Source organism: Candidatus Eremiobacteraceae bacterium, from assembly GCA_035295225.1.
Taxonomy (GTDB): domain Bacteria; phylum Vulcanimicrobiota; class Vulcanimicrobiia; order Eremiobacterales; family Eremiobacteraceae; genus JABCYQ01.
The window spans coordinates 56,464-109,332 of sequence record DATGJI010000005.1 but is presented as its reverse complement, the minus strand read 5'-3'; the positions used below and the strand labels follow the sequence as shown (position 1 = coordinate 109,332).

50 protein-coding genes and 1 tRNA gene (1 of these 51 only partly in view) are annotated in these 52,869 nt (G+C 62.6%); 22 read left to right on the top strand and 29 right to left on the bottom strand.

Translation table 11 applies throughout. The annotated features are described in order from the left end of the window. The coding region (locus tag VKT51_01050) for a TOBE-like domain-containing protein (protein ID HLJ82745.1) at positions 1 to 1,002 on the top strand (1,002 nt) is incomplete at its 5' end. A gap of 37 nt (positions 1,003 to 1,039) precedes the next feature. After that, complete coding sequence (locus VKT51_01045; protein ID HLJ82744.1) at positions 1,040 to 1,495, top strand: Rrf2 family transcriptional regulator; 456 nt, start codon at positions 1,040 to 1,042, stop codon at positions 1,493 to 1,495. Here VKT51_01045 and VKT51_01040 read toward each other — a convergent pair. Continuing rightward, positions 1,492 to 2,166, bottom strand: coding sequence for a formyltransferase family protein (locus tag VKT51_01040; protein ID HLJ82743.1), 675 nt, complete (start codon positions 2,164 to 2,166; stop codon positions 1,492 to 1,494). The two genes, VKT51_01045 and VKT51_01040, sit on opposite strands and share 4 nt — an antisense overlap. Positions 2,167 to 2,327: 161 nt before the next feature. On the opposite strand from VKT51_01040, the gene VKT51_01035 reads away from it, so the two are divergent. Beyond that, positions 2,328 to 3,029: a hypothetical protein gene (locus VKT51_01035; GenBank protein ID HLJ82742.1), complete on the top strand. Its 702-nt coding sequence runs from the start codon at positions 2,328 to 2,330 to the stop codon at positions 3,027 to 3,029. On the opposite strand, the gene VKT51_01030 is transcribed toward VKT51_01035, so the two are convergent. From VKT51_01030 to VKT51_01020, 3 genes are all read right to left on the bottom strand, one after another. Beyond that, entirely contained in the window at positions 3,026 to 3,598 is a 573-nt protein-coding gene (locus VKT51_01030; protein HLJ82741.1) for an acyltransferase, read from the bottom strand. The two genes, VKT51_01035 and VKT51_01030, sit on opposite strands and share 4 nt — an antisense overlap. A 283-nt stretch (positions 3,599 to 3,881) precedes the next feature. Beyond that, complete coding sequence (locus VKT51_01025) at positions 3,882 to 9,740, bottom strand: Ig-like domain-containing protein (GenBank protein HLJ82740.1); 5,859 nt, start codon at positions 9,738 to 9,740, stop codon at positions 3,882 to 3,884. Then, positions 9,737 to 15,556 carry an Ig-like domain-containing protein gene (locus VKT51_01020; protein ID HLJ82739.1) on the bottom strand — a complete coding sequence of 1,940 codons (5,820 nt, stop codon included), beginning with the start codon at positions 15,554 to 15,556 and terminating at the stop codon, positions 9,737 to 9,739. Before VKT51_01020 ends, VKT51_01025 begins: the two co-directional genes overlap by 4 nt. A gap of 29 nt (positions 15,557 to 15,585) precedes the next feature. On the opposite strand from VKT51_01020, the gene pbpC reads away from it, so the two are divergent. Beyond that, entirely contained in the window at positions 15,586 to 17,883 is a 2,298-nt protein-coding gene (gene pbpC / locus VKT51_01015) for a penicillin-binding protein 1C (protein HLJ82738.1), read from the top strand. Between the two features lie 134 nt (positions 17,884 to 18,017). Here the strand turns inward: pbpC and VKT51_01010 are convergent, their stop codons facing one another. Beyond that, entirely contained in the window at positions 18,018 to 20,624 is a 2,607-nt protein-coding gene (locus tag VKT51_01010) for a zinc-dependent metalloprotease (protein HLJ82737.1), read from the bottom strand. Between the two features lie 217 nt (positions 20,625 to 20,841). Between VKT51_01010 and VKT51_01005 the strand changes: the two genes are divergently transcribed. Both VKT51_01005 and sseA read left to right on the top strand, forming a co-directional pair. Beyond that, the gene (locus tag VKT51_01005) at positions 20,842 to 21,093 is read left to right on the top strand and encodes a hypothetical protein (GenBank protein HLJ82736.1); all 252 of its coding nucleotides are present in this window, start codon (positions 20,842 to 20,844) and stop codon (positions 21,091 to 21,093) included. 27 nt (positions 21,094 to 21,120) lie between these two features. Then, positions 21,121 to 21,972 (top strand): 3-mercaptopyruvate sulfurtransferase, encoded by an 852-nt coding sequence (gene sseA, locus VKT51_01000; protein ID HLJ82735.1) that lies wholly within the window; start codon positions 21,121 to 21,123, stop codon positions 21,970 to 21,972. Positions 21,973 to 21,998: 26 nt separating this feature from the next. Here sseA and VKT51_00995 read toward each other — a convergent pair whose 3' ends face one another. Further along, positions 21,999 to 22,598, bottom strand: coding sequence for a hypothetical protein (locus VKT51_00995; protein ID HLJ82734.1), 600 nt, complete (start codon positions 22,596 to 22,598; stop codon positions 21,999 to 22,001). A gap of 173 nt (positions 22,599 to 22,771) precedes the next feature. Between VKT51_00995 and VKT51_00990 the strand changes: the two genes are divergently transcribed. Together VKT51_00990 and VKT51_00985 are read left to right on the top strand one after the other, a co-directional pair. Continuing rightward, positions 22,772 to 23,986, top strand: a complete 1,215-nt coding sequence (locus tag VKT51_00990) for a hypothetical protein (GenBank protein HLJ82733.1) — start codon at positions 22,772 to 22,774, stop codon at positions 23,984 to 23,986. A gap of 94 nt (positions 23,987 to 24,080) precedes the next feature. Continuing rightward, on the top strand, positions 24,081 to 24,500 hold the full coding sequence (locus tag VKT51_00985) for a hypothetical protein (protein ID HLJ82732.1): 420 nt from the start codon (positions 24,081 to 24,083) through the stop codon (positions 24,498 to 24,500). 87 nt (positions 24,501 to 24,587) lie between these two features. Here VKT51_00985 and VKT51_00980 read toward each other — a convergent pair whose 3' ends face one another. From VKT51_00980 to VKT51_00965, 4 genes are all read right to left on the bottom strand, one after another. Continuing rightward, a complete protein-coding gene (locus tag VKT51_00980) occupies positions 24,588 to 25,232 on the bottom strand; it encodes a dihydrofolate reductase family protein (protein ID HLJ82731.1) in 645 nt (214 codons plus the stop codon). Positions 25,233 to 25,605: 373 nt separating this feature from the next. Further along, entirely contained in the window at positions 25,606 to 26,541 is a 936-nt protein-coding gene (locus VKT51_00975; protein HLJ82730.1) for a copper amine oxidase N-terminal domain-containing protein, read from the bottom strand. A 195-nt stretch (positions 26,542 to 26,736) separates the two neighbouring features. Beyond that, entirely contained in the window at positions 26,737 to 27,528 is a 792-nt protein-coding gene (gene ygiD / locus VKT51_00970) for a 4,5-DOPA dioxygenase extradiol (GenBank protein ID HLJ82729.1), read from the bottom strand. A gap of 213 nt (positions 27,529 to 27,741) precedes the next feature. After that, entirely contained in the window at positions 27,742 to 28,464 is a 723-nt protein-coding gene (locus VKT51_00965) for a class I SAM-dependent methyltransferase (protein HLJ82728.1), read from the bottom strand. A gap of 315 nt (positions 28,465 to 28,779) precedes the next feature. Here VKT51_00965 and VKT51_00960 point away from each other — a divergent pair. After that, positions 28,780 to 28,874, top strand: a tRNA-Sec gene (locus VKT51_00960). Here the strand turns inward: VKT51_00960 and VKT51_00955 are convergent. Beyond that, entirely contained in the window at positions 28,859 to 29,413 is a 555-nt protein-coding gene (locus VKT51_00955; protein ID HLJ82727.1) for a GNAT family protein, read from the bottom strand. The two genes, VKT51_00960 and VKT51_00955, sit on opposite strands and share 16 nt — an antisense overlap. After that, positions 29,400 to 29,966 (bottom strand): GNAT family protein, encoded by a 567-nt coding sequence (locus VKT51_00950; protein ID HLJ82726.1) that lies wholly within the window; start codon positions 29,964 to 29,966, stop codon positions 29,400 to 29,402. Before VKT51_00950 ends, VKT51_00955 begins: the two co-directional genes overlap by 14 nt. A gap of 88 nt (positions 29,967 to 30,054) precedes the next feature. Here VKT51_00950 and VKT51_00945 point away from each other — a divergent pair, with 88 nt between their 5' ends. Beyond that, entirely contained in the window at positions 30,055 to 31,659 is a 1,605-nt protein-coding gene (locus tag VKT51_00945) for a retropepsin-like aspartic protease (protein ID HLJ82725.1), read from the top strand. Positions 31,660 to 31,774: 115 nt separating this feature from the next. Here VKT51_00945 and VKT51_00940 read toward each other — a convergent pair whose 3' ends face one another. The 13 genes from VKT51_00940 to VKT51_00880 all read right to left on the bottom strand — a co-directional run bounded on the left by VKT51_00940 (position 31,775) and on the right by VKT51_00880 (position 42,688). Next, entirely contained in the window at positions 31,775 to 32,116 is a 342-nt protein-coding gene (locus VKT51_00940) for a PilZ domain-containing protein (protein ID HLJ82724.1), read from the bottom strand. Further along, positions 32,113 to 33,027, bottom strand: coding sequence for a TIM44-like domain-containing protein (locus VKT51_00935; GenBank protein HLJ82723.1), 915 nt, complete (start codon positions 33,025 to 33,027; stop codon positions 32,113 to 32,115). Before VKT51_00935 ends, VKT51_00940 begins: the two co-directional genes overlap by 4 nt. Before the next feature lie 34 nt (positions 33,028 to 33,061). Further along, complete coding sequence (locus VKT51_00930) at positions 33,062 to 33,934, bottom strand: deoxyribonuclease IV (GenBank protein ID HLJ82722.1); 873 nt, start codon at positions 33,932 to 33,934, stop codon at positions 33,062 to 33,064. Position 33,935: 1 nt separating this feature from the next. Then, entirely contained in the window at positions 33,936 to 34,715 is a 780-nt protein-coding gene (locus tag VKT51_00925; GenBank protein HLJ82721.1) for a class I SAM-dependent methyltransferase, read from the bottom strand. Continuing rightward, on the bottom strand, positions 34,712 to 35,389 hold the full coding sequence (scpB, locus tag VKT51_00920) for an SMC-Scp complex subunit ScpB (protein HLJ82720.1): 678 nt from the start codon (positions 35,387 to 35,389) through the stop codon (positions 34,712 to 34,714). The genes VKT51_00925 and scpB overlap by 4 nt, the downstream gene beginning before the upstream one ends. After that, a complete protein-coding gene (locus VKT51_00915) occupies positions 35,373 to 36,056 on the bottom strand; it encodes a segregation/condensation protein A (GenBank protein HLJ82719.1) in 684 nt (227 codons plus the stop codon). The genes scpB and VKT51_00915 overlap by 17 nt, the downstream gene beginning before the upstream one ends. A 122-nt stretch (positions 36,057 to 36,178) precedes the next feature. Then, on the bottom strand, positions 36,179 to 37,264 hold the full coding sequence (locus VKT51_00910) for a DUF3048 domain-containing protein (protein ID HLJ82718.1): 1,086 nt from the start codon (positions 37,262 to 37,264) through the stop codon (positions 36,179 to 36,181). Position 37,265: 1 nt separating this feature from the next. After that, a complete protein-coding gene (locus VKT51_00905) occupies positions 37,266 to 37,751 on the bottom strand; it encodes an NUDIX hydrolase (GenBank protein HLJ82717.1) in 486 nt (161 codons plus the stop codon). Continuing rightward, a complete protein-coding gene (gcvPB, locus tag VKT51_00900) occupies positions 37,733 to 39,214 on the bottom strand; it encodes an aminomethyl-transferring glycine dehydrogenase subunit GcvPB (GenBank protein ID HLJ82716.1) in 1,482 nt (493 codons plus the stop codon). Before gcvPB ends, VKT51_00905 begins: the two co-directional genes overlap by 19 nt. Next, the gene (gene gcvPA, locus VKT51_00895; protein ID HLJ82715.1) at positions 39,195 to 40,535 is read right to left on the bottom strand and encodes an aminomethyl-transferring glycine dehydrogenase subunit GcvPA; all 1,341 of its coding nucleotides are present in this window, start codon (positions 40,533 to 40,535) and stop codon (positions 39,195 to 39,197) included. Before gcvPA ends, gcvPB begins: the two co-directional genes overlap by 20 nt. A 7-nt stretch (positions 40,536 to 40,542) precedes the next feature. Next, positions 40,543 to 40,932 (bottom strand): glycine cleavage system protein GcvH, encoded by a 390-nt coding sequence (gcvH, locus tag VKT51_00890; protein ID HLJ82714.1) that lies wholly within the window; start codon positions 40,930 to 40,932, stop codon positions 40,543 to 40,545. Between the two features lie 10 nt (positions 40,933 to 40,942). Continuing rightward, positions 40,943 to 42,043, bottom strand: coding sequence for a glycine cleavage system aminomethyltransferase GcvT (gene gcvT, locus VKT51_00885; GenBank protein HLJ82713.1), 1,101 nt, complete (start codon positions 42,041 to 42,043; stop codon positions 40,943 to 40,945). A gap of 57 nt (positions 42,044 to 42,100) precedes the next feature. Then, on the bottom strand, positions 42,101 to 42,688 hold the full coding sequence (locus VKT51_00880; GenBank protein HLJ82712.1) for a helix-turn-helix transcriptional regulator: 588 nt from the start codon (positions 42,686 to 42,688) through the stop codon (positions 42,101 to 42,103). 289 nt (positions 42,689 to 42,977) lie between these two features. Between VKT51_00880 and VKT51_00875 the strand changes: the two genes are divergently transcribed. Continuing rightward, entirely contained in the window at positions 42,978 to 43,610 is a 633-nt protein-coding gene (locus VKT51_00875) for a response regulator transcription factor (protein HLJ82711.1), read from the top strand. Positions 43,611 to 44,101: 491 nt separating this feature from the next. Next, the gene (locus tag VKT51_00870; protein ID HLJ82710.1) at positions 44,102 to 44,830 is read left to right on the top strand and encodes a response regulator transcription factor; all 729 of its coding nucleotides are present in this window, start codon (positions 44,102 to 44,104) and stop codon (positions 44,828 to 44,830) included. Between the two features lie 84 nt (positions 44,831 to 44,914). On the opposite strand, the gene VKT51_00865 is transcribed toward VKT51_00870, so the two are convergent. Both VKT51_00865 and speD read right to left on the bottom strand, forming a co-directional pair. Further along, entirely contained in the window at positions 44,915 to 45,805 is an 891-nt protein-coding gene (locus tag VKT51_00865) for a methyltransferase domain-containing protein (GenBank protein ID HLJ82709.1), read from the bottom strand. Further along, the gene (speD, locus tag VKT51_00860) at positions 45,771 to 46,223 is read right to left on the bottom strand and encodes an adenosylmethionine decarboxylase (protein ID HLJ82708.1); all 453 of its coding nucleotides are present in this window, start codon (positions 46,221 to 46,223) and stop codon (positions 45,771 to 45,773) included. The genes VKT51_00865 and speD overlap by 35 nt, the downstream gene beginning before the upstream one ends. A gap of 219 nt (positions 46,224 to 46,442) precedes the next feature. On the opposite strand from speD, the gene rplU reads away from it, so the two are divergent. From rplU to VKT51_00840, 4 genes are read left to right on the top strand one after another with little or no spacing between them, the layout of a single operon-like run. Further along, on the top strand, positions 46,443 to 46,757 hold the full coding sequence (gene rplU, locus VKT51_00855) for a 50S ribosomal protein L21 (GenBank protein HLJ82707.1): 315 nt from the start codon (positions 46,443 to 46,445) through the stop codon (positions 46,755 to 46,757). After that, positions 46,735 to 47,079 (top strand): ribosomal-processing cysteine protease Prp, encoded by a 345-nt coding sequence (locus VKT51_00850; protein ID HLJ82706.1) that lies wholly within the window; start codon positions 46,735 to 46,737, stop codon positions 47,077 to 47,079. Before rplU ends, VKT51_00850 begins: the two co-directional genes overlap by 23 nt. 46 nt (positions 47,080 to 47,125) lie before the next feature. Further along, on the top strand, positions 47,126 to 47,368 hold the full coding sequence (locus tag VKT51_00845; protein ID HLJ82705.1) for a hypothetical protein: 243 nt from the start codon (positions 47,126 to 47,128) through the stop codon (positions 47,366 to 47,368). Positions 47,369 to 47,424: 56 nt separating this feature from the next. Then, positions 47,425 to 47,997 carry a lytic transglycosylase domain-containing protein gene (locus VKT51_00840; GenBank protein HLJ82704.1) on the top strand — a complete coding sequence of 191 codons (573 nt, stop codon included), beginning with the start codon at positions 47,425 to 47,427 and terminating at the stop codon, positions 47,995 to 47,997. A gap of 295 nt (positions 47,998 to 48,292) precedes the next feature. On the opposite strand, the gene VKT51_00835 is transcribed toward VKT51_00840, so the two are convergent. Then, positions 48,293 to 48,589 carry a twin-arginine translocase TatA/TatE family subunit gene (locus VKT51_00835; GenBank protein HLJ82703.1) on the bottom strand — a complete coding sequence of 99 codons (297 nt, stop codon included), beginning with the start codon at positions 48,587 to 48,589 and terminating at the stop codon, positions 48,293 to 48,295. Positions 48,590 to 48,640: 51 nt separating this feature from the next. Here VKT51_00835 and VKT51_00830 point away from each other — a divergent pair, with 51 nt between their 5' ends. After that, positions 48,641 to 49,120: a hypothetical protein gene (locus tag VKT51_00830; protein HLJ82702.1), complete on the top strand. Its 480-nt coding sequence runs from the start codon at positions 48,641 to 48,643 to the stop codon at positions 49,118 to 49,120. Here VKT51_00830 and VKT51_00825 read toward each other — a convergent pair. Further along, the gene (locus VKT51_00825; protein ID HLJ82701.1) at positions 49,117 to 49,575 is read right to left on the bottom strand and encodes a tetratricopeptide repeat protein; all 459 of its coding nucleotides are present in this window, start codon (positions 49,573 to 49,575) and stop codon (positions 49,117 to 49,119) included. The two genes, VKT51_00830 and VKT51_00825, sit on opposite strands and share 4 nt — an antisense overlap. A gap of 2 nt (positions 49,576 to 49,577) precedes the next feature. Here VKT51_00825 and trmD point away from each other — a divergent pair, with 2 nt between their 5' ends. From trmD to VKT51_00800, 5 genes are all read left to right on the top strand, one after another. After that, complete coding sequence (trmD, locus tag VKT51_00820) at positions 49,578 to 50,279, top strand: tRNA (guanosine(37)-N1)-methyltransferase TrmD (protein ID HLJ82700.1); 702 nt, start codon at positions 49,578 to 49,580, stop codon at positions 50,277 to 50,279. 148 nt (positions 50,280 to 50,427) lie between these two features. Then, positions 50,428 to 50,775: a 50S ribosomal protein L19 gene (gene rplS / locus VKT51_00815; GenBank protein HLJ82699.1), complete on the top strand. Its 348-nt coding sequence runs from the start codon at positions 50,428 to 50,430 to the stop codon at positions 50,773 to 50,775. Positions 50,776 to 50,785: 10 nt separating this feature from the next. Continuing rightward, positions 50,786 to 51,478: a signal peptidase I gene (lepB, locus tag VKT51_00810; protein ID HLJ82698.1), complete on the top strand. Its 693-nt coding sequence runs from the start codon at positions 50,786 to 50,788 to the stop codon at positions 51,476 to 51,478. A 65-nt stretch (positions 51,479 to 51,543) separates the two neighbouring features. After that, complete coding sequence (lepB, locus tag VKT51_00805; protein ID HLJ82697.1) at positions 51,544 to 52,206, top strand: signal peptidase I; 663 nt, start codon at positions 51,544 to 51,546, stop codon at positions 52,204 to 52,206. Then, positions 52,187 to 52,869 carry the 5' portion of a GTPase gene (locus VKT51_00800; protein HLJ82696.1) on the top strand. It continues 124 nt past the right edge of the window, so the window shows 683 of its 807 coding nt (coding positions 1-683); its start codon is at positions 52,187 to 52,189; its stop codon lies off the right edge, out of view. The genes lepB (VKT51_00805) and VKT51_00800 overlap by 20 nt, the downstream gene beginning before the upstream one ends.

Sequence of the window (52,869 nt, the reverse complement as noted above, 5' to 3'; positions counted from 1 at the left end):
GATCCATACATGAGCATCGCACTTCGCGGGGTCACGAAGCGATTCGACCGCCACGTGGCTCTCGATAATGTCAGCGTCGAGATCGAAAGCGGATCGCTCACCGCGCTCGTCGGCCCAAGCGGCGGCGGAAAGTCCACGCTGCTGCGCGTCATCGCCGGGTTGGAACGTCCGGATTCCGGCGACGTGTTGATCGATGGACAGCCGGCAGTCGACGTGCCCGTGCAAGATCGCGGCATCGGTTTCGTCTTTCAGCATTACGCTGCGTTCAAACATATGACGGTCTGGGAGAATGTCGCATTCGGACTTCGCGTTCGCAAGGTGCGGCGAGACGCGATCCGGGAGCGCGTCGATCAGCTGCTGCATCTCGTGCAATTGGAGGGTCTCGGCAGCCGTTATCCGAGCCAACTGTCCGGCGGACAGCGCCAGCGCATGGCCCTCGCGCGCGCGCTCGCGATACAGCCCGAAGTGCTTTTGCTGGATGAGCCGTTCGGCGCGCTTGATGCCGCCGTGCGGGCGGAGCTGCGCGCTTGGCTCCTGACGCTGCACCGTGACGTCCACGTCACCACGATATTCGTCACGCACGATCAGGGCGAAGCGATGGAGATCGCAGACCGTATCGTCCTCATCAATCGCGGCCACGTCGAACAGACGGGAACGCCGCGCGAACTCTACGAGCGGCCCGCAAATCCGTTCGTGATGTCGTTCATCGGCCCGATCACGCAGTTGGGCGACGCGTTTGTCCGCCCGCACGATATCGACGTGCATCGCGATCCGGCGGAGTCGTCGCTCGAGGCGATGGTGCAGCGCATCGTCCACTTGGGATTCGAAGTACGCGTCGACTTGATGCTCGCCGACGGGCGCGGCGCGTGGGCGCAGATGACGCGCGACGAAGTCGACCGGCTGGAACTGCGGCTCGGGCAGATCGTCTTCGTCCGCTCAAGCCGCGAGACGCGCTTTCATTCGGATCTGTCGTCACACGCGATGCTCGGCAATGCTGGCTAGTGGGAACCGGGCCCACACTCGGACAAGCATAGGGGCGATGCACGTCACAGCACGGGTCGACTACGCTTTGCGCGCCATGGTCGAGCTCGCGGTCGGAGCGCCGCAACTCGTGAAAGGCGCTCGCATCGCCACGTCCCAGGCGATCCCGCTGAAGTTGCTCGAGAACATCCTGTTGGATCTTAAGTACGGCGGTTTAGTGCGCGCGCAGCGCGGCTTCGAAGGCGGTTATGGCCTTGCCAAGCCTGCGGCCGACATCACGCTTGCAGACGTCATCCGCGTCGTCGAAGGCCCGCTGGCGAACGTTCGCGGCGAACGGCCGGAGACGATCGGCTACAAGGGCAAAGCCGAACCGCTTCGCGACGTGTGGATCGCGGTACGCGCCGCGTTGCGCAACGTGCTCGAGTCGGTGACGATCGCGGATATCGCCGAAGGCGAACTTCCGCACACCATTAAGCGGATGCTGGCCAAACCTGAGGCTTGGCTGCCGCATTAGGATCGGTCTGCGAAAGACCGATAGTTGACTTTCGTCTTGTAAACGGAGCCGGCGTCGACCACCTGTGTCGCAAACGGTTCGCCGGTGCGCACGTGATCCAAATAACGCACAAAAGCCGGACCTGCTTTTTCCGCGATGCGCAGCATCAGCAGCCTCGGTTCGACGATGCCGTCGACGGGAACGATCTCTTGATAGAGGATCTTGCCTGCGTCGATCTGCTCTGACACGTCGTGGATGGTGAAACCGGTATTACGCTCGCCGTTTTGCAGACACCAGTGCGCCGGCGTCGGGCCGCGATAGTAAGGCAGCAACGATGCATGGAAATTCACGAGCGACGAAAATTTCGCGATCGCGGCAGCTGAGAATATCTGGTTGAAGCCGGTGATGATCCCGACGTCCCCCGGTTGGATTCTATCGAGAAAGGCCGGGGCGTTGACGTCGGCGACCGCGATCTCTTCTAACGGCGCGGGGCCGTCGGTGCGGATACCGACGGCGGGCGTTCCGTCGATCGCCCGCCGCACGGACCGCAGCAAATGGACAAGGCCGTTTGGTCGGCCGGTCTTCTTCGTCGACGTGACCGTGGTTATGGCAACGCCATGTGCGCCGCTATAGGCCGTCGCAAGGGCGCGGAACGGCATGCCATATGAACCATTGTAGAAGTGATAGATCATCCTCTTAAAGACAATCGGCAATGTAGCTGTCCCGTAGCACTCTTTCAGTTCTCCCGCCGAATTGGGACTTTCAGACCGAGGCCACAACGCTCGCCTTCCGGTACAATCTCGATGCAGCCGTTATGGCTACCCCCTACTCTCAATGCATCGAAAGGCCTGAAGTGAAGCGAACCGTTGCCTACGCATTGCTCATCCCTGTTGCGCTTGCGCTCGGCTTAGTCGCATGCGGCGGGAGCGGCGGAAGTTCATCGCTGGCTCCGGTGACGGGTGCGTCGAAGCCGATCACCGATCCTGAGATCAATCCGCTCGACAGCGGATCGCCCTCGCCCGTACCGAGCACGTCGCCGACGCCGATTCAACTTGTGATCGGCACCACCGTCGGCACCGAGTATTTCCCTGAGGCGAACTCAGCCGGGAAAGCAGTCGACGGCTTCAATTGCCTGCTGCATGTCGGCGGCCCGGGCCATCACCATGTGCACCTGAGCCTGTTCAACAACGGCGTGCAGATCGCGCTCCCGCGCGGCATCGGCATGAAGAACCCGGATCACAACAACTTCATCTACCATCAGTCGTGTCTGTACTTCTTGCACACGCACGATGAGACGGGCATCATCCACATGGAGCCGAAGGTCGGCAACGGATCGTTCACGCTCGGCAACGTGTTCGACATCTGGGGCCAACCGCTGAACGCGACCGACGTCGCCGGCTTCACCGGACCGCAGCTGATCATCGTCAACGGGCAGACGTACACGGGCGACCCGTCGCAGATCGCGCTGGCGCCGTTCATGCAGATCACGATCGAGGTCGGAACACCGCTGCCTGGACCGCCGCCCACCTATCTGTTCCCGGTCGGTTATCCCTAAGCAGTAATCGCACTCGTCGCGGGCGCGACGCTCGAGCGTATCACTCGAGCGGGCGCGCCTGCTGCGACCGAGTACGGCGGTATGTCCTTCACCACGGCAGAGCCGCAGCCGATGATCGAGTGATGGCCTATCCGAACGCCGGGTGCAATCGAAGTCCCTGAACAGACGAGCACGTGATCTTCGATCACGACCGGGGCGAATTCAAAATCGAGCGGTTTCCACACGTCGACGTCGTCGGGTTTCACCTGACGGCCTTCGTGCGCACTGATGCTCACGTGCGACCCGAGGTGCACGTTGTTGCCGATGGTGATGCCGCCCGCTCCCCAGAGCGCGCAATACGGGCCGATCTCGCTGTTGTCGCCGATCTTCACATAGCCGCCGCGATCGTTCCACTCACCGCCGCGGCAATTGATGTACGCCCGGTGATCGAGGATGAGGCCCTTGCCGGCCGTCAGACGATCGATGCCGCGAACGACGACCCCTTCGCCGATGCTCGCGTCGGGCAACCGGTCGCGAAGCTCCGTGTCGCGCAAGCCGATGCGCAGTTGCCGAAGCGCAGCCCGAAGCACGCGAGCTCCTGGGAGCCCGAACCACCATTTGCGTGCGCGCGACGGCGCATTTTTCGACACGCTTACCTGCTACGCGGACTCCCGCCGCTTGCCCTACTTCATGTGATTTGAAGATGGCCTGATTTTTCGGCGGGGACTCATCGACTCTCTGAAGGGGCCGACGCTAGTCGGCCCGGCAAACATAACGCGGGCCGACTAGCGTCGGCCCCTTCGGACATGTGAACGGCCGATGTAGGGCGGACCTTTACGGTCCGCCGGCGGGCCATAGATGCCCGCCCCACATCTATGGCGTTACCGTCAGCGACGAAGACGACGAGCGGCCGAACTCGTCGGGCGCATATTCCAAGAAGGCTTGGGTCCCAGGCCATTCGTAGGAACCGGGCGTGACCGTCCGGGCGAGATAGTGCATCGTGTAGACGCCTGGCGCGAGGTAGTTTGCAAACGCGACCACACGATCTGCATGGATCTGCTGATAGTCGATCTGCCACGAACCCGCCATCGCCGTCTGCGATTGCGGCGTCGTGACAAATGACGTGTCGACCGCCTCCATGCCCGCGGGCAGCGGATCGACGATCACGACTTGATTCACGGGATGATCGGCTACGATCGTGAGGCCGATGTCGTAGACCCGAGCGGCGGGCAGCGACGTCGCGCTCGACGGCTTCGCCAAGCCCATGTGCGTTATGACGGCGCTGCTGCCCGCAGCGCGCACGTCGCGCGTGACGAGCAATCCCTCTTCGATTCCCGGCTGCGCGCCGCTCAGTCGATACGAGTACGATACGATGTAGTGCAGCGTGCCTGTACCGTCCTTATGCAGCAACAGCACGCTCGGGCCGCGCGGCATCTGAGCGATCGGCACGAAGCTGTCCTGCACCGAATTCTTGTAGCCTCGGAACGGTGCATAAGCGACCTGCTTGTCGGCAAGCGTTGCCGTCGCCGAGAACGCCGGCGGTTCCGGTTCGAGCGCAGCATAGTCGATGAGCGCGTTCAACGCTTGCGCATCGTCGTAGGTGTTCGCCCACGATCCCTTGCGCCGAAGCGCGAGCAGACTGCGCACCATGCGATCGATGATCGCCGGATCGTAGCGCTCTGCGACGTACAGGCGGACCGTCTCGGCCTGACCTTTCGTGATGGAATCGAACCACCACATGTCGTCAGGTACGTTGAGCACGGCATAACGCCCGGTCTCGTAGACGAGTTCCTGGATCTTGGCGGCCATCGCGTCGGCTTTTGGTTTCCATGCAGGCAATGCCGTCATGTAGCGCGCTAGTTCGATCTGCGTCACCAGGTCGAAATCGCCGCGAACGTTGTAAACGCTGTCGAGATGTTTGTCCGAAGTCTCGCCGAGTTGCGAAAGACCGAGCATCGCTTCGAAGCGCATTCGTTCAACGCACGCATCATTGCCGTTGCAGAAGCCGCGGGGATCCGGATCTTCGAGGCGCGCCTCGAGATAGCCGCGGGCGGCTGAAACCATACCGGCGTCCACAACGATCCCGGCTTGCTGTGCCCGGCCGAGCGCTTGCGTAGCATAGCCGGTCAGCAGCGGATCCGACTCACCCTCGCCCGGCCACCAGGCAAAGCCGCCGTCCATCTGCTGCAGCTTCTGGAGCGCGATGAGATCGGCCGCTGATTCTGCGACTGGGTCGATGCCCACGGCGGTCTGTCCGTATTTCTTGCCGAGCAGCTGCAGATCGGCGGCTACCATGATCCTGCTCGAAAGCGGTTCGGCGAACGGCAAGTACTCGAAGAGGAACGTGTTCTTCGCCGGAACGATGATCTCAGGCAGCAACGTGCTGGCCATCGTGATCTGCAAGCCCCCGGCGTTCGGATTGACGGCCGGATCGACGTCGAGCCCGATCGCCGCCTCGGCCGCCGTTACTCCCGTTTCGACGACCGACTCCGTGATGTCCAGCGGCCGAACGGTGAACGGCACGCGGAACGCATCGCCGTTCGGACCGAGAGCGATATGGAACTCGACGGTCGCCGACCCGATCGCGCCGGCGAGCATCGGATAACGCACTGATTGCGTTCCGCCGGTGGCCGGGAATTGCGCACTCACCGTCTGGCTGGCCTGACCGTTCGTATCGAACGACAGATCGCCGGTCAGCGTGCCGTTGACGAGCAGCGTACCGACGGTTCCCGTCGTGTTGTTCGTGGCGATCCCGCCTGCAAAGACGTCTCCAGGGCGCGCGAACTGCGGCAGAAGCGGGTTGGCGAGCAGCGCTTTCGTGACGATGAACGTCGCGTCGCCGTTGCCGAAGCGAAAGTTCGTTGGATCATCGCTCGGAGTCTGCGCTGCGGCTACGACAAGCACGCGCCAGGTCGTCAGATTGTCGGGGACCTTGAACGAGACTTGCGCGTGCCCGGTCGCATCCGTTTGAACGTCGCCGTTGAAGTATGCAAGCTGCTGGAAATTGAGGCGCACCGGGGCGGCTGGACCCTGCGCAGCTCCGCCGTTGGCAACCGTGACTTTCCCGAGCGTCATCGCGGGAACAGCATATTGATCTGCCGTGGCGGCCCGCCCGAGCACGCCGAACGGCGTCATCGGAGGCGAAGGCTGATCGAGTTTGGCCGCTTTCGGCTGCACCAAGTCAGTCACGAGCCGGTTGTCGCCCGCGACCGCGCTGACCGGCCACCCTCCGTACACTGATTGCACGAGATCCGGAAGGCGGTAACCGGTCAATTGAATGACCGATTCGTCGGCCACTACCACCGTGAACCGGCCTGACGCGGGCTTGCCGGAAAAATCGTTCGATTGCAGTTCGAGCGTTTGCATGCTGCCCGGCAGCAGCTGGTCGAGCTGCGGCTTGACAGAGACTTTAAGATAGCGGCGATCCAAGCGGACGTTAAGCGTCGCGCTACCAAATCGCACGAGACTTGTGACGCTTCCCGGTTTGAATGACTCAATCGGTTTGTCGCGCCGAACCAGCACTGCTTCGATCTGCGCACCGGGCACCATCGCAGAATCGACATTGAACGACAGTGTCGGCGCGCTTCCGTTCACGTGCTCGAATGCCCGCCATAAAGTGCCGCGGCGGATGACGGCGACATAGAGGTCCGCCTCGGCATACGGCGATTTGACCAGCACGGTTGCGCGGTCTCCGGGTTCGTACGAATTTCGATCGAGCTGTAGCTGCACGCCGCGCGTATCGGTGCTGTTTCCCCAGTCCACTTCGCCGGGGCCGTACACCCAGACGTCGCGATCGGTCGCACCGGCGTGCGACGTCGCGCCCTCGATATTCGCGGAGAGGCGATACCAACCAGGCGATTTTGGGATGAGCTGCGCCTGAGCGCTTTGCGTCGCAGGCGTCGTGATCCGCGCTTCCGGTCCGGACACCAGATACGCTCGGTCGTTCTTATCCCACGCGATCTTCGAGAGCGTCACGCGGACGCTGCGACCTGCGAGTTGCGTGCCCGCGATATCCGTCGCGACGATCGCGACGCGCATCGGTTTACCGGCGGCCACGAGATAGTCGGCGTTCATACCGATCTGAATCGGCGTCGGCAGTGCATCAAATGAAACGTGCGCCGCTACTGCGAGGTTCGACGCATCGCTCACTGTCAGTTCGGCGTTGTACGACATCGGGAACGGGAGATCGTTCGCGACCCGGATTGTCTGCAGCATCGCGCCAAGCGCGTTTGTCGTGCCGGTGGTCGCCAATACTCCATTCGATGGAGTCGGCGCCGGCATTGGATAATATTGCGGCCCCCACGAATAGGGAGCAGTCTCCCAGCCGTGCGGCACGAACTGCGTCTGCGATCGCGTGACGTTCAGGCTCGTCCGCGCGCCGTCGACCGGCTGACCGAAGAGGTAGTCACTCTGTCCTGCGGCCGTGACGGTTCCGCCCGCGACGACGATCGGCTTATCGACGGACAGCTCCACTTTGAAATTCGGCGCCTTGAATTCGGCGACGGTGATATCGCACGTCAGCGCGACTCCAGCTGGGCTGGTGGCGGTCAGAGTGTAGTTCCCCACGTCGGCGCTTGCCGGCACGACCGTGTCAACGGCGAACATGCCGAAATCGTCCGTGGTGCGGTTGCCGAGATCGTGCGTCGTGCCATCGGGATAGCGAAGCTGAAGGGCGTATCGGGTTCCCTCATCGCGATGCAACGCTCCGTCCTGCAAGTAGAACGCGTAGCCTTCGAACGATGCTTTCTCGCCGGGTTGGTAAAGACCGCGATCCGAGAACAGAGAGCCAAGCGAGCGGATCGGCTGCGAGTCCCAACCGAAGTTGAACGGATCCGACCCGTATTCGCCCGTTCCAAGATCGGCGACGGTCCAATCGCTTCCGGCGCGTACCACCGCGAGCATCGCCGGTCCCCACGATTCTTCGCCGCGCTGCACATCGTGCCACGGCGCGCATCGGCGGGCGTAGCGCGCGTCGATGCGCCCGACGCCATCGCCGTCGGTGAGGAACGTAGCGCAAGGCGTCGGCGGCTTCGCCGTCATGCTGTTCCGTCTGATATACAGGTCCACACGCGCTCCCGCGACCGGCGCTCCGTCGCTAAGCCTATGCACGAGCGCTATCGCTTCGCCGGGCATGATCTGCACGAATGCACCGAGATTGGTCACGTTGATGCGGCCGAACGTGACCACGCGGGAGTCGGGCATATCGTAGAGCGTACCGGGTATCTTTGCCGACATGCCGTACGCGAGGACGCCGTACTGTGAGCCCAGATGACGACTAAGATCGAGGTCAAGCGCGGTCTGCGTGTTTCGGGAGCCCGCGGCGGTGAGATCCGGCCAGGTCATGATGCTTGGAAGGCCGCGCGGTGAGACACCGGGGTTGTTCCAGTCGTACATCGGCATCCCGTCGTACATCGCATAGACGAGCGTTGTCGCGGCAAGCGGGTTGAACGAATCCTGATACGCATCGTTCGGCAAACTGATGACATTGGCCGGAAGCTTGAATCCGAGCGTCGCGGGGTAGACGCGCCAGCCCGCAATGGTCGAGAAATCCGCCGCGATGTCGCTTGTCGTGAAGGTCAGGGTGATCGCCTTACCGAGTGTTTGACCCCACACGTCTTTGAGCCCGGCACCGATTGTGACCGTGTACTTCGTGGCAGGTTTGAGCGCCCAGGGATCGAGCGTTATGTTCTGTCCGCCGAACTCAAATGCGTCCGAAGTCCCATGACGGGGCGTCGGTGCCGGCAAGATCTGAATCGCCCGCCTTGCCGAATCGGGGTCCACGGCGTTGTTGAATCGGACCGCCGGCGTGCCTTGTGCGAAGCGCTGGGTCGCGCGATATCGATCGCTTGCCCCCCCGTTGTACCCGGACCATTCGAGCGCGAGCGGGCTAAATGTCCGCACCCGCGCGACGTAGCGAACGCTCGACGGCAGATTGCCGAATGCGGGCCAAATCCCAGGTGCGATGATCAGTCGGTATGCTGTGTCCTTTGCCAGTGCGCTTTTCGGCTTGACATCGTACGTGCCGCCTTCGTCGGTCGCTTGAAACTGCTCTTGCGGTTGGATGATCCGGCTGAGGTACGGCCGAGGAAGGGTCGGACTGCTCGACGGCTGCGGCTCCACGGTGATCGCGATTTCGGCGCCGCTTCGTTCGTTCACCATCCGAACGCGCCGGCGCAGGGAATCGAGGTCGGCAAGTGCGCTCGTACCGATGTACAGATCGGGATGCAGGCTATATGGGCCGGGATCGGGCGTGCTGACCGACATCGGTTCGGTGTTGAACGTCCACGAAAGATCTCGCGCGAGCCGATCGCCGTCCAGGTCGGTGAGTCCGGCGGTCAGGGTGACGCGGACACGCGTCGCGAGCGGCATCGAACGATTCACTTCGAAGATCACCATGCGCGGCGTGACGAATCGCCAGGTGCCCGGCAGTTTGGGCGTGATCGTGAAATGACTCAGCGCGGCCTGCGTCTGCGCGCTCTCGATCTCTTCGAGTGGGATCACCGGCGCATTGAAGCGCACGCGGATCTGCGCGAGGGGATCCGCTTGCTGCGTCGGGCTCAGCTGGACGATCCACGGCGGCAGCGACGGGGCCGGCAGTGCGGCGACCGCCGGATAGGGATGTGGCCCGCCGGTCTCGCCTGAAGGCCTCGAACCGGCGGCGCCCGACAACGCAATCGCCGCCGCGATCCCGATGACGATATTCACGGCGGCTTTTTTCGGTCGCCCGATCATCGGGTCGTCACAACCAGTTGCGCGGATGCCGTTCGGCCGAATTCTTCAGGCGAATAGAGCAGGTACGCGCGCGCGCCCGGCCAGACGAACGTTCCCGGCGTCACAGTGCGCACGAGATAATGGATATCGTAGATCCCCGGCGGCAGCGTCGTGGCGAAGGCTCTGATCTTGTCGCGATCGATCACCTGGTAGTCGATCTGCCACGGGTCGCCCTTCGCCTGGAAGTAAGGAGTCGACGTGGCGAACGATGCGTCGACCGCCTCGAACCCGGCCGGCAGCGGGTCTTCGATGACGACGTGATCCACGAAGTGATCGGTGATGATCTGCAGCCCGACGTCGAAGACGTTCGCCGCCGGCAGTGAGATCGGCTGCGCGGGTACGCTGAGTCCGATCGAGGCAAGCACTTGGTCTTGATTCGCGGCGCGCACTTCGCGGAGCACGCGCAAGCCGGCGAGGACGCCGGGTTGGCCCTCGCTCGGGCGGTATTGATACGCGACCGTGTAGTGCAGCGTTCCGGTGCCGGTCACGCTCAGGCTGAGTTCGGATTTGCCCGCCGGGATCGTTGCCATCGGAACGTGTGCGCTCCGAAGCGGCCGGACATACCCGTTGAAGGTTTCGCTCGCGATGTTCGCGCCGCCAAGCGCGGCGATCGCGGTGAAGGCCGGCGCCGGATCCTGTGCGGCACCGTAATCGACGATCGCATCGAGGGCTTCGGCATCGTTGAAGGTGTCGCCCCACGAGCCGTTGCGCCGCATACCGAGCAGGCTGCGCAGCGCATTGTCTTGCAGATCGGTGGGAGCGGAGCGCACGACGAGCAAGCGAAGCATCAGCGCCTGCACCGACGTCTGCGAATCGTACCACTGCGACTCGGGCGCGAGACCGATCGCCGCGCCGCGCGCGGTGATATAGACGTTCTTTTCGAACGCATCGCTCATCGCCGTGGCTTGCGAATCCCAGCCGGGCGTTTGCGAGAGATAGCGCGCGAGCGCGAGCCGGGTCGCATCGCCCAACTGATCGCGGTTGGCATAGATCATCGGCAAGAAATCCGTTCGCCGGTCGCCCAGCGCGGCGAGCGCTTGCAGGTCCGCGAAACGCAGCTCGGCCGCGCACGCGTCCGACTTGCAGTAGTCGTCGTACGGATTGGCGAGGTTCAATTGCAGATAGCCCGTCAAGCCGCGCACGAGCGCGGCATCGACGGCGAGACCCGCATCTCTCGCACGCCCCAACGCCGAGCCCGCATACGCGCTGACGAGCGGTGCGGCACGGCTGCCGCACGGGCATTCTGCGATGCCGCCGTTGCTCTGCTGGAGCGCTTTGAGTTCGTTTATGGCGAGAATGGCTTGACCGGTCACGGCCACGTTGAGAATCGACTGGTCGTACTTCTTCTCGATGACCGCGATGTCGGCGACCATGCGCAGGCGGCTCGCGGCCGGCTCGGCAAACGGCAGTAGGTCGTCGAAGTCGCCTGCGTCGGCGGCAGTGCCGGCGACAAGAGGCACGAGCGAACTTGCGAGCGTGACGTCCAGGCCGCCCGCGTCGCGGGCCACATCCGTGCCGACTTCGATGGGTACTGTTGCGCGCGATTGCGTCGAGCCGGTGTCGGCGGTCGACTCCATCACCGCGTTGCCCACGATGTCGAGCGGCACGGAGAATGCATCGGACGACGCGCCAAGCCGGGTGTCATAACGAACCGTGGATGTGCCCAGGCCCGTTATGCGCATTTCCGAACGGAATGCGCTCGTGCCGGTCGGCACGCTCACGGTCTGCGTCGCCGACGACCCGACGAGCGCCAGCGGCCCTGTCAGAGCAAGCGTCGTGGTCGCTTGCGCTACTGCGCCTGTGGAGTTCGTGATGCTCACGCCCCCTTGGAAGTCGTCACCCGGGCGGGCGAATTGCGGCAGCAGTGCGTTCGTGACGAGCGGTTTGTTTGCGATAAACGTCGTGTCGCCGGAACCGAACGTCAGTGGATCGGGCGCACCCGCGGATCCGGGCGCACCGATCGCCACCGCCATCACGCGCCACGTCGTGAGATCGTCGGGCAGCGTGAACGAGATGCGCGCGTGTCCGGCTGCGTCGGTGCGGACGGCGCCGTTGAAGTACGCGATCGGTTGGAAATTCGTGCGCACGCGCGTGCCGGCTGCGCCGCTGCTCAAACCGCCGCCGTAGCCCCAGCCCTTTTCGCCGGCGAGTTTCTGTTTGCTCAACACGACGTCGGCGCGATTATCTGAGAACCGCGTGGAGATCGGCTGATCGGCGAACACCGTCTTCAGCAGATCCGGAGGACGGTAGCCGGTCAATTGCAGGATCGCCTCGTTCACGACCATGACGGCAAATTCACCGCTCGCCGGCTTCCCGTCGGCATCGAGCAGTGAAAGAGCGACGCTCTGCTCTTGCCCGGGCTGGACGGTCGCGGAGCCCAAGCGCAGTTTGAGATTGAGATGATGCGCGCTCACATCGGTCTCAAACGGCGCGAAACCGGCGCGCGCAAGACTGTCGAGGCTCCCCGAAGCCAGACTCGCGAGGGCCGCGCCCTGGCGGACCAGCACCGCCTCGACCGCGGCATTCGGCAGCATGTCCGGCGTCACGCGGAACGAGACTCGCGGCGCGCTCCCGCTCACTTGCAACATCTGCGACGTGATGACGCCGCGCCGCACGACCGCGAAGTAAAGTTGACCGCGCGGATATGGCGACTCGATGAGCGCGGTTGCGGTGTCACCGATCTTATACGTCTTCTTGTCGAGCTTGACGTTGAGACCGGACTGGTTCTCACTGCCCCACGAATACGGCTCGTCGCCGGCCACGTAGATGATGCTGTCGGACGCGGTTGCCTCCGATGTCGCGCCGCCGAGATTCGCGCGAATGCGGTACGAACCCGATGCCGGCGCAGTCAGCGAAACCGTCTGATCCGAGTCGCTAGACGTCACGTCCGTCGACGCCACGCTCGAATAGATCACGCGGTCCTGCGGAGCCTCGCCGCCTTCCACGATCTGACCGGCCCAGATATATTTCATGGATTGCAGGTCGAGATGAACGGCTTTGCCCGCGAGCGGTTTCCCGTCCGGGTCCACGACGACGACGTGCACGGAAAATGGTTTGCCGGCCGTGGCGACCCAGTCGTTGCTCAATCCGATGAGCGAAAGCGATGGCAGGGCCGTGAACGATTGGGAATCCGCAACCGAAAGATTGGAGATGTCGGTTGTCTGCAGATCGACGCGATACGACATCGGGTACGGAAGGTCGGCCGCAACGCTCACCGCTTGCGAACTCGCGCCGCTTTGGTCGACGGTTCCGTTGGCTTGGAGAACATCGCTCGTCACGGTCGGCGGCTGGTCCGGCCAGAACCATTGCGGCCCGAAGCTATAGGCGTCCCAGCCCTTCGGCGCGGGCGACATCTGTGCGCGCGTGACGAACACTTGCGTCTTGCCGCCCTGCACGGGCGCGCCGAACAGGTACGTGCTCATCCCGGTCGCGTTTACCGTCGACCCAGCTTGTGCATACGACTTGTCAAGCGTCAGCGCGACTTTGAAATTGGGCGCGCGGAACCGGGCCACGCGGAAACCGCCGGTGATCGTGACGCCGTCATCGCCGGTTGCGGTGAGCGCGTAATATCCGAGCGGCTGATTCTGCGCGAGCGTGAGCGACTGACTGAAGCTTCCGAACGAATCGGCGGTCGCCGTGCCGACGAGCGAGTGATTGCCGTTCGGATCGTCGAGCGCGACGCGGAATTGTGCGCCGGTCTCACGTTTGAGCTGGCCGCCGGCAAGCGCGAACGCCGCCGTTGCGATCTTGACGGTTTCGCCGGGCTGATACAACTGACGATCCGTATAGATCGCGCCGCGCGATTGTGGACGGCCTTGACCCCAATCGCCGTCGAGGCCGTCTTGCCACGCACCGTCGTACGAAAGCGTGCGGACGTACGACCAGTCGGTGTTCGTGCGGACGACGGTCAGGAGGTCGGGCGCTTGATCCGTATCCGTGTTCGTCGAGACGTAACCGGACATGCACTCCGCGATCGCGGCGCTCCCGAATCGCGCCACGCCGGTGGCATCGGTCGCGCCGACCGCGCACGGACTCGTCAGACTTCCGATCGTGCTGTCGTATGACGAATACGAGCGGTAGATCTGCACGGTCGCGCCGCTTGCCGGTGCGCCGTCGGAAAGATGATTGACGCGCACGATTGCCTGCGCCGGAAAGAACTGCGCGAAGACACCGAGGTCGGTGAGCTGGACGACGCCGAGCATCTGACGCGTCCGCCATTTGGTCCCTCCGTCGTCGTGGTATTGATTCGTGTCGGCTTCGATGCCGTATGCAAGCACGCCGCTCTTGCTTCCCAAGCGGTCTTCGATCGGCACCGACGTAGTCACGAGTTGATTGCGCTGTCCGGTCACGGGAACCGTCGACCACGCGGAATCGTCGGGGAGAATCGTCGACACGTTGCTCCCGGACGGATCGAACCAGACAAGGTCGTCCGGCGTGAGCGCTCGATATGCCGCGCGGAAGCCGGATTTCGGCAGATTGACCGTTGCGATGTCCAGCCGCAGGCCGGTGCCGATCGGGAAGATATGGAAATCCTGTGCGGCCCAGATGTCCCCGGCGAGATCGCCGGACCGATAGTGCGCCGTCACATCTTTGTCCAGCGTCTGACCGAATTGGTCTTTCAGGCCCGCGTGGATCGTGATCGTGTAGGCCGTGTCCGGGCTCAAGACCGCGGGATTGATTCCGATCGTGTTGTCGCCGTCGTATGCGTAGACGAGGCTTTTCGGATCGGATGGCGCCGGTTGTACGGTCACATTTGTGTTCGCCGATGCGGCATCGAGCGGGTTATTGAAATCGAGCTGGATGATTCCGTTGACGAATCTGCCGGCAGGCCCTTCGGCGTTCGGCTCGCCGGTTATCTCTGTTTTCTGCAGCGCGAGCGGCGAATAGGTGACGACTTGGCCGACGAACGTATCGGTGCTCGGGAGATTGCCGTTCGCCGGCGCGATGCCCGGCAAGAATTTTAGCGAGTAGTGCGTGCCCTTGGCAAGATCGGAGCGCGGCGCGATCGTGTAGTTCCACGAATTCTGCGATGCGTCAAAGGCCGTCGTCGAATCGCTCGTGTCTCCGTCGCCCGAATCCGGACCCGGTGTCGAGGTGTCGCGTTCAACGTCGATCGGAACGGACGTTCCGCCTTTGGCTGACAGTGTGGTATGGTCGCGTAACGACTCGATATCGAGTTCGGTGTTGGCGCGAACTTTGAGCACGGGATTCAGTGCGCTCGGCGTCGGCTCGTCTTGCGGCGAGCCGTCGTCCGCGGTGCCTGGAAGATTGGTCAGCGTGACCGGCTGCGTGTTGAACGTCCATGAGAGATCGGACGTCAGCGTGTGACCCGAGAGATCTGCAAGTCCGGCGGCCAGCGTGACCTTCACGCGCGTGGCCATCGGAATGGCGGCATCGGCTTGGAATCCGACCATGCGCGGCGTGAGCAAGCGGAAATGGCCTGCAAGAGCAGGCTCCACGGAGAATTTCGCGAGCACGCTCTGCGTCGCCGGGCTTTCGATGCTCGTGACGGGAACGATCGGCGACTTGAAGATGATGCGGATCTGTGAAAGCGTGTCTGCTTGCCCGAGCGGGCTGATCTGTTCGATCCACGGCGCGACCGACGGCGCCGGCAGCGGCGCCACGGCGGCCAACGGCACTGCGCGATGCGCGCAGCCGCCGGCGAAGGCGACGGCCAACACGGCAAAGACGCCGATGCGTATACGTCGTACCGGCACGTAAGCGACGCCGATCGTCTGCATGACTAACCGTCCGTCCATGCGAATCCATCGCGACATCCGCGCGTACCTTTGAGATGCTTGAGCACGTGCGCACATTCCTCGTTCGTCTGTTCGCGTTTACGCGCCGCCCGGGCATCCGCATCGCGTTCTTCGCCGCCCTTGCGTGCGCCGTTCTACGACTCATCCCGTACGTCGCGCCGATCCGTGCGTCGGCGCTTACGGCAGACACGCCGGCCGTGGACTTCTTCGATCGCAATGGTCTGCCGCTCGGCACGGTGCTCTCGCGCGACCAGGAACACACGGCGTACGTGCCCCTCGGCCAGGTCGCGCCGGACTTCGTCCATGCGATCGTCGCCGCCGAAGACGGTCGTTTCTGGCATCACGGTCCGCTCGACGGAGCGGCGGCGATCCGTGCCGCATGGCAGCTGCTTCGAGAACACAAGGTGGTCAGCGGCGCGTCGACGATCACGATGCAGCTCGCGCGCATGCTCGGGCCGAGCGGCGAAGGGGTCGCAGGCAAGGCCGCGCAGATCTGGGGGGCGTGGCGGATCGCGGCAGGCTCGGACCGCTCCCAGATCCTTGAGGCCTACGTCAACCGTCTCCCAATGGGTGGGAACGTCTATGGAGTAGAGGCTGCCTCACGCACCTACTTCGACACGACGGCGGCTCGCCTCGACCTCGCGCAGGCGAGTCTCCTGGCCGCGTTGCCGAACGATCCGACCGGCCTCGATCCGTACGACAAGCTGGCGGCCCTTCGTGCACGCCAGTCCTACGTGCTCGGGCGCATGGTCGCGGACGGATATGTCACGCAGTCGCAAGCGTCCGCGGCGAGTGCTGAGGATATCTCACTTCGCCCGCGCGGGGGCGGCATCGTCGCGGCGCCGCATTTCCTCTTCTACGTCGCTTCAGCGCTGCCGCCCGGCACGTCGCGCGTTCGAACCACACTCGACCGCCCGCTGCAAGAGTTTGTCGAGGCGCAAGTCCGTCAGACGACTTTAGACCTTGCCGGGCACGACGCACACCAAGCCGCGGCACTCGTCGTGGACAACCGGACCGGAGATGTCCTCGCGTACGCCGGCTCGGCGAACTATTTCGATCGAGCGGCCCTTGGCAGCAACGACGGGGTTCAGAGCCTGCGCCAACCCGGCTCGACATTGAAACCCTTCCTTTACCAGTTCGCACTGCAAGCGCGGTCGATCCATCCCAACACGATTCTCGAGGACGTCCCTTCGTATTACGCGATACCCGGCGGCGAGCTCTACAGTCCGAGCGATTACTCCGGTGACTATCTCGGCCCGGTGCGCGTGCGAATCGCACTTGCCGACTCCCTCAATGTGCCTGCGGTCCGAGTTCTCTCGTCCATCGGGGTCGCATCGTTTCTCGACCGGCTGCACGCGCTCGGCTTTTCGCATCTCAATCATCCGCCCGAATACTACGGGCTCGGTCTGACACTTGGGTCGGGTGAAGTGAGTTTGTGGGAGCTGACGCACGCGTATCTCACAGCCGCACGCGGCGGCGCCGCCGTTTCGCTGCGCACGATCGAAGGCAGCGCCGCCGCTCCCGCTGTGGACGATCTCATCGGCGACGCACCCAGCTGGGCACTTGTCACCGACATGCTGGCCGACGCGCACGCGCGCGCCGCGTCTTTCGGCGTCGACTCGATGCTCGCGCCGCCGTTTCCCGCCGCCGTGAAGACTGGCACGTCATCGGATTATCGCGATACGTGGACGGTTGGCTATACGACCGAGTACACGGTGGGTGTCTGGGTCGGCAACTTCGACGGCAGGCCGATGCGCAACGTCTCCGGGGTGACGGGAGCCGCGCCGCTCTGGAATTGCATCATGCTGCATCTGCACGAAGGACACGATCCTTACCCGTTCGCTCCCCCTTCGGGCCTCGTCCGCGAGCCGATCTGCGCCACGACCGGCGCCATTCCGGGACCGACGTGCCCCGCCACCGTCTTGGAATATTTGTATCCGCAGGATCTCGCCGCGTACTTTGCAACGCGGCCGTTGCCTTGCTGCGGGCCAGGCGTTCGCACCGCTGTGACGCTCACGTCTGCGCCCGTCGTCTCGGGTGTGCACATCGTCTTCCCGCGCGACGGCGACACGTTTGCCTTACACGTCGCGGACTCCGCGACTGAAACGACCGGAGCCCAGGCGCTCGAATTCCAGGCTGCGGCGCCAAAGGATGCGACGGTTCGGTGGCGATTGGACGGTTCGCAGTTATCCTCAAACGGTAGCGCGAGCGCCATCTGGCGCCTGCGTCCGGGGCGTTTCGCGTTAGAGGCAATCGCCGGACGCGCGCACGACCGCATCGAGTTCAGCGTGCGCCGCACCGTTCCTCAACCGCTCCCTACCGGCTTCTCCACCGCCCCGCCATGATGTATCTGACGAGCTGATCTGAAGGGGCCGACGCTAGTCGGCCCTCGTTATGTAGGGCGGACCTTTATGGTCCGCCGCTATGTAGGGCGGACCTTTATGGTCCGCCGGCGGGCCGTAAAGGGCCGCCCTATATTCTACGTCTTCAACGCCGTTGCGACGAGCGAGCGTAGCAGCTCGAGATGCGCGCGCGCGTCGCCATCGAGCGACGTCGACCGTAGCGACGTCGAAACCGAAGATGCCAACGAGTCGAGCTTGGCGCGTGCAGCGGCTTGCGCCGCAAACGGCGTGCCCGGCGTAGGAGCGGTGGCGATCGAGATGAGCAGACGCGCATAGCGCGCCTGCAACTCGCGCTGCAGCACCGGGATGTCGCGTACGTTTTTGGCGTTTAGGTCCCCGAATATCGTCGCCTGCATGTGATCGAATAGGTCGTCCACCGTCAGCGTCGGACCGCCCGGCGACTCGAGCGGATTGCGCACGAGCCGATCGAGCACTGCCGGCTTGAACATCGCATTGAGCGCTTGCTGTTGGAATTCGCCGATCGCGTCGACGATCGAATAGTCGTGCTGCGCCGGCGGATTGTACGCCCAGAACGGCAGATTGCCGTAGCCGGTCCAACTCACGTAACCGTAGCCTGACCATTCCGAATATCCAAGATGGCTCAGCAGCGTCGGTGAGACGTTCCATGCGCTGCTCGCGAAGACATACTTATCGAGCAGCGCCAGCGCTCGCTCTTGTTCGGCTCGCGGCACGGGCACGATCGGCGGTTGCGCGCCCGCATCGCCGCGATGTGCGCGCGACAAATATTGTCCGCCGATGTAGTTCTCGCCGATCCGCGCCAGCGATTGTTCTTTGTTGAACAGAACGCTGAACGCTTTGCGCTCGAACTCGTACGGCTCGCCCACGCGCGGCTCGCGTGAGTCCAGCGTGCGCATGAGCCCGCGCGTGAGGTCGAACTGCACGGCGGCCCACGCCAGGTTGTCGTTGGTCAGGTCGCCCGTCTGCACGCGAGGATCAACCGCGTGGCCGTCGCCCCACGAGACGTCCTCATCCGAACCGTAGCGATAGCGCGGATCCGACCATGCTTGCGCCCACCGTTCGAGCGTCGGCCATTCCTGGTCGGGCGTCGACGCGCCAGGAATGCGCGCGTAGCCCCATTTGATGGCGTAGTAATCGTATGGCCCGAGCGTGTCCATGAAATACGTGCCTTGGCTCGTGCCCTTCGGCCAGATATTGATCGGATCGTATTCCATGACCGACGAAACGGTACCGTACTTCGTCGTGAAGGCTTTGCTTTGCAGGTCCTTGGCCGAATATGCCTCCGACCCGATGAAGTTGTGCTGCAGCCCCATGTTATGGCCCATCTCGTGCAGCACGGTCGAGCGCATCGCGTCATCGACATACCAGTCCGGCAGACGATCGCCCCATTGCGGGTTCATCAGGTCGAGCGCGAGTGCCCCGAACATCCGATCCTGCGCAACGAATGCATCTTCGGCTGACGAGACGGTTGAGTCTTCCTGCGTTCCATTGTCGTTCGGCTGGATGAAATAACGCCAATTGTTCAGGCCGGCGGCATCGGCACTCAGCAAGATGCCCGTCCGAAACTCTTGGCCCGTGCGCGGATCGTACAGCGTCTGCGAGTCGGCGCCGAATGACGGCTGCCACTCGGTGACCCAGCGGATGACGCTGTAGCGGATGTCGTCCGGATCCCATGACGGATCGTCGGGCTGATCGCGCACTTGAACGGCATTGCTGATGCCGATGCGCTCGAACGCCGCATTCCACTCGAGCACCGCGCCGCGGATGGCCGGCCGATATTGCTCGGGCACGGTGTTGCTGATATAGATGATCATCGGATGCTTCGCAGGCGAGATCGATTTCGACGGGTCCGACGGCTGCATATTCCAGCGGATCAAATAGCGCAGTTTTCGCTCGACCTGATGATCGTGATCGAACTGCAGATAAATATCGTCGTAGATCCCGAGCCGATCGTCCGCATAGCGAGGTACGTAATCCGCGTCGCCGAGCGATTCAGCGAAATTGTACTCGATGCGCATCTGCACGCTGCGCGCGTCGGGCGCCGTGTCGATGACGTGCGGCGTCGATGTCGCCCAGGTCTGATCCGCCTCGATCAGCACGTTTTTTGGAAACGCTTTGGTCGGGCCGAAGAACGTCCGGCTGTCGTCCAGCTTGTACTGATCGCCGTGTGTGAGGTTTAACGAGGGATTGATGATGTCGGCGAGGTCGAGTTCATCATCGAGCAGCGGCGATGCGTCGAAGATCACGTCGCCGGATACGGGGTCGGTCGCGACGATCGAACCGATGCCCTCGACCGATTGCGGAAAGTTCCGTTCAATCGCGCGCGCGGGCGGCGTGCCTGGCGTGCCGACGAAGCTCGTGTTCGGCCAGACGATTGCCACTTTGTCTCCGATCCGCTGAAACCGCACGAGCATCGCCGGGAGATGATCCGTATTGCCCCACACGATGAACCAGCCGCCGGCGCCGTTGCCGGGGACGATCGACTCGATGTAATCGTGATCGAACTGATCCGGCTTGAGCTCGAGATAGACTCGGCCATCCTTGCGCCAGATGGTGAAGAGGCCGGGTTGCGATTGCGCCTGCTGCGTGAAGGTCGCATAATCGGACGGCTGCTGGCTCGCAGCAGCTCTCGCGGGCGTCGCCGACACGGTGATCGCCGCTAGCGCGGCCGCAGTGATCGCGGCTGCTATTCCGAGCTGTCTCATAGCGTCTGAATTTCCTCAAAAAGTTCGAGCGATGAGATTTCCTGCTTTGACGGTCGGCGATTTCTTAATTTGGTCTATTGCGCCCTGCGACACGCGCTAGAGGGCGCGATGACATCCGAGCGCAAAAATAACGCCGTGCTCGACGTTCTGCTCTTGAATGAAAAAACGCCAAGTCTAATCGTGGATGCAAGCGTCCTGAGGAGAAGTAGGTGATCCGATGAAAAGACCCGAGCCAAGAATAGCGATGGCGGTTGGAGCGTTTGCGGTCGGTGCGTTCGCGATCGGCGCTCTCGCCGTCGGCACGATCGCGATCGGACGCCTCGCGATCAAACGCGCATCGGTTCTCGACGGAAAACTTCGATCGTTGATCATCGGAGATCTGACTGTCGGACGACTGCGCGTCGATCACCTTGAAGTGACTGGCGAAATCGAGGCGCCCGACATCCAAACGCGCCGCCTCCATCCATGAATTTCACATGAGGTTCACAATCAAGCTATGATCGACGACCCCCTCGTCTCAACCGACTGGCTCGCGAGGCATCTCGAGGACCCGCACATCCGGATCGTCGATGCGTCGTTTGCCATGCCGGGCACGATGCCGCGCCCCGTCGACGAATATGCGAAGGCGCACATCCCCCGCGCGGTGTTCTTCGATGTCGACGCGATTGCGGATCGCACCAGTTCGCTGCCGCACATGTATCCTGCCGCCGAGCAATTCGCTCGAGATGTTTCATCGCTCGGGATATCGGACGACGATCTCGTCATCGCCTACGATTCTGGAAACTGGCTCGGCGCGTCGCGCGCGTGGTGGATGTTTCTCAGTTTCGGCCACGACAAAGTGAAAGTGCTAGACGGCGGCCTGAAAAAGTGGCTCCTCGAGGGCCGACCCACCGAAATGGGATTCGTCAAACCCGAGCCGGGCCGTTTCCGTTCGTCTCTCGACTCCGCTTTCGTCCGCGACAAGCGGCAGGTTCTCGCGAACGTCGAAAAGCGGGCGGAGCAAATCGTCGATGCGCGCGCCCGCGAGCGCTTCGAAGGCACCGTTGCGGAACCGTGGCCAGGCCGGCGATCGGGCCACATACCCGGCAGCCGGAGCGTTCCCTTCGGCGATCTGATCGATCCGGCGACGGGCGTTATGAAGCCGACGGCGGAATTGCGGCGAGCATTTTCAACTGCAGGTGTCGATCTTGAGCGGCCGATCGTGACGATGTGCGGTTCGGGTGTGTCTGCAGCCGTATTGTCGCTTGCGCTCTATCGGCTCGGTGTGCGCGGCTCGGCGCTGTACGACGGCTCATGGGCGGAATGGGGATTGCCGGACGGACCGGCGATCGCCACAGGACCCGCGTAGCCGGTCGCACCCCACTGACGGCGCGATCAGCGCAACGGCCAATCCTTGAAATTGTCGGCGTGACCCACGATAGCTTCCACCGGCCGATCTTCGCGCGAGCCGATAAATGCGGTCGCCCGCGCGTTGCCTTCGACGATCACATACGACCCGTCGATTTCCGCGGCGATCAGTCGGGAGAAGGTTTTGCCGGTCTCGAACTTTCGGCGAACGTCCAATATCGCTTTGACCGGCACCTTGAGGCTGAGCGCGCGGTCGCGAGCGTTTTCGATCTCCATCGCGCCTTCGCTCACAAGCCGGTCGTGATCGACGAGGGTCGACCATGGCGGCACCTTCGCATATTTGAATGAGCCGATTTCTGCTAATGTGAACCTGTGCAGCGTCCACGCAACTTCGCGCGGGAATCCTGTGAACAGCGACGACCGCGTGGCGTATCCCCGGTAGAAAAGCATGCTCAAGCGTGCGGCGTTGTGATCGGCATTCTTCAGATCGGGATGGCCGACTAACTCGGCGAGCGTATATCCGGACGGAATCTTGCACCGATCCCGATGTATCGGTGATTCGAGCTCAGCTCTGACGAACTCGAGGATCATTTCGTCTTCGGACGATTGGCGGATGAATTCCGGCACAATCGAACAATTGTCCGCCCAACGACGGAATCGCCTCTTTGCACTTACGACTGTTGAGCTCAACAGTTACGATTTTCGCCGGCTTTGGTAACGTAGTGTAAACTGGGTTTGTTTTTCGCCTCGTCGAAGACGCACGGAGAAGAACTGCTGGAAACCTTGGAGACCGTTGCCGAATGAAAGCTGCGCTTCTCGCGCTGATTGCCGCACTGCTCCCCGCTTTGTTCGCGATGCAATCTCCGTCCGTAAGCCAGACGACGGTCCGTGTCAACGTGCTGCAAGATGGCAATCCGCCCGACTGGGTCTACTTTCCGGTTTATAACCCTCCATCGACGACGCCAGAAGGGATCACCATCGGCCCCGACGGGCACATTTGGTTCACGGAATCCGCCGGACATAGTCTGGTCCGCGTCGAGATATTCGGCAGCCAGCACCCGATCGAGCTCGCGGCCGACGATCAACCCGGCGATCTAGCCGTAGGATCAGACCGCAAGTTCTACATGACCGACAATGGCAAGAACGCGATCGACGTCGTCACGAGCGATGGCGTTTCAACCCAATATCCAGTTGCCGAAGATTCAGGACTGCACGGCATTGCCGAGGGATCCGACGGGAATATATGGTTCGGCAGTCGCGCGCATATCAGTAAGTTGACGCCGGCCGGGCTTATGACGCGCTACGCCCTCAACGGAAATCCTGGAATCACGAGCGTTACCGCCGGCACCGATAGAAGTGTTTGGTTCGCCGAATCGCAGGCCTCGAAGCTTGCCAGAATCGTGCCCTCCAGCGGTGCGATCGCGTCATATCCGATTCCATGCGCGCCGCTGGGAATCGTGACGACGCCGGACAAGAATATCTGGTTCACGTGCGCGTCGGCAGTTGGTAGGATGACGCCACGCGGCATGGCTACCATATATCCGACAACCATTCGCCCGTCGGGAAGTATCACGGTTGGCCCGGATCATGCCCTTTGGTTTACAAGCGCTTCGGACCGTGCTTTGGGCAGAATCACGACGGGCGGTGAGCTGACCTACTTGAATCCCTTGGCCTCGTTCGGCGGCCAACCGTGGACTATCATAACTGGTCCTGACGGCAATCTGTGGTTCACCGATCATCTTCAGTCCGTTGGAATTTACGTGCTTCGGCAAATCTCGGTCATCCCAACTGGCTGGATCGCGACCGGGCCCGGTCAGAGTGAGATCGTAACCGTTGAAGAGACGAACTATAGCGGACCGTGGAAAGCCGTAAGCGCGAATCCGCCGGTCGCGACGGCCGAGCGCGGAACAAGTTCACATCAGTTCGTCATAACATCGGTAGCGCATGGCAAGACCATTATTGAGATATCGGATTCTTGCGGAAATCGCTTTGACGTCAGCGTTACGGTTCATTGAGCGCCACGCCGTGAAACGGAATCGGCGGATCTTGAATGTGCGGCTATTGCCTCTTCTCCTATTGATCATAAGTTGCTCCAGCCGCCAGAACTCCTTGTCCGCGTTTGTGACACCGTCGCCAACGATCGCACCTGCGTTGGTGCGTCATTATCAGCGCGGTAGCGTGCCGGCCCGCGCTGCCGAGTGGTTGTATCGCTGTATCAACGGCGATTGGGACTGGAGTCAGTTCGGCGGCGGGCCGAAGGATGCGCCTGCCAATCCGGTTGTCCGAAATAATCTGGTGCTTGCTGCGCAAAAGATTCTAAAGCCGTACGGCATTCCCAAATCAATGCGCTTCGTGGACAAGCGATCGTATGTAAGCAACGACGGGCATAACCGAACCGCGTACCGCTACCGCGTAACATTCACCCATGGCATTCTAATATTTATCTTCGCGGAGGATACCGACGGAAATGTCGGGGGCATGCTGATAAGCACAAAGGATTCCGGCTTCACGTTTTGGCGCTCCGGTTAGAACGCCTCGTAGCATCCCTCCGTCGCGGTAAATGCGGTAGACGAGAGACACAGCAGTCGGATCGATGTCGCCGACCCGACCGTTTGTCTAGTTCTTTGCGATCATCACATGCAAAGACGTGGCAGTCGACGCATGCGCTCGCACCTGATATCCGAGCGCCGGCACATCCAACCCCTCGAAGAGAGATTCTCCGGAGCCAAGCAAGACAGGGGCATACGCCAAGTGCATATCATCGACGAGTCTTGCTTGAAGATACTCTCGAATCGTCGCAACCCCGCCGCCCAGTCGGATGTCCTTTCCTCCGGCGGCTTCCCGAGCACGATCAAGCGCGTTCTCGATTCCGTCTGTGACGAAGTGAAATGTCGTTCCGCCGTTCATTGCTAGTGAGGGGCGCGCATGATTGGTGAGGACGAAGACCGGGGTGTGATACGGAGGAGTTTCGCCCCACCACCCTTTCCACGTATCATCCGTCCAAGGGCCGCGCACAGGTCCGAACATATTCCGGCCGAGGATCCATGCACCGATATTTTCGAAACCTCGGGCCACAAAGTCATTGTCGACGCCCGTTCCGCCGCCGTCTTCGCCGCCCATGGCATGGAAGGCGCGCGTCTTGAACACCCATTCGTGTAGCTCACGTCCACCAGCGCCGAGTGGGTTCTCAAGGCTCTGATGCAAGCCCGCCCCGTAACCGTCGATGGACATGCTGAAACAGTGTACGCGAAGTTTGGACACGCTTAACCTCGATTTTTCTGTTCCGCGAAGCCGGTCGCGCCGTTGCGGCGCGTAACGCATGAACGATGAGCCAGTTCTCCCGCGCTTGCCTCGAGGTCCTACAAAAAAGGCTGTGGTGACGGGAACGCGCAAGGGAAATTCGCTGAACGGCGATTAGGTGTTGGTATTTAGACTAGCAGATGGCAAATTCGTCGCCGTTGCGGAATACTTCCGCGACTATCCCGGATACTTGGCATTTTGGAACTGATTGCTGAAAGCCCACGCCGTGAACGGTCTGTTCGTCACCGGTCCACCGACGAGCGGTAGCCCCGCGGGCGCCACAAGAAGGCGGCCCGAGTAGAACTCGGGCCGCCTTGCGGCACTTCGAGGCGTCTTATTGAATCTGCAGCGGGTCGGTGAGCTCCAGCGTCACCGGCGTGCCTGACGGCACCGTGATATTGGCCTTGCTGTTCGAAGTCAGCATGTAGCCGCCAACCGCACCGATGAGGCCGCCTTGATTGCTGTCCATCGCCTTGCCGATCCAGTTCCCGAGCAGCATACCGCCGAGCGTTCCAGCCGCCTCCTTCGCGATCATCGAGCCCTGAATGGGGTCGACCTTCAGCACTTTGGCCGCGATGGGCTGCGGGTCCGAACTATTCGCAAGGGCGATCGAGTCGACTGCGATCTGCACGGACGGATTCGTCCCTTGAGCGGCGGCCTGCGCTTCGACCACCTTGCCGTAGATCGTGGCGCCGGCGAGTGCGGACGGCGCGTCTTGCGCGTTCTGAGACACCGTGAGCGTGACCGGCTGACCGATGTATGCGTTCTTGGTGTAGAGCGCGGTGTCGAGCGTCGCATTGATGATCGATCCGCTCGGGATGGCCGGCTTGGCGGCGGCGATGTTGATCGCGCCCGTCTGGTTGTTGTAATCGACATTGGCGCCGAGCGCTTCAGACACGAATCGGAGTGGGACCATCGCTATGGAATTCTCGAGGAACGGCGGCGCGTCAAGGAACACTTGGCGTCCGTCGACGACGGCCTGATTGGAGCCGATCTTCACCTGAACGGTGTTTGTGCCGGCGGTGGCATTGATCGTGCCGTTGTCGTTAGCGACGCCCGCGCTGAGCCCCTGGAAGATCGAGCGCATGGGGACGAAGAGCCGGCCGCCGCGTTGGACAGGCGCCTGCGACAGCGCTAGGTTCACCCCGTTCAGGACCACTTGATACGACGCGGCCGACGCCGGCATGGCGTACGCGCTCAACGCGATCGCAAGGCCGCACAAGAAAAGTGCGAGCCGGGGGAACCGTGGTGCGGAGATGGGGTTAAACATGATGATCCTCGCTTTTGTCGGGCTAAGAGCGAATCGCTCCTCTATTGACTACGCGCGTATTCACGCTAACGTTTCCGCCGGACATGAGAGGATGAAGAGGAAGCCTGAAAGCTTAGAAATTGATAAGAATTTGCGCCTTCGTGCGCTCTGAAGCGGCACGGACAGATCGTTTTGCTATGCGCAGTCGGCCAAGAGTCACGACGCCTGCGACCCAACGCGTACCGTTAGCATCGAAATGGATCCGCCATCAACGCCTTCGACGGGGAATGTGATAACGTCGTCGCGTTGCCTCGTTCCGATGACGTATAGCAGCGGCAAGTAGTGATCCGGTGTCGGAACCGAAAGGAGAGCCTCCTTCCCGAGCGTCTCGTAGTTTATAAGAGGCCTGGGGTCTCCGGCGAGCAGTAGGCCCCTTGCTTCGGTCTCGAAGCGGATCGCCCAATCGAACGGTTCTGGGTCGTGACGTCCCCACGCATACGTGTGGAGATTGTGCACCAAATTGCCGCTGCCAACAATCAACACACCGTCCTCGCGCAGCGCTGCAAGCTTGCGGCCAATCTCGAAGTGGAACGAAGGTGGCTGGGCCTCGTCGATGCTGAGCTGCACGATGGGCGTACTCGCTTCGGGGTATACGTGACGCAGCACGGACCACGTTCCGTGATCGAGTCCCCACGAGGTGTCTAGTTTGACCTCTAGCGGTGCAAGCATCTTTTGAACGCGCCGCGCGAGCTCAGGATCGCCGGGCGCAGGATATTGGATATCGTAAAGTTCCCGAGGGAACCCGCCAAAATCGTGGATAGTTCGCGGCGCCGTGCTGACCGTAACGCCGGTGTCAGGTACGAACCAATGAGCTGAAATGGCGAGAATGGCCCGAGGTTTTGCGATTTGTGCACCTATACGCCGCCATCCCTCCGTATAGTTGTTGTTGAGGACAGCGTTCATTGGATTGCCATGCCCAAAGAAAATCGCTGGAAGTATCTCTGCCATGGCGGTCCTTTCGGCTGCCGCTGCCCCAACTCATACTTGGGCCGCTAGTCGGTTGCGCGCTGCGATTCTAGGCCACGCCGATTTGCCTGAGCAACCCGACCAAATCATAAAATAACTTTTCTTCGACGATCTCACCATTGACCCAGTGCGCGACCGTACAGAACACCGGCGGCAAGTCATCCGGACTTTCTCTGTCGCGATAGAATACAATTCCTACGACGCTCGCTTCAAAACGTAAATCACCCACGGAGCTACGGTGGTCTCGTTGCTCCACGTATAAGACTCACTACGGGTTGCCAGCGGCCGCAGGGTTTGAATCGCGTTCAGACCGGCATTTGCGAATATCTCCTGGTATGTGTCGTCGGTACACAGGATATCTTCGACCGGTCTACGATCATGGTGATCGGTTACGATGATGCGTACGACATCGCCGGATTTAGCCGAAGCGTTCTCCGGAAAATCTTTGGTCGAAAATGATGCCCATTCATGCGTGTAGATCTCGGGAGACGAAACGATGCTGATGATGGCCCCCTTCGGTGTCAGCAGCTTACCGAGATCAGAAATGATTCTCCCCTTCAGCCCGCCCGGAACGTTGTCGAAAGTAAAGGCGGAGAGCACGAGGTCGAAATTCCCAACGCCAAGTCCGGTGAAATCATCGCCCGGAATCAAACGGTAATCGCCGGAAGGATCGGTGTCGCGAGCTAATCTAACCATGTCCTCCGAAATATCCACGCCGATGACGTCGAACCCAAGCGCTTGGAGAAATCTGGTCGATCTGCCGGTACCGCAGCCGAAATCGAGCGCTCTCTTTCCCGCCACGTGGTGGGCGATTATCGCCGGCAGGTCACGGTATGCGAGGAAGTACGTGTTGGCAAATTGGAGCGTGGAGTAGGCGGCGGCGCGGTTGGCGTCCTCATAGCTGTTTATGAAGTCCATCTTCTACCAATCCCCGCGCGTCGCTGCGATTGCTCCATCTTTAAGTCCAGACGCAGAGACCACTACACCGACTGATCTGCTCGGAACGTCCCCCAGAATTGCCTTAAACGCTAACACGTGTGGTTGGGTGACCGCTGTGCTCCAGTCCTTTGCTTGGAGACGATGAGGCGAAGTGCCGATGCGGACTAGCGAGATGCCTCGTCTCGTGTCACCCATCGCATTAGCAATCCATTAGCAGATCGCCGTTTTCCGGCCGATTCCGGGCTGTCGCGGGAACGCCTCAAACTCCCGTCAAATGGCGCGTTCCGCGACTGTGGGAGAAGTCTGCGGCTGGTGCCGCTGCCGGTCTTCAAAACCGTGTTGGGCTTCGCAAGGGGCCTGGTAGGTTCGATTCCTATCTTCTCCCGCCAGATATTTGTGAATCAGACTTGGCGCGGGCCATCCAGAGCAAATCGCGCCATGCGCCATCGTGATAGATGTAGCGCCGCAGCAACGCTTCGCGAGAAAACCCGCAAGCCTCGTAACAACGGATCGCGGCATGGTTGTCCGGGTACGTGCCGAGCTCCACGCGCCCTATCCGCAGCTCATCAAACGCGAGTTCGCACAGTGCGCTCACGGCAAACCGTCCAATGCCGCGACCGCGTGATGGCGCATCAAAGATCGCAATCGCAAGCTGCACTCCAGCGAAGGTCGGCGGCAGCAACGAACAGACGCCGATGACTTCGTGATCGCGGAGAATGGTGAAGTTGCGAATCGTCCGATGGCGGCGCCCGCCTTCATAGCCGGCCGAGAGCGCCACGTGCGATCGGGGAAGGTGATAGAGCGTCGATGCTGCTGCGTCGCCGCGGTTGAATGCCGCCGCGATGGCGGAGACGTGCGCCTCTGTTCGCGCGACAACCCGCACACCCGCCGGTCGAGGAGCAGCGATGGCGACGTCAGTCTTTGGCACGGTCGCGTCGCCACTCCTCATGCAAGATGCTCATGATCACGACGTCTTCATATTTGCCGCGACGATATTCGCGCGCACGTAAGACACCTTCGCGCGAAAACCCAGCCTTCTCGTAGCAACCGATAGCACGTTTGTTATCCGGATAGACGATGAGCTCGATGCGTAAGAGCGGCAGCGCGCGAAAGGCGCCGTCCACAAGCGTTCGCACCGCATCGGTACCGTAGCCGCCGCCCCAGTAGCGCGACTCATGCAACGCGATGCCCATTTCCGCGCGAGCACCGTGTAACGTCAGACCGGTCACACCGATGTCTTTGCCCGCGAGCGTCTGAATGATGAAGGTCGGCGTCGCCGGACTGATCGCGGCGCTCGCGGCCCACGCCCGTTCATTGGCTCGCGAAAGCGGAAGCCGTGTCATCAGCCACTCCCGCGCCGGCGATTCATTAAACCAGCGCAGAAGCTGTGGGACGTCTTCGGGCTCGATCGCGCGCAGCCGGACTTTCGACCCAACGAGCCACGTCGGCGGCAGCGCGCGCGAAGTCGGACGACGTTTCATCAGACCGCCGACTTTAGCGAGCCCAAGACAGGCTCCCTGGCGATGGGCGCGAGATGCAAACTCGCGGCGCTCCGCGAACGCACTCGGCATGACCGCCGCTCTTGTCGCAATCGCCGTCGCGCTTGCGACTGGCGCCACTCCCGCCCCGGCGCCCCCGATTCCGCTGCCGACTCCGCCGATCTTCCTTCCGACGGCGGGCACGTTATTTCTGCGGCACTCGCAAGCGTTTGGATTGCTGCCCGTCGGCAGCATACGATGGAGCGGCACGGTGACGTCGGGCGGCACCGAAGCCTCGTACGATGCCATCGCCGATGCGAAGGGGCACTTTCGGCAAGACTTCACGTTGCCGCTTTCGGCGCACGCCGAAGGCGATGACGGCGCGCACTTCTGGCAGCAAGACGAGAACGGCAATGTCACGCTCACGGACACGGACAACCATCACAATGCGGTGAGCCGTCTGCTTCGACTCAACGATTACAAATTTGATACGCCTGGCGCGAAGGTCACCGGTATCACCTACCTGGACGGACGCCGCGCGTATGTCGTTTCGACGAAAGTCGGTCAAGTCGATGCGACACTCTACATCGACGCGGCAAGCGCGCTCGTCGACGGCGGTGACTTCGCCGATAGAACGATCCGCTACAGCGCGTACCGGCGATTCGAAGGCGTGCCCGTTCCGACGCTCAGCGTCGACACCGATGCGACGGGAACGACTACGACGACCGTCGACGACGTCCACTTCGCGGCGCCGGTCGCGAGCTCGACGTTCACCGCGCCGACGCAGCGCGAGCCGGATATGCCGGCCGGCAAAGGCGAGGTCACCGTTCCGTTCGACACGGATCACAACCTGATCATACTCGGCTGCACCCTCAACGGCTCATCCGTGCATCTGCTGCTCGACAGCGGTTCATCCACGAGCGTCATCGACGCGCAGGTCGCCGCGCGATTGGGCATGCCGACCGGCGGCGTCGCTCACATCAATGCAGCTGGAGAACTGACCGGCACGGTGACGCGCGCCACGACACTTGGGATCGGCGACGCGGTCTTCCACGATTTCGTCATGGAAGCGGTTCCGCTCCAATTGCCCGCCTCACTCGCGCGCGATCACATCGACGGCATCGCCGGCTACGACATCTTCGCGCAACTCGTCGCGCGGATCTCATACTTCGATTCCAAGGTCCTCTTCATGCTGCCGAGCGCGTTCACGTACAAGGGCACCGGCGCGGTGCTGCCGCTCGCGATCGACAATCGCGTTTCGCGCGTAGACGCAAGACTGGGCCGCAGCGATCCGGTCACCTTGACCTTGGACACCGGAAGCGACGCTGCGCTCGTGCTCTATCGCGAGTACGCGGACGCGCACGCCAACGATTTTGAAACGCAGAATTCCGTGGTGAGCAACGAATTAGGCGTCGGGACCCAGGGTCCGGTCACGCCGGATCTAGCCAGCAATCAGCGCGCGATACAAAGCGCCCGCGGCGCGGGCGGCGGCGAGATCCCGGTGCGCGTCACAACCGTTTCGCAACTCAGCCTCGGCGATTTTTCGCTCGTCGATCTCTTCACGCAAGTCGTGCTGCACGCGACAGGCGCATTTGCGCCGACCGTGTCGGACGGCATTGTCGGCGCAGGCGCGCTCTCGCAGTTCGGCGCGGTATTCATCGACTATCCCGGCCGCCGTCTCATCCTCGAGAAATAGCGACCGAAGGAACCGACGCGATCTAATGAAGGGGCCGACGTCAGTCGGCCCAAGCGAACGTTACGTGGGCCGACTGGCGTCGGCCCCTTCAAAAGAGCCCTTCAAGAGAGCCCCTTCACGAGCGGGCGGCGCGGCTTTCAACGAAGGTTGAGATGCGATCCATCTGATCGTCGGGGAGGCGGATAAAGGCCACGCCGAATTCGCCGACTTCCGCGGTGCGCACGATCGTGGCCTGAACGTTGATGGTCGCATCGAGATCGATCGGCAAGTGGATCACGATCTCCGTGCCGTTGTCGAGCTGTTCGTCCGTGAGCAAAAGCACGCCGCCCATGGAGATGTTATCGACGGTAGCGGCGCAGATGCGCCGCGTGGCTGGTATGCTGAACGTGACCGGCATTGAAATGTTGAAGCGCGGAGCGCCGCGCCGATCCGATGGCTGCTGACCCTCGAAGCTCACCGCGTCTGCTCGATCGTATCTACGACCCAATCCGCCGACGTCGTCCGCGAGTACGCGCCGCAATAGTCGCACTTGCCGTTGTTGAGGTGCAGCGGCGCGCCGCAGTTCGGACACGTGGACGCGAGCGCAGTCGAGCCCACAACGCTCTTCGCATCCGATCGACGGATGAACGTCCAGTACTCGGTGAACGTCTGCTGATAGCGGTCGCCGGAGACGACCTGCTTGGTACGGTCGTCGATCGTGTAGTCGGTCATGCTCGCGGTCATGGCCACCACGATGGAATCGAACGGCGTGCCGGCGCGCACGTCCACGATCCGAGCGCTGCCGATGACGATGTTCTCGAGCACGTCGGTCTGATGCGCTGCGATCAGCTGATCGGTCTGCATCTTGTGGCGCTCGTAAAGCGCGTCGCTCATCACGTCACGCGCTATATCCTGGTCGCGCGCGTTCCATGCCTGCTGCAGTTTGAAGAAAGCGGTCTGCGCACGGTCGAGGAATGCGCGCTCGTCGAAATTTGGATCGCGCCGCTTGATCGTTGCCAGGCCTTCTTCCACCGTGCTGCGGTCGAACGTCGTGGACGGCATCGGAGTGGCGAGCATCGTCGACTGCACGCCTGAATCCGGCGTGCCGGCCGAGAAGCCCATGTTCGCCGCACGGCTCCGCCGGCTGATCGCCCACAGTATGATGAGGAAAAAGAAGAGTCCGCCAAAGCCGCTGCCGTGACCTAAGAACAGCAGGGGCCACAGACTAAAGAGGCCGCCGCCAAAATCATCGCCGCCGAAACCGCCGCCCCCGCCCCCGCCGAATCCCTGGCCTCCGCCGGCGCGAGCCAACGCCTCGGTCGGGCCGATCAACGCAAGCGTGACGGCGGCGGCTATGCGCGCGAAGAGGTAAAAGCGAGACGGCTGCATGCTGCGATAGTCTACTGTGAAGCGCGGCCTAAGGTTACGGATTCTTCGATTTCTTGCGCGTCCCGGCCTTTGGTTTACCGGCCAGGCGCCTCACGGTTGCGACGTTCTCGCGGTCGAGCTCGGGCGTCTTGGGCGTTTCACAGACGGCGGCAACATGAGCGAGCGCCTTTGTGCGCAGCAGGCTCGCAAACCCGGTTTCGCCGATGCGGCCTTTACCGATATGCCAGTGGCGATCGCGGCGTCCCCCCAGCTCCACCTCGGTGTCGTTCAGATGAAGCGCGCGCACGCGATCGAATCCGATGTGCTTATCAACGAGGCTCAAGAACTTCTTGACGCCCGCGGCGTTTGAGATGTCGTAACCGGAAGCCCACGCATGTGCGGTGTCGAGGCACACTCCCAACCGCGGACTGTCGATTTCCGCGATGATCGCGCCAAGTTCTTCCATCGTTCCGCCGCAATGCGCGCCGGCGCCCGCGGAATTCTCTAAGAGCAGCATCGGACCCGGACGCGCGCCGCGCACGATCGCGGCGATCTCCTTGCAGATGCGCTTGAACCCCACCGCGCGATCCTCCGTGCCGTAGCTGCCGAGATGCGTGTTGACGTATTCGATGCCGGCGCGCGCCGCCACGTCCATATCCCGAGCCACGAGAGCGGCGCCTTTTTTTCGAAGCGACGCATCGCTGGTCGCGAGATTGACGAGATACGATGTATGGATGATGGTCGGCGCGATGTCGGCCGCGCGGCGGCGCGCCGCAAACGCGTCCCACGCGGCCGCATCGTAATCGCCCAGCTTGAACGCGCGTGGATTGCCGGCGAATATCTGAATGCACTCGCAGCCCGCCTTGACCGCTTCGTCGATCGTGCCTGCGAACTTGTTCGATGTGCCGACGTGAACGCCAAATCTCATGTCAACGCCTTCGCGCCAGATAGACGTACTGCATGCACTTCACCTCAAACATGCCGGTCGGTCCGGCGAGTGCGCCGATGCGCTCGCGGAGATTGTTGAGAAAGTCGTCGCGCTTGCTGCCCAAGTGGAACCGCGCGATCTCGCGTGATGAGTGGAAACCGACGAAGGACTCGACCGTGAAAGGCAGCCGGAGCGGCAGGCGCCATTCTTCGTGTTCGAAGAACGCGCGCTTGGCTGCCCAGAAGTCGTCAAACCGGCCCGTCTGAGCGCGCGACACGTTGACGGGCTCGTCTTTCTCCGATAATTCGCGCAAGCAGTCCACGGCGCATCGCTCGAACGGGTCGTCCAAGAGTTCGTGCTTCCAGAAGAGCGCCATCAACCCGCCGCTCGCGAGCACGCGGGCCATTTCGACAAAAGCGGCCTGCGGCGCAAACCAGTGGAACGCCTGGCCGCAGACCGCCAGTCCGAATGCAGAATCGGCGAACGGCAGATGCTCGGCGCTCGCTTCGAAAAAGGACGCGCGTTCGCCGAGCGCCGCGCGCGCTTCGTCAAGCATCGGCACTGCGACGTCGACGCCCGTCACCGCAAACCCGCGGTCCAGAAAGCCGCGCGTGCTCAAGCCCGTGCCGCAGCCCACGTCGAGCGCCCGCAGCGGGCTTGTCGCATGCCGGCGCGCATGCTCTGCGACTAGGTCGAAGAGATCGTCGCCGTACGACGTGCGATAACGCGCGTATGCGCGCGCGAGCGTCGCGAAATCCGGTGTCGGTTGGCTGACGCTCAAGCGGATTCGGAGAGCGCGCGTTCCAGTTCGAGCGCGACGTTGTCGCGCAGCGTCGCATCGTCGATCGCGGTGATCTCGTCTTCGTGGCCCTCGACCGAATCGTGAATCTGCTCGAGCGCCTTCTCACGTCCGTCGGGCAACGGCAACTGGATCACTTGTCCATCAACTCTGACGGGCGCGCCTTCAGGCAGCGGCGGCAGATCGTCGAGCGATTTCAGATCGAACGACTCGAGGAAGAATTCGGTGGTGCCGTAGAGGATCGGCCGGCCGACGACGTCTTTCCGGCCGAGTTCGCCGATAAAGCCGCGTTGCTCGAGCGTGTCGATCACGCTATCGGAAACAACGCCGCGAAGACTTTCGATTTCGGGCCGCGTCACCGGCTGGAGATAGGCGACGATCGCGAGCGCCTCGAGCGCCGCCGGCGAGATATGCGTCTTCGGCGGAAGCAAGAAGCGCTCGACGTCCTCGCGATACGTGGGATTCGCCGTCAGCCGCCATCCGCCGCCGACTTCGCGCAGCGTCATCCCGCGGTCGCGCAGATCGGCTGTCAACGCCGTCAGCGCGGATTGCACTGCGGCGGGATCGGCGCCGGTCGCCGCACACAACTGCTTCATCGTCGCCGGCTCGGAGGCGACGAACAGCACCGCTTCGAGCCGGTTACGCAGACTGGGCAAGATCGTCGATCGCCCCCTTCGGTTGCGGCGTGAAGACGATATCGTCGAAAAGCGACGACTGCGCGTAGCGGATCTTGCGCGCGCGGATGAGTTCGAGCACCGCGAGGAAGGTGACCACGATCTCAAGCGTGCTGCAGCCAGCGATCAATTCGGAGAAGGTCATCGTGGTCCGCTCGCGGATGAGCCGCAGCGTGTGGTTCATCTTGACGACGACCGAGAACGTCTCGCGTTTGAGCACGGCCGGCCGCGCCTCGGCGTTTTCGAGCGCGCGCTTGAACGCCGCCGCGAGCGTCGAGGCATCGAGGGCGAACCGCTGCACGAGTCCGTCGGTGTCCGAATTCTCGGCCGGCCGAGGATAATACGCGGCGGCGATCTCCATGCGCTCGCGAAGGCCGGTCGCGGCGTCTTTGAAGTGGCGATACGCGATGAGGCGCCGGCGCAGTTCCTCTTCGGCCAGCGCCGCATCGTCCGTCATATCCTGGTCGAAGGGCGGGGGCGGCGGCGGCAGCAGCTTCTTGGACTTGATGAAGATCAGCGTCGCTGCGATGACCAGATAATCGCTGGCGAGCTCGATATCGAGCGCGTCCATGAGCGCGAGATAGGCAAGATATTGCTCGCAGACGGATGCCAGGCTGACGTGCGTGATGTCCACGTCTTGCTGGAGCACGAGCTGGAGCAGGAGGTCGAGCGGACCGTCGAAGACGTCGAGTTTGACCAGTAATGCAGGCTTGGTGGGCGCGACGGTTTCGGACGCCTGAGCCTCTATGTCGGTGCGCTCCTATAAGCGATTTAGTAGCTGATATGAAGTTTCCCGACGTCGAGCCGACCGCCCTGCGGCACGTATTCGATATAGATCTGGCCTGGTATCAGCGCGATCGCGGCTCCGGATGCATCGGAGAGATACGGCGGATCTTTCGGTCCGGGTGCTTCCCATCGCGCTTGCGTCACGCCATCCGGTCGGACGACGGCGGCCGGAAAATCGCCGTAGACGTCCATCGCCAGATCGCCCAGCGAATCGAGCACGCGGGCCGGAACCCAGACCACGATGACGTCCGCCACCCGATACGGGCGCGCATCGTCGAGATCGTGCTGCACGACGCCGTTGATGATGCGCTCGAAGGCGTCGCCGTTGCGCCGGAACGCGACGGAGTAGTTGAGCCAGAAACCGACGCTGAACGAATCGACGGTTTTGGGGGGCGCTGTCGCCACGGTCTCCACGATCGGCGTCGCGGAAGCAGACGGCTGAGGCGGATCGTCGAAGCGCAGCGGCGACGCCGCAAACGGCGTGTCCGGCCAGCCATGGTCGGGGGCCGACTTGCGAATGCGCGCGATCGACGTATAGAGATTGTGCGGCATGTCGCGCGTGTCGTCGCGCCAGAACGCTTCCGGCGTTCCCACGATCTCTTCCATGTCCGCGAATCCGCCGGCGCGCAATTCTTTGAGCGGCTCCCAGACGTCGTCGTTCTCGCCGGCATGCGCGAACAGCGGATCGTAAGGCTGGGCAAGATTGACGAAATACGTTCGCGTGGACCGAACCGGGCCGATCTTCGCCGGCGTTGGCGCGAGATAGAGCGCCATGTATCGGGTGATGCCGCCCTCGGCCTCCACCTCGTACACGATTTCGGCGTCGTGCAGACCGCTCTGCGGCCGCGCGTCGAACGGATAATTATCGATCATGACCGCCGCAACGCGATGCCTCAGCCTTGCCGGATCCACAAGTTCGCCGTTCAGCGGATCGACGGCAAGCGGTTTCGGCGTTGGCGTGGCAAGGGGCTGCGGTGTCGGAACCGGAGTCGGCCGATGCGCGCAGCCCGCGGCCGCGAACGCTGCCGCGAGAGCGGCGAGAAATCCGGCCGCAATGCGCGAGCGTGGCACGTTAGAACCCCAGTTCGCTGGCCGAGCGCGCATCGACGATCGAGCGCGCGATATCAACGAGGCGCCGCTCGTTGCGGTGCGTCATGACGCCGGCCATCTCGTCGAGTTTGCGCCACGCCGTCTCATCCACTTCGCCTTCTTGCGGCTTGTGTTTGCCGGCCTCATAGCGCATGAGGAAGAAGTGCACGATCTTGCTGTGCTTCACATCGCGGCTGTAAAACCAGTAGCGGATATCTGAGAGCTTTGCCACGATGGCGGCCTGGATCGCCGTCTCCTCGCGCACTTCGCGGACCGCCGCTTGTTCGATCGTCTCGTCCGCTTCGACGTGGCCTTTCGGCAACGACCAGATGCGCGGTACGTTGCGCCCGATCAGCAAGCCGCAGTAGATGCCGTTCTCGCGCTTCAAGACGAGTCCGCCTGCCGAGCGCTCGTGTTTGATCTTTGCCGGGCGGCGCTGTGCGCCGGCGGCTATTTTTCGACGTTCCAACGCAGGCCGATGCCCTTGTTCGCAAGCCGCCCGACCTGCGCTTCATCAACGCGGCGGACCGGCGTGTGCAGCGGAAGCTGCGCCATGGACTCGGGCGCGTCGTGCGCTTGCTTCACGAGCGAGCGCAGGGTTTCCACGAAGGCGTCGAGAGTTTCTTTCGTCTCCGTCTCGGTCGGTTCGATCATGAGACATTCGGGAACCACGTGCGGCCAATACATCGTCGGCGCGTGCACGCCGGCGTCCAAGAGGCCCTTCGCGAGATCGAGCGCGCGCGCTCCGGTCTCCCGTTTCAGCGTTTCGGCGGAGCAGACGAATTCGTGCCTGCAGTAGTCGGCGTACGGCACGGTGAGCACGTCCTTGAGCTTCGCGCGGACGTAGTTCGCGTTCAGCACCGCAAGCTCGCTGTTGCGGCGCAGCCCTTCGGCGCCGTGCACGATGATATACGCGTACGCGCGCACCAGTGCGATGAAGTGCGACGCGAAGACGCGCACGGGCCCGATCGATTTCGCAAAATCGTTCGAGAACGCGTAGGCTTCCGTCGCGTCGGAATTCGCGGCGCCGGCATTGTGCACGCGCACGACACGCGGCACGGGCAGGTAGGGCGCGAGTTTTGCGGACGCGCCCACAGGCCCGGCACCCGGACCGCCGCCGCCGTGCGGCACCGAAAACGTCTTGTGCAGGTTGAGATGCATGAGATCGAAGCCCATATCGCCCGGCCGGCACAACCCGACGATGGCGTTTGCGTTCGCGCCGTCGTAGTACATCAGGCCGCCGGCGGCGTGCACCGCTTTGGTCATCTCGATGATGTCGTCTTCGAACAGGCCGAGCGTATTCGGGTTGGTCATCATGCAGACCGCAACGGTGTCGTCGAGCGCGGCGCGCAGACTCGCCAGATCGGTGCGGCCGCGGCTCGTCGACGGAATCGCGACGACTTTGTAGCCGACCATCGCCGCGCTGGCGGGATTCGTGCCGTGCGCGGTATCCGGCACGATGCAGGTCACGCGTTTGTCGTCGCCGCGATCGCGATGATACGCTTTGGCCATCAGCATCGCGGTGAGCTCGCCATGCGCCCCGGCACACGGCATCAACGAGAATGACTCCATTCCGAAAAGCGCGGCGAGCGTGCGCTCGAGCGTCCACATGAGTTTGAGCGCGCCTTGCGCGCATGCGTCCGGAGCGAGCGGGTGGAGGTCGGTGAAACCGGGGAACGACGCCGCAGCTTCGTTGAGCTTCGGATTGTACTTCATCGTGCACGAGCCGAGCGGATAGAAGTTCGTGTCGACGGAGAAATTGCGATGCGAGAGCGCGACGAAATGGCGGGTCACCTCGAACTCCGCGAGATCGGGCAGCGGCAGATCGGCGCGCAGAAGCGAGCTGTCGAGGTAGTCGGACGGCGTGCCCGAAGGCGCGACGAAGTCAGAGCCGCGCCCGGCTTCGCCTTGCTCAAACAGCAGCGACGGCACGGGCCAGTCCTTTCTTGAGTGCGAGCGCGAAGCGATCAATCTCCGCGTCTGTCGTGATCTCCGTGGCGCAGACGAGCAGATCGTTGTCGTGTCCGGATTCGAGATCGGAGAGCGCGAGCGTGACGATGCCTTGCTCGCGCAGCATCCGAACCGCTTCGGCGCCGGCGATCGGCAAGCGCACCACGAATTCGTTGAAGAACGGCGCGTCGTACGGCGCGCTGACGTTGGGAAGCTGCAGCAGAACCGAGCGCAATTGCCGGGCGCGCTGCAGATTCGCGGCGGCGATCGCGCGCAAGCCGTGTGCTCCGACAGTCGCGAGATAGATGGTTGCGAAGAGCGCGCAGAGCGCCTGATTGGTGCAGATGTTCGACGACGCGAGCTCGCGCCGGATATGCTGTTCTCGTCCTTGCAGCGTCAAGACGTATGCGCGGCGGCCGTCGACGTCGTGCGTCTCGCCCACGAGCCTTCCCGGCAGGCGCCGCACGTGCTCCTTCGTGCACGCGACGAAACCGACAAAGGGTCCGCCATATCCCACCGGCAGACCGAACGACTGCGCTTCACCGACCGCGATCGCAACCCCGGATTCGGCCGGTGTCTTGAGCGCTCCCAGCGATGTGGCTTCAACGATGACTTGCACGGCAAGCGCGCCGATGTTTTTCGCTGCGCTCGACGCTGCAGCCACGTCTTCGATGCAGCCGAGAAAGTTCGGACTCTGCACGATCACCGCGCCGACGTCTGCCGCGACGCCGGCGAGATCGGTGCTGCCGTCTGCCGCGAGCGGCAACTCGTCGATATCGAAATCCATGCCGTCGGCGTACGTCCGCAGCACCGCGCGGTATCCCGGGTGAACGCCCTTACTCACCGCGACCTTGCGCCGCCCGGTGGCCTGCGAGGCCATGATGACACCTTCGACGAGCGCAGTCGAACCGTCGTAGAGCGACGCGTTGCTCACGTCGAGTCCGGTCAGAAGACAGATGTAGGTCTGCCACTCGAAGATCGCCTGAAGGCTGCCTTGGCTGGCTTCGGCTTGATAGGGCGTGTACGCGGTGATGAACTCCGATCGCGTGGCGAGATACGGAACCGCGGGCGGCTGATAGTGCCGGTACGCGCCGGCGCCGATGAAGCATGCGTGGTCGGTGCGATCGAGCGCGGCGAGATCGCGAAGATGCGCATACGCAAGCGACTCAGGCAGCGCCGGAGCGATGTGCAGATCGCCTTTGATCTCGAGGCCGGCCGGCGGCGCCGACAGCTCGGCGAGCGACGGTGCCCCGATGACTGCGAGCATCGCCTTGATGTCGCGTTCGGTGTGCGGCGCATGCATGAGAGCGCTAGTGGCCTTCCGCTTTTAGGAGTTCGTCGTATGCTTTTGAGTCGAGCAGCGTCGCGGCTTCTGCGGCGTCTGCGACCGTGATCTTCGCGAGCCAGCCGTCGCCGTACGGGTCGGCGTTCACTTTCGCGGGGTCGTCTTCCACCGCACCGTTGACGGCGGTGACGGTACCGGATATCGGCGCATAGATATCGGACACAGCTTTGACGGACTCGACGACGCCGATCGGCTTGCCCTTCACCAGGACGGCGCCGGGTTTCGGCAGCTCGACATAGACGATATCGCCGAGCGCGGATTGCGCGTGCTGCGAGATGCCGATGGTCGCAGTCGCGCCTTCGATTCGCACCCATTCGTGTTCTTTGGTGTACTGTCGATCGCTCGGTTCGGGCACGGATCTCTCCTTATTTCTTTCGTTTGTAGAAGGGCAACGGCACGACCGCGCCGCCGTGGCGCGTTCCGCGGATCTCCACGTCCAGGCGCGTGCCGGGCGCCGCGTGCTGCGCCGGCACGAGAACCGTCGCGATGTTCTTGCCGCCCATACTTGGGCTCGGCGATCCGCTTCGCACGTCGCCGATGCGCTGCTCGCCTGCGAAGACGGGGTAGCCGGCGCGCGCCGGCGCTTTGCCGTCCATCACGAGGCCCGCAATGCGATCGTACGACTTGGTCTGCGCCTGCGCGGCGAGCGCTTCGCGGCCCCGGAATCTCTTATCGAGTTTGACCGCCCAGTCGAGACCGGCTTGCAGCGGCGTGATGTCTTCCTCGAGTTCGTGGCCGTAGAGCGGCATGCCGGCTTCGAGCCGGAGCACGTCGCGCGCGCCGAGCCCGGCGGGCAAGAGGCCTACGCGAGAGGCGTCTTGCATCAGCCGCTCCCAGAGAGCCTTCGCGTGTTCGGCAGCGACGAAAAGTTCAAAGCCATCCTCGCCCGTGTAGCCGGTCCGGGCGATCTCTGCCGGCATTCCGGCGACGTTGCCCGTTGCAGCGTAGTAGTATTTCACGCCCGAGAGATCCACATCTGTGAGCGGCTGCAGATACTCGAGCGACCGCGGACCTTGGAGGGCGATGAGGGCCGAGCGCGCGGTGCGGTCGTCGAGCGTGACGCCGGCGCGCTTCGCGCCGTTGAGCTCGCGCCACATCTTTGGTGCGTTCGAAGCGTTGACGACGACGAGCCAGTATTCGGCGAAGCGATAGATGATGGTGTCGTCCAGCGCCCCGCCGATGTCGTTCGTGAAGATGTTGTAACGCGCTTGCAGCGGGCGCATGCTCGCTACCTCGTTGCACGCAAGCCCGTCCAGCCACTCAGGCGCCGCCTCGCCACGCACGACGAACTGGCCCATATGCGACAGGTCGAACATGCCCACCGCCGCGCGCACCGCGCGATGTTCGTCGATGATGCTCGAGTAGGAGATGGGCATAAGAAAGCCCCCGAACGGGGACATTTTCGCGCCCAAGGCCACGTGGACGTCATACAGCGGCGTTCTCGCCGCTCCGATTTCTACGGTCACGGGCCTTGATTCGATTAGGTCGCGGATGCGTCCTCGGCAGGCAGGGCGCCGCCGGTCTCAGCCCTCGCGCCAGCCGAGGATTTTCGACGCAAGCGCGGTGCGCGATCTGACGCCCAGCTTCGTGAAGATGCGCTTCATGTGGTCTTCGACCGTGTACTCGGTCAGGAACAATTGATCGGCGATGCGCCGATTGGGATGCCCGTGCAGCAAGAGCATCACGACTTCGCGCTCGCGGCGCGTCAGCGCATAGCGGTCGAGATTGTGCTGCACGGCATCCTTGCGCTCGACGCGCTCGAACACGAGCAGCAGATGGCGGCCCGAGCCGCCGTCAACGTGGCATGCGCGCACGCAGAGGTCGACGGTGAGGAGGGCCACGGTCGAGGTGTCGAGGCGGTCGCGGACGCGCGCTCGCAATTCGGGCAAGAGCGCCTTGAGCACCGGTGGAAGCGGCGGATCCGCCTCGGACCGGCCGTCGCGGGCTGCCATGTCGCGGAGCAGGCGGATCGCGCGATCGTTGGCGAGTACCACGGCGTCGCCGGAATCCAAGAGCACGATCGCGGGCATTTGCCGGCTTCGCGCGGCGCCCAGCGGCAGCGATGGATCCGTTTTGGCGTCAGGAGGCTTGGGTACGCGTCGATCGGGCATCCAAACTCCCTCGTGAGCAGCGGAGCATTTCCCTTAGGTCCTATAGACCTCTCGCCTTAATTTATATGGGACGTGCCCCGATTCCCGGGGTGGCTAACTCGCTAGGGATTATGGTATAACGCTAGGACCGGAAGAGATAGAGAACGGACCTAAAGCACCAATCTAGACGACTGCTGGTTACACCCGCGCCGCCGATTGGTCTTGGGACGGGCCTGGTGCCCTGGCCCTGTCGATGCGTCACCGTTGTCGCTGCATCCGTCAGCTCAAATTTATTGAAGAGGAACCTGCAATGGATCGAGTTCGGATAGCCGTTATTGAGCAGCAGGCGCTGTTCCGCAAATCGCTTTGTCAGTTGCTCGCCAAAGACGAACGTTTCAGCATCGTGACTGAATGCATCGAGCAGTGCGAACTCCCGCGCATCGCCGCGGCGAAACCCGACATCGTACTCCTCGACGTCGACTTCCATAAAGGCGATCCGGTAGACGCGATTCGCTCGCTTCGCGAAGCCCATCCCGGCGTTCGCATCTGCCTGCTGTCAATGCACGCACAGCAAGACCTTCTCTCGCGTAGCTTGATATTCGGTGTGGAAGGCTATGTCATCAAGGACATCAACCCATCGGATCTCACACGCGCGCTGCTCATGATCCACGGCGGCGACGTCTACGTCGATCCGCGTCTCGCCGGGAATATGCTGCGCCGCTTGAGCACGAAACGATATCGCAACGATCCTACCGAGCTCTCCGAACGCGAGACCGATGTCATCCGCCTCATCGCGCTCGGGCTCTCAAACAAGCAGATCTCCGAGAAATTGTTCTTGAGCGAGAAGACGGTGAAGAACCACATCAGCCGCATCTTCAGCAAGCTCAACGTCACGGCGCGCACGCAAGCCGCTATCCACGCGATCAAGAGCGGAATCGTCTAAACCATTTCATGTAGGGCGGACCTTTATGGTCCGCCTTTTTATGTAGGGCGGACCTTTATGGTCCGGCTTTTTTATGCGGAGCCGGACCTTTATGGTCCGGCTTTTTTATGTGGAGCCGGACCTTTATGGTCCGGCTTTTTTTGTGTGGGGCCGGACCTTTATGGTCCGGCTTTTCTTCTGTGGGGCCGGACCTTTATGGTCCGGCCCCGTGACGTTTGCCTGGTCCTACGCGCGCCGGCCGGTGCGAGCAAGCCTTTACACATCGTCCCCACCATCCACAGGCAAACGTAGGGCCCCCGGATAGTCCCATAAGGTCGCTGCGTTTGAAGAAGTCCAGCGGTCCTAAACGGAACGTGCGGTCGCTGCGAGAGCCGTTGGGTCGAGAGTCCGCCGCGCAAATGAGGCTGCGGGTGGGTCGACGTTCTCGCTCGACCGTGTTATCTTGAAACGAACGCGCCGGGGACGGTCTGGCGAGATTTGCATCTCGCACTGTGGGGGCGATCATCCGAATACCGGCGTTCAACGACGAGAACGGCCTCCGACCGAGCTTGATGGATGTCGGCGTGGAGTTCGGCATCTTTGGAAACGCGAATGTGGGAAACGCGCTGAGGGTCGCGGTCATCGTGCCACAAGGGGTGTTCCGGTCGTCGCTTTCAGCGGCGCTCGAGCAATACGCCGACATAGAACCGTTTGGCATGTCCGCGGTACCAGAGGAAGGGTTCAACTCGACGGTCGATGTCGTCGTGTTGGATCTTGACTTCCAACCCGAGAATCATCGCGAGCTCATGCGCCGGCTGATGACGAGCGCGCCCGAAGCGCGAGTATGCGTGCTGGCCTTCCGATCACTCCCGGCCACGGTTCGCCAATGCTTGAGCCTCGGCGCCAGCGGATTCATGCTCAAGGACTGCACGCTCGAAGAACTGCATCGCGCGGTTCGCGCCGTTTCGCGCGGACAGGTCTTCATCGATCCAAAGATCGCCGGCCTCTTGCTCCGGTCGCCCACGGCCGGACCGGCGGCCAAGGCACCGGACCTCTCGAGCCGCGAGACGGACGTCATCCGTTTGATCGCGCTCGGCCTGACGAACAAACAGATCGCCGAAAAGCTCGATCTCAGCGAGAAGACGATCAAGAATCACATCTCGCACATCTTCCGCAAGCTCAAAATCACGGCCCGCACGCAAGCTGCGATCCACGCGATCTCGAACAACCTCGTCCGCTAGCCCTTACGCGATATTTACACCGAGGCTAATGTAGGGCGGACCTTTACGGTCCGCCGGCGGGCCATAAAGGCCCGCCCTACATTATTATTTGAAGACGCGTGATTCGCGCGCGTAGGCGTCGCGCAGATAGCGCGGCACGTTGAACGCCCCCGCGTGGCTCTGCCCATCATAGTGGCGCAAGCCGCCGCACGCGCGCGCGTGCTCATCGGCACGCGATATCGCAGCCGGGCTGCGGGCATCGAGCGAATCCGCGCACAGCGCAAAGCCCCATTCGGTATCGAACGCCGGTATGTACGCCGTATACGGCGCGACCGCAGGCCACGCCGCCCGGAGCGTTGAGATCATCTGCGCGTGCAGCTGGAAGTTGTGCGGACCCGCCATCGACGTCTGAATCGCATACGCGCCGCCGGCGGACAGCAGCCCTCGCGTTCGCCCGTAGAAGCCCGCGGTGTGCAAACCATAGGACGGTGAATCGGCAAGCGGTTCGGTCAGGTCGCTGATGATCACGTCGAACTTCTCACGCGATCCTTCGACATACGCTTTCGCGTCGCCCACGATCAGCGTGACGCGCGGATCCTCGAACGCGCCTGCGCCCCACTCCGGCATATGCGTGCGGCACGCCGCGACCACTTCACCGTCGATATCCACCATCACCACGCGCTGCATGCTCGGCACGCGCAGGAGCTCGCGCACCGTTGCGCCTTCTCCGCCGCCGAGCACGAGCGCGCTGGCCGGTTTGCCGGCCTGCGCACAGGCTGGATGTACGAGCGACTCGTGATAGATATGCTCGTCGAGCGACGCGCTTTGCGTATCGCCGTCAAGGACGAGCATCTTCCCGAATAAAGGGCTTTCGACGATCGCGTAGGTCTGGTATTCGGATTTGCCTTGCGCGAGGGTCCGCGTCAGTGCGTGGCTGTGAAGCTCGCCGTCAGCGACCTGCTCAACGTACCACTGAAAGTTTTCGGTTTTTGGCAATCGGCTCGGTCCCTGTCGACTTCTTGCCGACGGTGTGGCTGAACACGCCGGCGTCGTCCGTCATGCCGCGGCGCACTTCTGTGGTCAGCATCTGCTTGGCTTGAAACGCTTCAGCAGCAAATCGGCATGCTTTCCAAGGATCCGTGTGGTCACCGCACGTGTAGATGTCCATCGCCGCGTAACCGTACTCGGGCCACGTGTGTATGGAAAGATGCGACTCAGCGATGACTACGACACCGCTGACGCCTTGCGGATTGAACCGATGAAATGCTGTCTGTAGGACTTCCGCGTTTGCTTCCTTGGCGGCTTGCACAAGGATGTTCGTGACTTTTTCGACGTCGCTGAGTACCCGAGGGTCGCATTCAGACAATTCGACGAGGATGTGCGTTCCGAGTGCTTTCAACCATTCAGCCCCCATGCGACAATATCGTGACTACGGGAAGTCCCCACCTCCGGCGCGGCAACTATTCGTCGTAACTGTCAGTTGCCAAGAACAAATAGTAGGGCATTTGTTCGTCTTTGTAAATACTTTAGCCACAATTGAGGGCGGAACATGCCGTGTTTGACGCTAAAAGCACGGTTATGGTACGATTATGCGTCTAAAACGCATAAGAATTCGAATTCGAAAGGCCTTTGCATGTACGCCGTCATCGAAGCAAATGGACGACATCTCAAGGTAAAGGAAGGCGAGATACTGCGCCTCGACCGCGTCGCGGGCGAAACCGACGCCGAGATCGTCTTTGACCGCGTGCTGCTCGCCCACGACGGCAAAGACCTCATCGTCGGATCGCCGCTCGTCGAGCGGGCCACTGTCAGCGCCAAAATCGTGCGCCAGTCGCTCGCCCCGAAAGTCATGGCCTTCCGCTACAAGCCGAAGAAGCGCGTGCGCACCCGGCACGGGCATCGTCAGCCGATCACCGAACTTCGTATTGAAAAGATCTCGTTCGGCTAAGGCTCCTCTCCAGGTCCGCTTCAATCGATCGCGCGGGGCAATCGTCCGCATCACCGTGACCGGCCACGCGGGTTTCGCGCGGGCAGGCAAGGATATCGTGTGTGCCGCGGTCAGCGCGCTCGTGCAGACGGCGGCGAACGGCGTCTCCGCTTTTTGCGGCGCGGTTGCCGTGGTGCACGATGACCCCCGCGGCGACTACCGCTTAGATATTCACGGCGGCGGCGTGAGAGCGCAAGCCGTCCTAGAATCCACAATCGCCGGCCTCCGCGCAATCGCTCGAAGCTATCGTGGGTACCTGACCGTAAGAGGCGCGGGAAAATAGCATTGACCGCCGAAGGGCGCGGCCCCGGAAATGAGGAGAAACGACCATGGAGAGCTCGGCTGAATCACGGATCTCAACGCGCGTGAACGGCGCGACGCGCATGGAAACGGATGACGGGACCATCTTCCGGCAGACCATCGCTGCCGCGGTCATCGGTGCCATCGTCGCATCTGCCGGATTCCTCATCTATAGCCGGCTCGAAGAAGACCAGCGCGAATCCGTCCGCAATTCCGTATTGAAGTTTCTCGAAGAGAAGACGCGCGAAGTTCGCGCCCAGTTCAAGCTCTAGCGGGACAATTGGCGCCGGCCCTTGATGGACGGCGCTGGGAATCCGATACGTCACATATGCGACGCCTCATATTTTCCTGCGCGATTGCAGCGCTCGCATATGCGAGCGCTGCCGGCACGTCGCGCGCCGCCACAACGTCATCCTTACCGACCGATGCGATGGGAGCTTACGTCGACGCGATCCGCTACTTCAATCCCGGCATTGCGGAATCCGAAGCCGAGCGCATCGTTACCGCCATCATGCGCGAAGCGCCGACACAAGGCGTCGATCCGCGCCTCGTAGTGGCCGTGGTGGCGACCGAGAGTTCGTTCGATCGGACCGCGCGCAGCTCGTCGGGTGCGATGGGCCTTGGCCAACTCATGCCCGGCACCGCTGCAGACGATGGAGTCTCGAACGCCGACGATGTCGATCAGAACATCCGCGGCACCGTGCTGACTCTTGGCGGCGATCTTCGCCATTACGCGCGATTCGACCAACAGCGGCAATATCTTTACGCGATCGCGGCCTACAACGCCGGCAGCGGCGCCGTCGACGAGTACGGCGGCATCCCGCCGTATGACGAAACTGTCCACTACGTCATGAAGGTGATCGTACTCTGGCGGCGGCTTTCGGGCATGTCCGCCACCTGACATGGTCGCCGGCGCGCCGTAAAGGCGCGCCCTACATGATCTCCGGCGCGCCGTAAAGGCGCGCCCTACATTAGCGCCGGCGCGCCGTAAAGGCGCCCCACAATGGCGCCGGCGCGCCGTAAAGGCGCGCCCTACATGATCTCCGGCGCGCCGTAAAGGCGCGCCCTACATTAGCGCCGGCGCGCCGTAAAGGCGCGCCCTACATTAGCGCCGGCGCGCCGTAAAGGCGCGCCCTACATTAGCGCCGGCGCGCCGTAAAGGCGCGCCCTACATTATCGCCGGCGCGACCGACCTTTTATGGCGCTTCGGGTGATTTGTCGTCCGGCGCGTCGGCGCTCGGTACATCGGTGACCGGGTCGTCAGGGGGCGGCGCAACAGCTGCCGGTGTGACATCGTGCTCGCGCGCGGCTCGATCCATCTCCAGCATGAACGATTGCGTCGTGTTCTGCATGTGACGCATGACCTCGCCGACTTGGCGAGCCACCTTGGGCAATTGTTCGGGCCCGAAAAGCAGCAGAGCGACCACAAAAATCGTCGCCATGTCGGTTGGGCCTAGCCACAGGAGCATCGCGGTGAGAGGGCTCCCTTCCATCAAGAGCCGAACGTTTCAAGACCGGCTTCGTTCGTCCTCGCGAGGCGCTCCTTGAAGATCATCTACACAAAGAGCCAGCGCGAAGAGGCTGTCGCCACACTCGCGACACTCCGTAAAATCCTCGGCCGGTTCGTCCGGCATCGTGTTTTCTATGAGATGTCGGCGCGTCATCGGCGCTCCCACGAGCTCTATTCTGCGAAGAACGCCTTCACGGTCGGCGCGGTAGAAGTCACCGGCGTCGCGGAAGTCGTCGTGACGTTCTTCGACGCGGTCAATCCGTCACACTCAGTCGAAATCGTCAATCCGCACGCCATGCGCATCTACGACGACAATCCGAGCAAGGGATTCGCCGTCGCGTTCTACGCAGGCGATGCGACGGACTTCGATATCCGCTACTACATCCGGGATGAAGGCGACGACGATCGCGCGCCCAAGCGCAACGCCCTTGAGAAGATCACGCTGCCGCAATTGTTCGAATATCTTCAGGAGATCACGCAAGCCGACGTGGTCGAGGTGGGAGAGAAGCGCTAGTCGCGGCGGAACGCCGAACGCAGCCGCTCGATGATGGCACGCGGACGGTATTCAAGCATGCCTGCCGCGCGCAGTTCGCGCACGCTCTCCTCGACCCGCCCGAGCTTTCGATAGAGAACGCCGAGGTTGTGATGCGCGGGCGCGTAGTTCGCGTCGGCCGCGATCGCCGCTTGATAGCGCTCGAGCGCGGAGTCGAACCGGCCTTCTTCCTGCGCCATGTTGCCGAGGTTCGTGAGCGCGGGGGCACATCGCGGATCGCGAACCAGCGCCGCCTCGAAATCGGCGCGCGCGCCGGCGAGGTCCGCGATCCGCACTTTGCAGACGCCGCGTTTCGAAAGCGCGCTCGCCGCATGGCGCGGATCGAGCGCCGCCTCGGTGAAGAACGCAATCGCCTCATCGAATCGGCCGCGCTCTTGTGCGCGCAACCCTTCAGCAAAGGGTGAGCGCAACGTCATCCGTGAAGTTCCGGCGCGAACGCATGCGCATCGATATCGTCACACTTTTCCCGCAACTCGTCGAACCATTGACGCGCGGCAGCATCATCGGACGCGCGCAAGCCAAGGGGTTGGCCGACATCGCGGTCGTTGACCTCCGCGTGTATGTGCCCGACGGCGAGCGAGCCGACGATGCGCCGTATGGCGGCGGCGCAGGCATGGTCATGCGCTTAGGCCCGCTCGTGGCATGTCTTGATGATCTTCTGGGCGATACTTTGTCAGTGCCGGACGGCACGCGCATCATCGTGCCGACTCCCGCCGGCGCCGTCTTCACGCAAGCGATGGCCCGCGATCTCTCTAGCCTGCAACGACTGATCCTCATCTGCGGTCACTACGAAGGCATTGACGAACGTCTATTCGACATCGTCGCTGCTTCGGAAGTGTCGCTCGGCGATTTCGTGCTGACAGGCGGCGAGATTCCTGCGCTCGCGATAGCGGATGCCTGCGTTCGCATCCTTCCTGGGGCGATAGCGGCCGAAAGCGCGGCAAACGACTCCTTCTGTGGTGACGGCCTCGATTGGCCCCACTACACGCGGCCTGCCACTTTCCGCGGCGTTAGTGTCCCGGAAATATTGTTGTCGGGGGATCATGGCAAGATCGCGTTGTGGCGTGCGGATCGCGCGCGCGAACGGACTTCAAAGCGCCGTCCGGACCTTCGGTCTTGAAGCATTCGACCGCCGTGTGTTATACTTAACGGCGTTCGATTTTTTTGTTTGGCGCCGGCCGGCGGCCGGCGACGATAGACGCGGCAGCGGCGTCGGGCCCCGTGAGGCGGCCGACGCTTTTTTAGCGGCCCGAGGGATAGCGACGATCATGGACATCAAACGCGTGATCACCGACGCGCAGAAAAAGAAGCAGACGGTGGAATTCGGCCCTGGCGATTCCGTCAAGGTGCATTCGCGGGTGACCGAAGGCAACAAGGAACGCATTCAGGTGTTCGAAGGCGTGGTCATCGAACGCAAGCATGGCGGCCTTTCCGAGAGCTTCACCGTTCGGCGCATCGCGCATGGTGTGGGTGTCGAGCGTTCGTTTCTCGTCCACTCGCCGCGCGTCGAAAAGGTCGAGGTCATGCGCCGCGGCCTCGTGCGCCGCGCCAAGCTGTTCTACTTGCAGGATCGGATCGGCAGCAAAGCGACCCGCATAAAAGAGAGAAAGAGCTGAAGCTCGCGGCATGACGCCGTCCATCCTGATCGCCGTTCTGTGCGTCCTTGCGATCGCGCGCGCCGTCCTGTGGATCGCCCCAAACGCGATTCCCGACGATAAAAGCCGGGCGGTCACGCGCGAATATCTCGATGCGTTTCTGATCGCCGGTGTCGTCGCGCTGCTCTTGATGCGCTACGTCATCCGCACGTTCTACATCCCGTCGGGCTCGATGGAGCCGACGCTGAAGATCAACGACGTGCTGCTCGCATCCGAGATCCAGTACGGCATCTCCAACCCGCAGCTCGGACAGATCGCGGTGTTCATACCGCCGCCGGAGCTCGGCACCACCGACTTCATCAAGCGCGTCATGGGCACGCCAGGCGATCGCCTGCGCATCCACAACGGCGTGGTGATCCGCAACGGTCAGCCCGTGAACGAGCCCTATCTGCCCGCGGCGAATCATCCCGACTACGAACTTGAGATCAAAAACTACGACATTTGGGTGGACGGTATTCCGCTCGATCCGACGCGCGCGCAGATCCCGCCGAAGAAGGATTGGCAAGCGCCCGACCGCATCCCGAACGGCTGGTATTTCATGATGGGCGACAACCGCAACAATTCCGATGACTCGCACTTGTGGGGATTCATCGCGCGCGATAAATTCGTCGGACACGCGTTTTTGGTCTTCTGGCCGTTCAGCGACGCGAGATTGCTGCACTAGCCGACCGCGTACGCCATCGCCGCTGACGGAGGTCGGCCGCGTCTATCTCCTGAACACAGGAGTCCGTGTCCGCGTACAGCCCGCGCCTGACCGACACGGACGAATCCGCGATCACGCGTGCTCCGTCGTTCGAAGAAGTTCTCGCCGATGACGGACGCCGTTTGGCGCGTCGCCGCCGCATCATCCACATCGTCAGCCTCGTCGCCGAAGTCGCTGTCCTCTGCGGCCTCATCCTTCTCTTATTCTGGCGCATGCCGCAGGTCGATGGCAAGAGCATGGAACCGCAGTTGATGGATGGCGAACACGTGCTGATCGACACGCTCGCCTACGATCTGCGCATCGGTAATCCGTCGAGCACCGACCACCCGCTCGTGGAGATCGGTCTCCATCCGATCGCGCGCGGCGATCTTGTGGCGTTCGAGATGGGCGCCGGCGATGAGCGCCGCATCTTGCTCAAACGCGTCGCCGGTCTTCCCGGCGATACGATTTCGATCGACAACGGCGCGGTTGCAGTGAACGGCGTACCGTTCTCAGCGTCTTCAAACGAGTCGCTCGACCGGTCGAATCTCGCGCCGCTGACCGTGCCGGCGGGCGACCTCTACGTCCTCGGCGACAATCGCGCACAATCCGTCGACTCGCGGTCGTTCGGTCCGATACCGATCGCGGCCGTCATCGGCCGGGCAAAAGTCGTGCTCTGGCCGCTCACCCGTGCCCGCGCGCTCCGCTAAGCCTGCGAAAGCGGCTGCCTCGTGGTTCCCCGGCCACATGGCGGCCGGTCTACGCGCCGTCATCGAAAACGCGACCGTCATCGATGCCGTTGTGGAAGTCCGCGATGCAAGATTGCCGCGTGCTACCGCCGCGACCGGTCTGCATCCGACGCTTGCGCGCAAGCGCCGGTTGATCGCGCTCAATCGCGAAGATCTCGCCGACCCCGCGATGACCGACCGTTGGCTTGCCGCGCTCGGCCGCGAGGGCCTCGACGCGTTTGCGACGATCGGCACGCATGCCGGTTCGCTCAAACGATTGCGCGATGCGCTTTACTCGAAGCGGCCGCGCGACGGCCGATTGCGGGTCGCCGTGGTGGGCGCGCCAAACACCGGCAAATCGTCGATCATCAATGCGCTGGGCCGCCGCAAGCGCGCGGCAGCGCAGGACCGCGCGGGCATCACGCGGCACGTCCGCTGGCTGCGGCTTGCCGAAGGCGTGGACATACTTGATACGCCCGGCGTGCTGCCGCCGCGTATCGTCGACGAAGCCTCCGCCTGGCAACTAGCGTTGTGCGGCTGCTTGCCCGAGACGGCATACGATCCGGAAGAGGTCGTCGCGCATTTCGAAACCTGGGTCCGCCGTCATCGTCCGAGCGAAGCCGGCCAGATTTCGCTCGCTTCTTT

What these genes read in the sequence shown, in the direction of transcription:
- VKT51_01040 (HLJ82743.1), bottom strand. Translation starts at nt 2,166, where the DNA reads ATGATCTATCACTTCTACAATGGTTCATATGGCATGCCGTTCCGCGCC.
- gcvPA (HLJ82715.1), bottom strand. Translation starts at nt 40,535, where the DNA reads ATGCATGCGCCGCACACCGAACGCGACATCAAGGCGATGCTCGCAGTC.
- VKT51_00935 (HLJ82723.1), bottom strand. Translation starts at nt 33,027, where the DNA reads ATGCAGCCGTCTCGCTTTTACCTCTTCGCGCGCATAGCCGCCGCCGTC.
- sseA (HLJ82735.1), top strand. Translation starts at nt 21,121, where the DNA reads ATGATCGACGACCCCCTCGTCTCAACCGACTGGCTCGCGAGGCATCTC.
- VKT51_00845 (HLJ82705.1), top strand. Translation starts at nt 47,126, where the DNA reads ATGGAGAGCTCGGCTGAATCACGGATCTCAACGCGCGTGAACGGCGCG.
- VKT51_01005 (HLJ82736.1), top strand. Translation starts at nt 20,842, where the DNA reads ATGAAAAGACCCGAGCCAAGAATAGCGATGGCGGTTGGAGCGTTTGCG.
- VKT51_00930 (HLJ82722.1), bottom strand. Translation starts at nt 33,934, where the DNA reads ATGAGATTTGGCGTTCACGTCGGCACATCGAACAAGTTCGCAGGCACG.
- VKT51_00875 (HLJ82711.1), top strand. Translation starts at nt 42,978, where the DNA reads ATGGATCGAGTTCGGATAGCCGTTATTGAGCAGCAGGCGCTGTTCCGC.
- VKT51_01020 (HLJ82739.1), bottom strand. Translation starts at nt 15,556, where the DNA reads ATGTCGCGATGGATTCGCATGGACGGACGGTTAGTCATGCAGACGATC.
- VKT51_00975 (HLJ82730.1), bottom strand. Translation starts at nt 26,541, where the DNA reads ATGTTTAACCCCATCTCCGCACCACGGTTCCCCCGGCTCGCACTTTTC.
- VKT51_00950 (HLJ82726.1), bottom strand. Translation starts at nt 29,966, where the DNA reads ATGAAACGTCGTCCGACTTCGCGCGCGCTGCCGCCGACGTGGCTCGTT.
- VKT51_00880 (HLJ82712.1), bottom strand. Translation starts at nt 42,688, where the DNA reads ATGCCCGATCGACGCGTACCCAAGCCTCCTGACGCCAAAACGGATCCA.
- VKT51_01025 (HLJ82740.1), bottom strand. Translation starts at nt 9,740, where the DNA reads ATGATCGGGCGACCGAAAAAAGCCGCCGTGAATATCGTCATCGGGATC.
- ygiD (HLJ82729.1), bottom strand. Translation starts at nt 27,528, where the DNA reads ATGGCAGAGATACTTCCAGCGATTTTCTTTGGGCATGGCAATCCAATG.
- VKT51_00825 (HLJ82701.1), bottom strand. Translation starts at nt 49,575, where the DNA reads ATGACGTTGCGCTCACCCTTTGCTGAAGGGTTGCGCGCACAAGAGCGC.
- VKT51_01045 (HLJ82744.1), top strand. Translation starts at nt 1,040, where the DNA reads ATGCACGTCACAGCACGGGTCGACTACGCTTTGCGCGCCATGGTCGAG.
- rplU (HLJ82707.1), top strand. Translation starts at nt 46,443, where the DNA reads ATGTACGCCGTCATCGAAGCAAATGGACGACATCTCAAGGTAAAGGAA.
- VKT51_00840 (HLJ82704.1), top strand. Translation starts at nt 47,425, where the DNA reads ATGCGACGCCTCATATTTTCCTGCGCGATTGCAGCGCTCGCATATGCG.
- VKT51_00835 (HLJ82703.1), bottom strand. Translation starts at nt 48,589, where the DNA reads ATGGAAGGGAGCCCTCTCACCGCGATGCTCCTGTGGCTAGGCCCAACC.
- speD (HLJ82708.1), bottom strand. Translation starts at nt 46,223, where the DNA reads ATGGGGGCTGAATGGTTGAAAGCACTCGGAACGCACATCCTCGTCGAA.
- VKT51_00965 (HLJ82728.1), bottom strand. Translation starts at nt 28,464, where the DNA reads ATGGACTTCATAAACAGCTATGAGGACGCCAACCGCGCCGCCGCCTAC.
- VKT51_00990 (HLJ82733.1), top strand. Translation starts at nt 22,772, where the DNA reads ATGAAAGCTGCGCTTCTCGCGCTGATTGCCGCACTGCTCCCCGCTTTG.
- VKT51_01010 (HLJ82737.1), bottom strand. Translation starts at nt 20,624, where the DNA reads ATGAGACAGCTCGGAATAGCAGCCGCGATCACTGCGGCCGCGCTAGCG.
- lepB (HLJ82698.1), top strand. Translation starts at nt 50,786, where the DNA reads ATGACGCCGTCCATCCTGATCGCCGTTCTGTGCGTCCTTGCGATCGCG.
- VKT51_00945 (HLJ82725.1), top strand. Translation starts at nt 30,055, where the DNA reads ATGACCGCCGCTCTTGTCGCAATCGCCGTCGCGCTTGCGACTGGCGCC.
- rplS (HLJ82699.1), top strand. Translation starts at nt 50,428, where the DNA reads ATGGACATCAAACGCGTGATCACCGACGCGCAGAAAAAGAAGCAGACG.